The sequence below is a fragment of the Cellulomonas endometrii genome (genome assembly GCF_949769265.1).
Taxonomy (GTDB): domain Bacteria; phylum Actinomycetota; class Actinomycetes; order Actinomycetales; family Cellulomonadaceae; genus Cellulomonas; species Cellulomonas endometrii.
This window is the reverse complement of sequence record NZ_CATKPC010000014.1, coordinates 55,407-113,077: the sequence shown is the minus strand read 5'-3', so window position 1 is coordinate 113,077 and position 57,671 is coordinate 55,407. Positions and strand designations below refer to the sequence as shown.

Here is a 57,671-nt window from a genome sequence, read left to right as displayed (position 1 = left end):
CGAAGGAGTCGCTCGTGGCCCAGATCATCACCGCCGAGGAAGCCGCCGCCCTGATCCCGGACGGCGCCACCGTGGCGCTCTCCGGCTTCGGCCTCTCGTGCGTCAACGAGGAGACGATGGCCGCCGTCGAGCGCCGCTTCCTCGACACCGGCGCCCCGAGCGCGCTGCACGTCGTGCACGCCAGCGCCGTCGGCAACCGCCGCGACAAGGGCATGAGCCACTGGGGCCACCGCGGCCTCGTGCGTCGCTGGATGGGCGGCATCGCGATCGCCTCGCCGGCGTTCGCGGAGCTCATCTCCGCCGACGCGGTCGAGGCCTACAACCTGCCCCAGGGCGTCATCACCCAGCTGTACCGGGAGATCGCCGCGCACCGACCCGGCGTCATCACCAAGGTCGGGCTCGGCACGTTCGTCGATCCCCGCGTCGAGGGCGCGCGGATGTCGGCCTGCACCACCGAGGACTACGTCCAGGTCGTCGAGCTCGCCGGCGAGGAGTGGCTGTTCTACCCGTCGTTCCCGATCCAGGTCGGGCTGATCCGCGGCACGGTCGCGGACACCCACGGCAACCTCACGCTGACCAAGGAGGGCCTCAAGATGGAGGTGCTCCCCATCGCGCAGGCCGTGCACAACTCCGGCGGGGTCGTCATCGCCCAGGTCGAGAGCGTCGCCGAGGCGGGCTCGCTGGATCCCAACGACGTGAAGGTCCCCGGCCTGCTCGTCGACTACCTCGTGGTCTCCGAGCCGGAGAACCACTTCCAGACGGAGAACACCCACTACAACCCGTCGTTCTCGGGCCAGCTGCGGGTGCCGCTGTCCAGCGTGACGTCCATCCCCCTGGGCGAGCGCAAGGTGATCGCGCGGCGCGCCGCCATGGAGCTGACGCGGGGCGCGGTGCTCAACCTCGGCGTGGGCATCCCCTGCGACGTGGGCTCCGTCACCGCGGAGGAGGGCGTCAGCCACCTGGTGCTCGGCACCACCGAGGCCGGCGCCGTGGGCGGCGTCCCCGCGGGCCTCAAGGACTTCGGCCACGCGTACAACCCCGAGGCGCTCGTCGACCACCACGCGCAGTTCGACTTCTACGACGGCGGCGGCCTGGACGTGGCGGTGCTGGGCCTCGCGCAGACCGACGCCCACGGCAACGTCAACGTCTCGAAGTTCGGCACCCGCGTCGCCGGGTGCGGCGGGTTCATCAACATCTCGCAGTCGGCCCGGACGCTCGTCTTCGCCGGGACGTTCACCGCCGGCGGGCTGAAGACCGACGTCGTGGACGGCGAGCTGCGGATCGTCACGGAGGGCCGGACCCGCAAGTTCCTGGCCGACGTCGAGCAGATCACGTTCTCCGGGGAGGTCGCGACCCGTACCGGGCAGCGCGTCCTGTACGTCACCGAGCGGGCCGTGCTGGAGCTGCTCGACGGGCGCATGACGGTCACCGAGATCGCCCCCGGTGTCGACCTGCAGCGCGACGTGCTCGACCAGATGGGCTTCGCGCCCGCCGTCGCCGACGACCTGCGGACGATGCCCGCCGGCCTGTTCCGGGAGACGTGGGGCGGTCTCGCGGAGCTCCTCGCCTGAACCCGCCCCCGCAAGTACTCCCCCCGCACGACCCCGCTCCAACCCGCCCCTGCTGCCCCGTCCCCTCCCGTGGAAGGCACGCCATGACCTCGACGACGACGTCGACCCCTCCGATCAACCGCTGGGCCGTGCTCTGGAGCTCGGTCGCCGTGCTCATGTGCACCGGCGCGATCTACGCGTTCTCCGTGCTCGCCGGCCCGCTCAGCGCGGCGCACGACTGGACGATGCCGCAGGTGATGATGGCGTTCACCATCAACGCCGCGGTCGGGCCGATCCCGATGATCCTCGGCGGCATCCTCACGGACCGAGGCTGGACCCGGTGGCTCGTGCTGGTCGGCGGCCTGATGTTCGCGTCCGGCTTCGCCCTGACCGGGACGGCCTCGTCGCTCACGACGCTGTACCTGTCGTACGGCGTGCTGGCCGGTCTCGGCCAGGGCCTGGCGTACTCCGGGTGCCTCGGCAACGTCATGAAGCTGTTCCCGGACCGCCGCGGGTTGGCCGCCGGCCTCATCACCGGCGGCATGGGCGCCGCCTCCGTCATCGCCGCCCCGGTGGCGAACGCGATCATCGCCGGCCCGGGCGTCCGCCAGGCGTTCGTGTGGATGGGTCTGGCGTACGCGGTCGTCGTGGTCGTCGCGTCGTTCTTCCTCCGGGCGGCCCCCGTCGGGTTCGTCCCCGCGGGCTGGACCCCGCCGGCGGGCCGGCCGACCGTCCAGGTGCGCTGGAGCGCGACCCTGCGGACTCCCGCGTTCTGGTCGCTGTTCGTGATGATGGCGCTCGGCGCGTTCTCGGGCCTGATGATCGCCTCGAACGCGTCCCCGATCGGCCAGAACATGTTCGGGCTGACCGCCGCGACCGCCGCCGTGTTCGTCAGCGTCTACTCGGCCTGCAACGCCCTGGGCCGCGTCGTGTGGGGCGCGGTGTCCGACCGCCTGGGCTACACGACGGCGCTGATGATCATCTACACCGTCGTCGCCGTGTGCATGCTCGTCCTGGTCACGGTCTCCTCGACCGCCGGGTTCGCCATCGGCATCATCGGCCTGGGCCTGTGCTTCGGCGGCGTGATGGGCGTCTTCCCTGCGCTGACGATGACCAACTTCGGCCCCCGGTTCCAGGGCATCAACTACGCGCTGGTGTTCGTGGCGTACTCGGTGTCGGCGTTCTTCGCGCCCCGCCTGGCCTCCGGGATGGCCGCCGGCCGTGACGGCGACTTCACCGTGCCGTTCGTGATCTCGATCGTCCTCGCGCTGGTCGGCGTCGCGCTGACCGCCGCGTTCCGCCGGATCCAGAGCGCGCACCTCGCGCGGCTCGCGGGCGACCGGTCCGCCGCCCCCGACGCGGTGCCCGCGGGCGCGCGCTGACCGGCACCACCCCGCAGAACCCGGCCGGCCGGTGCTCACCCCCGTGCACCGGCCGGCCGACCTCGCCCACCGGACCGGAGCCGTGATGCCCGCCCCCGACCTGAGCACCGCCGCGGCGCTGGAGCAGGTCGCGCTGCACGCCCCGGAGACGCCGAGCGTGCAGTACGGCGGCGCGACCACGTGCGCGCGGGACCTCGTGGCGCAGGCCCGCGCGCTCGCCGGTGCGCTGGCGGCGGGCGGGACCGCCCCGGGCGACCGGGTGGCGCACGTCGGGCGGAACAGCCCGTCGCTGCTCCTGACCGTGCTGGCCTGCGCGTACCTGCGCGCCATCGCTGTGCCGCTGGGCTTCCGCGCCTCGGCCACCGAGCTGGCCGCCACGCTCGACCACTGCGCCCCGCGGGTCGTCGTCGCCGAGCCCGCGCACGTCGCCGCCGTGCGCGACTGGGCCGCCCGTGGTCCCGCGACCGCCGTGCTGGTGCAGGTCGACGACGACCCGCTGGCAGGGGCCCCGGTGGCGGCGACGGCGTGGCGCGCGTGGTCGGACCTGCTCGCGTCCGGCGCAGCGCGCAGCGGCGTCGGCGCACCGCGCAGCGGCGTCGGCGCACCGCGCAGCGGCGTCGGCGCACCGCGCAGCGGCGTCGGCGCACCGCGCAGCGGCGTCGGCGCGCACGCGGACGACCCCGCCCTCCTGCTCTACACGTCCGGCTCCTCGGGCTCCCCGAAGGGCGTGCTCCTCACCCACGCCAACCTGTGGTGGAGCGCGGTCGGCGGCGACGTCGCGTTCGGCACGGGCCGGGGCGGCACCACGCTGGCAGTCGCGCCGATGTCGCACATCGGCGGGCTGAACGGCCTCGTGCTGCGCACGCTCGGCACCGGCGGCACGGTCGTCGTGCGGCGCGCGTTCGACGCCGACGCGGTGCTCGAGGACGTCCCGCGGCACGGCGTCACCTCGCTGTTCGGCGTGCCGGCGATGTACGCCGCGATCGCGCGTGCGCCGGGCTTCGACCACGCCGACCTGCGCAGCCTGCAGACCGCGCTGGTCGGTGGTGCGCCTCTGGGGCGCCCGCTGCTGGACCGGTTCGGCGCGCGCGGCGTCGCGCTGCAGCAGTCCTGGGGGATGACGGAGACGGCGCCCGCGTGCACGTCCGTGCCGCGCGACCAGGTCGCCGAGCACGGCACCACCGTCGGTCACCCGCTCGCGTTCGTCCGACTGCGCCTCGTCGACGCCCGGGGCACGGAGGTCGTCGACCCCGGCGTCCCGGGCGAGCTCTGGGTGTCCGGCCCGCAGGTCACGCCCGGCTACTGGCGCGACCCCGAGGCGACGGCCCGGGCCTTCGGCGCCCCCGGCTGGCTGCGCACCGGCGACGTCGCGGTCCGCGACGCCGCCGGCCGCTACCGCGTCTGCGGGCGGATCGGTGACGTCATCAACACCGGGGGCGAGAAGGTGCACCCCGCGGAGGTCGAGTCGGCGCTGGAGGGATGCCCCGGCGTCGACGCGTGCGCCGTGGCCGGACGCCCGGACGACGTGTGGGGTCAGGCGGTCACGGCCGTGGTCGTCGCGACCCCCGGCCGGGCGCCGACCCTGGAGAGGCTCCGCGACCACGCGGCCCGGACGCTCGGCCGGCACAAGCTGCCCCGGCACCTGGTGCTCGTCGACGCGCTGCCGCGGAACGCGAACGGGAAGCTCGACCGCGCCCGGGTGCGCGCCCGGGTGGCCGCCGCCGGCGCCCCCGTCTGAGGCCGGGGCTCAGCCCGGCCGCCCCGCCAGCACCGCGTCCGCCACGGCCGCCCCTCGCCCGCCCCGGCGACCACCGCGTCCGCGCACGCCACGACCCATGCCGCGACCCCCTCGGGCGTGCCGGTCGCGAACCGCGCCGCCGCCGCGAGGTACGGGTGCGGCGTCGACGCCCACGCGACCTCGGGGACGACGGTGCCGGTCGGGTCCAGGCCGCGCCCGCTGAGCAGCATCCGCGCGACGGCGCGGGCCACCACGCCGTTGCCGGCGGCGAACGGCCGCAGCGCGAGGACCTCGCCGTGCACCACCGCCGACACCAGCAGCGCGGGCGCGCGGGTCGCCGCGACCGTCCGCGTGAGCAGCGTCAGCCGTCCCGCCACCTCCGAGCCGTCGGGCGCCGTCCCGAGGCCGCCGAGGTCCCGCGGCGCGACACCGCCCGCGCGCACCCGGCCGAGGTCGGCGTCGGCGAGCCAGCCCGCCGCCGCGGCGGTGTGCACGCGCGCCAGCACCTCGGGCAGCGGCGGCACCGTGGGCTCCGCCCGCGCGCCGAGGTCCGGCCGCCACGTGCCGGTGAGCACGGTGGCGCGCAGCGCACCGGAGGCGACGAGCGCCGCCGCGTCCGTCCCCGGAGCGGCCCCGGTCGCCTCGCCCCGCAGCGCGTCGAGCGGCACGCGCGCACCGTCGACGGCGGCGCTCGCGCGCGCGGCCCGCAGGTCGGCCTCCGCGCGGACCTCGCGCCAGCGACGCCGGAAGGCCTCGTGCCAGCGCAGCTCCTCGCAGGCGGTGCGGGCGCGGTCGACGGCCGCGCGCACGCCGGGCAGGTCCAGCAGCGGCGCGAGAGGGTCGTCGGCCGGGGGGCGCGCCGGCGCGGAGGGCATCACGCGGCCACCCTACGAGGGACGGCACGCCCGGGGCGGTGGCCTGGGCGGACCCGGCCGCAGGGGGCCACACTGACCTCATGGTCTCGACGCCGAGCGTGTCCTCATCCATCACCGCCCGTCTGCACGTGGAGGCCCGGCCGACCGCCGTCTCCGAGCTGACGTCCGCGATCGAGCAGACCGGTGGCATCGTCACCGCCCTCGACGTCACGGCGTCGGGCCACGAGCGGATCACCGTGGACGTCACGTGCGCCACCAGCGGGGAGGAGCACGCCGCGCAGATCGTCGCGGCGCTGCGCGCGCTGCCCGGGGTCGACGTCGAGCGGGTCAGCGACCGCACCTTCCTCATGCACCTCGGCGGCAAGCTGTCGATCGAGTCCAAGGTCCCGCTGCGCAACCGCGACGACCTGTCGATGGCCTACACCCCGGGCGTCGCGCGGGTGTGCGAGGCGATCGCGGCCCGGCCGGACGACGCCCGCCGCCTGACGATCAAGCGGAACACCATCGCCGTGGTCACCGACGGGACCGCGGTGCTCGGCCTCGGGGACATCGGCCCGCTCGCCGCCCTGCCCGTCATGGAGGGCAAGGCCGCGCTGTTCAAGCGGTTCGCGGGGATCGACGCGTTCCCGCTCGCGCTCGACACCACCGACGTCGACGAGATCGTGGAGACGGTCGTGCGGGTCGCGCCGGTGTTCGCCGGGATCAACCTCGAGGACATCTCCGCCCCGCGGTGCTTCGAGATCGAGCGGCGGCTGCGCGAGCGGCTGGACATCCCGGTGTTCCACGACGACCAGCACGGCACGGCGATCGTCGTGACCGCGGCCCTGACGAACGCCCTCAAGGTCGTCCGCAAGCAGATCGGCGAGGTCCGGGTCGTGCTGTCGGGCGCGGGCGCCGCCGGGACCGCGGTGCTCAAGCTGCTCCTCGCCGCCGGCGTGCGGGACGTGGTGGTCGCCGACATCGACGGCATCGTGCACACCGGCCGGCCGCTCGCGTCCCCGGAGCTGCGCTGGATCGCGGAGCGCACCAACCCGCGCGGCGTGACCGGGGAGCTCCGCGGGGCGCTCGCCGGGGCGGACGTGTTCATCGGCGTCAGCGCGCCGAACATCCTGACCGGCGCCGACATCGCGACGATGGCCCCCGACTCGATCGTGTTCGCGATGGCGAACCCGCGGCCCGAGATCGACCCCGTCGAGGCGGCGCAGCACGCCGCGGTGGTCGGCACCGGGCGCAGCGACGTCGCGAACCAGATCAACAACGTCCTGGCGTTCCCGGGGTTCTTCCGGGGGCTCCTGGACGCGCGGTCGCACGTGATCACCGACGACATGCTGCTGGCCGCGGCCCGAGCGCTGGCCTCCGTCGTGACGGACGACGAGCTCAACCCGGCGTACATCATCCCGAGCGTGTTCCACCCGGACGTCGCGACCACGGTGGCCGCCGCGGTCGTGCGCGTCGCGACCGCGTCGCAGGGTCCGCGCGCCGACACCGGGGCCGTCGCGATGGTGCCGGTGCCCGGCATCTGAGCCCGGCGCCGGGGGTTCCCCGGCGGCCCGCCGTAGACTCGTGCGGGTGCAGTGTCACCACTTCGACGCCGCCCGGTGTCGTTCCTGCACGTTCATCGAGCAGCCCTACGCCGACCAGCTCGCCGCCAAGCAGGAGCGCTGCCGCGAGCTGCTGCTCCCGTTCGGCCCGGTGGACTGGCTCGACCCCGTCGCCAGCCGGGAGCACGGCTTCCGGAACAAGGCAAAGATGGCGGTCGGCGGGACGGTCGACGCCCCCACGCTCGGCATCCTGGACCCCGGCGGCGCGGGGGTGGACCTGCGGGACTGCGGCCTGTACCCCGCCACCCTGCAGGCGGCGCTCCCGACGATCGCCGCGTTCGTCACGCGTGCCCGGCTGGTCCCGTACGACGTCCCCACCCGGCGCGGGGAGCTCAAGTACGTCCTGGTCACCGAGTCCCCCGACGGGGAGCTGATGGTCCGGTTCGTGCTGCGCTCGACCGAGGCGCTCAGCCGGATCCGCAAGCACCTGCCGTGGCTGCTGGCCGCCCTGCCGCGGGCCGTGGTCGTGTCGGCCAACCTGCTGCCCGAGCACAAGGCCGTGCTCGAGGGCGAGGAGGAGGTCGTGCTGACCGAGCGGTCGACGCTCCGGATGCGGGTCAACGACGTCGACCTGCACCTGCGGCCGCAGAGCTTCTTCCAGACGAACACCGAGGTGGCCGCCGCGCTGTACCGGATCGGCCGCGAGTGGGTCGACGCCGCCGATCCCGCGAGCGTCTGGGACCTGTACTGCGGCGTCGGCGGCTTCGCCCTGCACGTCGCGCGGCCGGGCCGGGACGTCGTGGGCATCGAGACGAGCGCCGAGGCCGTCGCCAGCGCCACCCTCAGCCGGGACGACCTGGGCCTGCCCGGCGTGCGGTTCGCCGCCGGGGACGCGACCGCGTTCGCGCTCGGCGCCGAGCAGGCGCCCGACCTCGTCGTCGTGAACCCGCCGCGGCGGGGCATCGGCCCGGCGCTCGCCGGCTGGCTCGAGGCGTCCGGGGTGCGGGACGTCGTCTACTCCAGCTGCAACGCCGCGTCGCTCGCGCGCGACCTGACGGCGATGCCGTCGCTGCGCCCCCGCCGCGGCCGGCTGCTGGACATGTTCCCGCAGACGGGGCACTACGAGGTGGTCGTCGCGCTGTCCCGCGACTGAGCTCACGGGCCCGCGAACACCGCGATCGTCGCCTCGTCCACCTCCCGGTCCGCGTACACGAGCCGGACCGCCGACGGGTCCGGGTTGCCGGCGTCGGGTCCGCGCCAGACGCGGGTCAGCCCGGCGCGCTCCACCGTCCGGAGCGACCCCGTGTTGTGCTCCAGCAGATACGCGAGCACCGGCAGGTCGGGCCGGGCGGCGTGGGCGGCGGTGCGCGCCGCTGCGACCACCTCCTGCGCGTACCCGTGCCCCCACTCCTCCGGCACGAGCCGGTAGTAGAGGTTCCAGCCGACGCCGCCGCGCATGGTGCACCCGCCCATCCCGACCAGCCGACCGTCCGTCGCGGCGCGGACCGCCCACGGCCCCAGCCCGTGCTCGTCCCACGACTCGCGGTACCGGTCCAGCAGCCGCTCGGTCTGCTCGACGGTGGTGTGCCGCCCCCACGGCCAGTGAACGTAGCCGCGGGGGTCCGCGTGCAGGGCGTGCAGCTCGGGCAGGTCGGCGGGCACGGGTGCGGTCAGGTGCAGCCGGTCGGTCCGCACCGAGGTCTGGTCGGTCACGGCCACGAGTCTGCCCACGGCCGCCGACATCACCCCGCAGCCGTGGCTTTCGTCCCATGTCCACGACCCGGAGGAGCGGCACGCTGGTGCCCATGCTCAGCGTCGCCGAGGCCCTCGACTACCAGACGGCCGCCGCCCGGACCAAGACGGACCTGGCCCGCCGGCCCGGCGTCTACCTGGTCAACACGATGCTCGCCGGGGCGTACATCGGGCTCGGCGTGGTGATCATGACGACCGCCGGCGGACCGCTCGCCGACGCGGGGTCCGGGTTCACCCCGCTGGTCCAGGGGCTCGTGTTCGGCGTCGCCCTCATGATCGTGGTGGTCGCCGGCGGCGAGCTCGCGACCTCGGCGATGATGGTGTTCACCCAGGGCGCGATGCGCGGGGCGATCTCGTGGGCGCGCGCCGGGGCCACGCTGCTGGCCTGCCTGGCCGGCAACCTGCTCGGCGCGATCGTGCTCGCCGGCATCCTGCACCTGTCCGGCGCCCTCGGCCCCGACCGGCCCGCCGGCCGGATGATCGCGTCGATGATCGTGCACAAGGCCGAGGAGTCCGGCACCGAGCTCTTCTTCCGCGGCGTGATGTGCAACCTGATGGTGTGCCTGGCGATCTGGTGCGCGGGCCGGCTGCAGAACGAGATGGCGAAGATCTTCGTGATCTTCGCGTGCGTGATGGTGTTCATCACCTCCGGCTTCGAGCACGTGGTCGCGAACATGACCACCTTCTCCGTCGGCATCATGGGCGGGCTGCCCGACGCCACCGTGGCGGAGTTCGCGCGCAACGTGCTGCTCGTCGGCCTGGGCAACCTGGTCGGCGGCGGGCTGCTCGTGGGTGCCGCCAACGCGGTCGCCGCCGCACCCGCCCGGCCGACGGCGCCCGCCGGGTCGGCCGACCCCACCGCACCCGTCGCACCCGCCGACCCCGCGGCGCGCCCCGCGCCGAGCGCCCTCGACGCGCAGCCGGAGCCCGTCGCCGCCCGCTGAGCCCGCCGGCGGGACGCGGCTCGCCCCACGCCGCCACCGACCGGCGGATCGGACATCTCGGGCGCGCCGTCCGGCGTGCGCGCGGGCGGCGCTCTACGGTCGTACCGAGCACGGACGTGACCTGACCGGTGGCGTCGCACACCGAGCCCGCAGCGCGCAGGCGCCCTCCGCTCCTGCCCCGCGCCGCGAGGCGGCGACAAGGGAGCAGACATGAGCAGCACCTCGGACCGCGAGCACCAGGACGACGCGGCGGCGCCCGCTCCCGACGGCACCGAGCGACCCGCTCCCGACGGCACCGCGGAGCCGGCAGCCGACGCCGCAGCGGACGCTCCCGCCACGTCCGGCGCGACCCTATCCGGCGCGACCCCGTCCGGCGCCACCGCATCCGGCGCGACGGCCGCCGCCCGCAAGCCGCGGACCCCGCGGCAGCCGCGCGGCGCGGCGTCGACCGGCAGCTCCGCCGCCCCCGTCACCGAGCCGTCGCCCGCGACCGAGCCCGTCGCGACGTCGCCCGGCACCTCGGGCACGTCGGGCGCCTCGAGCACCTCGCCCGCCCCGGGCCAGACGCCCCGCCCGTCCGACGAGCCCGGTCCGGCGGCCCTCGCCGGCCCGACGTCCGGCACGGGCACCGGCTCCGGCTCCGGCTCCGGCTCCGGCTCCAGCTCCGGCTCGGGCTCCGGCCCCGGCTCCGGCTCCGCCGAGCGTCCCGCGCCGACCGGCACGCCCTCGCGCGGCACGAGCGCCCACCGCGCGTCGCGGCCCGCTCCGGTGCCGCCCGCCCCGGAGGTCGCGCTGCCGTCCGTCCTGCCGACGACGCCGGTCGCCGGCGGCACCAGGTCACCGGCCACCGCTGCCGTCGTCTCGACGGACGGCCCGGGGGCCCCGACGGCGCCGCTGCCCGCGACCACGCCCGCCACCGGTGCCCACCCGGCGGTCAACGACGCGCCCGCCCCCTCCGAGCCGGTGCGGCGCACGAGCATCCGGGGGGCCGAGGCGCGTGCCGCCGCGGTGCTCACGGCGGGCGCGACCGCGGCGGGGACCACCGGGTCTCCGGTCGGCGCCCCTCCCGCCGCCGAGCAGCCCGACCCGGACCTGCCGGGCACGGGCCCGTCCGACGCGAGCGTGCCCTACGGCGACGCCTCCGCACCGACCACGCCGAACGGCCCGGAGCCGGTGGGCCTCTCCCACCAGGACGAGCCGGAGGGTGCCGGCGGCCTGCGGTCCCGGCGCGGCGGCGGGTCGACCGCGGCACGCCCGGAGCCGGTGCGCCGGCCGGGCGGTGGCGCGGGACGTGCGGTGCTGGGCGTGCTGGTGGGCCTGCTGGTCGGGGCGGTCGGCATCTGGACGGTGGTGTTCGGCCAGTCGCGGGTCCTGGCCGCCCAGGCCCCGGGGTGGGACGCGTCGTACGACCCCATCGGCGTGCTGCTGGTGACGCTCGGCGTCTTCGTCCTGGCCGGCGTGCTCGCCCTGGGCCTGTGGACGCCCGCCGTCCCGGTGACGGCGGGGCTGGCGGCCACGGTGCTCGGCGCGGTGCTGCTGTACGTGCCGGCGACCACGCACGAGGACCTCGTGCGCTGGGTGGCGACGGACGCCACGCGGGAGTCAGTGACGCAGGCGACCGTCACGGCGACCTCGGGCACGGTGTTCGTCGTCGGTGCCCTGCTGCTCGTGGCGGGGCTGGTGCTGCCCGTGGCGCGCCGCCGCTGGGTGCCGCGCGGCTGAGGGAGCGGGCGGCCGGCGTGCCGCGTGACGGGCATGCCGCGCGACGGCGGCGCCGCGCCCGTCACCACCGGGTTCGCGCGACGCCTGGGACGAAAGTCCTACTAGAGTGCCGGGAGACGCGGCGAACCCGTCCGCGCCAGACCGCACCGACGTCGTTGCGCTGGAGGACACGTGGCCCTCGACAACTCCGACCCCCGTACCGCCGAGCCCGAGGGCGGCCCCGCCCCCGAGCCTGAGCGCACCCCGGGCCTCGAGAACCTGCTGACCGAGGACCGCCGCTTCCCGCCGGACCCGGCGTTCGCGGCGCAGGCGAACGCCCACGCCGAGCTCTACGCGTGGGCCAACTCGGCGCCCCTGGAGTTCTGGGCCGAGCAGGCCCGTTCGCTGCTGGACTGGGCGGAGCCGTTCCACGAGGTGCTCGACTGGTCGCACCCCCCGTCGGCCCGCTGGTTCGCCGACGGGCGCCTGAACGCGGCGTACAACGCGGTCGACCGGCACGTGGCGGCCGGTCACGGGGACCGCGTGGCCCTGCACTTCGAGGGCGAGCCCGGCGACACCCGGACGCTCACGTACGCGGACCTGCAGCGCGAGGTGTCGAAGGCGGCCAACGCGCTCGCGGCGCTCGGCGTGCGGACCGGCGACCGGGTCGCGATCTACCTGCCGCTGATCCCGGAGGCCGTCATCGCGATGCTGGCGTGCGCCCGGATCGGCGCTCCGCACTCCGTGGTGTTCGGCGGCTTCTCGGCCGAGGCCCTGCACTCGCGCATCGTCGACGCCGACGCCCACGTCGTCATCACGGCGGACGGCGGGTACCGCCGCGGGGCCGCGAGCCCCCTGAAGCCGACGGTGGACGAGGCCCTCGCCAAGGGCTCCGGCGACGTCGTGCGGAACGTCCTCGTGGTCCGGCGCACCGGGCAGGACGTCCCGTGGACCGCGGGACGCGACGTCTGGTGGCACGACGCGGTGGACGCGGCGAGCGACCAGCACGACCCGGTGCCGCTCGAGGCGGAGCACCCGCTGTTCATCCTCTACACCTCCGGCACGACCGGGAAGCCGAAGGGCATCTTCCACACCACCGGCGGCTACCTGACCCAGACCGCGTGGACGCACCTCAACGTGTTCGACCTCAAGCCGGAGACCGACGTCTACTGGTGCACCGCCGACGTCGGCTGGGTCACCGGGCACTCGTACGTCGTCTACGGCCCGCTGGTGAACGGCGCCACGCAGGTGATCTACGAGGGCACGCCGGACACCCCGCACCGGGGCCGCTGGTGGGAGATCGTCCAGAAGTACCGGGTGTCGATCCTCTACACCGCCCCGACCGCCATCCGGACCTGCATGAAGTGGGGCGACGACATCCCCGGCGGGTTCGACCTGACGAGCCTGCGCGTCCTCGGGTCGGTCGGCGAGCCGATCAACCCGGAGGCGTGGACCTGGTACCGCCGGGTCATCGGCGGCGACCGCACCCCGGTCGTCGACACCTGGTGGCAGACGGAGACCGGCGCGATCATGATCAGCCCGCTGCCGGGCGTCACCACCGCGAAGCCCGGGTCCGCCCAGACCCCGCTGCCCGGCATCGCCGCCGACGTCATCGACGACGACGCCCACCCCGTCCCGAACGGCTCCGGCGGCTACCTGGTCCTCACCGAGCCGTGGCCGGCGATGCTCCGCGGCATCTGGGGCGACGAGCAGCGGTTCACGGACACGTACTGGTCGCGGTTCCGCGGCATCTACTTCGCGGGCGACGGCGCCAAGAAGGACGAGGACGGCGACATCTGGCTGCTCGGCCGCGTCGACGACGTCATGAACGTCTCGGGGCACCGGCTGTCGACCACCGAGATCGAGTCGGCGCTCGTGTCGCACCCGTCGGTCGCCGAGGCGGCGGTCGTCGGCGCGAACGACGAGACGACCGGGCAGGCCGTGGTCGCGTTCGTCATCCTCCGCGGGGACGCGGTGGCCGGCACGGCCGAGGAGGTCGCCACCGAGCTGCGTGCGCACGTCGCGCAGCAGATCGGCCCGATCGCCAAGCCCCGGACCATCCTGGTCGTGCAGGAGCTGCCCAAGACCCGGTCGGGGAAGATCATGCGCCGCCTGCTGCGCGACGTGGCGGAGCACCGGAAGGTCGGCGACGCGACCACCCTGGCGGACTCCTCGGTGATGGACCTGATCCAGCAGGGCCTGGAGAAGCCCGGGAGCTGACATGGTGGGACGTCTAGGGCCATTGCCGCCGCGGCGCAAGGGCCCTAGACTGCACCGATGGTGAGCGAGCAGCCGACGAGGTCGGTGGTGCAGCAGCTCCGCACCGCCGGGTTCTCGAGGAGTGAGTCCCATGCACGGTGACGACCGGCCGGTGACGGTCAGCGCCCGGCCGCGGTACACCGCGAACGTGACCCGCGAGGGCCGGTGGTGGATGGTCGCCGTCCCCGAGGTCGACGGGCTGACGCAGGCCCGGCGGCTGAGCGAGGCGGGCACGATGGCGCGCGAGCTCGTCTCCCTCGTCCTCGACGTGGACCCCGACGCCTTCGACCTGACGGTCGACGTCGTGAGCGTCGACGGCGTCGAGGTGCGTGACCGCCTCGCGGAGATCGAGCGGGAGCGCGCCGAGGCCGCGGACCTGGAGCGGCGCCTCGCCCAGCACACGCGCTCCCTGGCCCGCGACCTCGCGGCGCGGGACGTGCCGCAGCGCGACATCGGCGCGATCCTCGGGGTGTCCCACCAGCGCGCCAACCAGCTGCTGGCGTCGGGCTGACCTCAGGGGCGCCCGACGCCAGCACGCCGGGTGCCGCCCGGTCGGCGCGTCAGCGCGTCGGGTGCGTGAGCTCCCCGGTGCGCGCCACACCGCCGAGCCAGTGCGCGCTCGGCTTCGGGGTGCGCTCGAAGGTGTCGCGGTCCCACCCGATGAGACCGAACGTCGGCGTGAACGAGCCCCACTCGTAGTTGTCGAGCGCGGACCAGTGCAGGTAGCCGCGGACGTCGACGCCGTCGGCCATCGCGTCGTGCAGCCCGACCAGCGCGTCGTGCGTGTAGTCGATGCGCCGGGCGTCGTCCTGCGTCGCCATGCCGTTCTCGGTGACGACGATCGGCACGCCGCCGGTGCGCTCCCACGCGTTCCGGACGCCGATGCCGAGCGCCGGCGGGAAGTACTCCCAGCCGGTCAGCGTGGTCTCGACGCCCTCCGGGACGGGCAGCGGGTTGCCGTCGGTGTCGATGAACGTGCGCAGGTACGCCTGCACCCCGATCCAGTCGTCGCCGGCGGAGGCGTCCAGGAAGACGTCCTCCCGCGGGTAGCCGTAGGCCTTCGTCGCCTCCTCGGCGCCCGGGGCGGCGTGGTACGCCTGGGTGGCGACCGACCAGCCGGACCGGACCTGCGGCAGCGCGGACAGCACCTCGCGGGACCGCTTGTGGGCGTCGATGAGGGCGTCGGTGATCTGCGGGTCCGGCGCGGGCAGCCGGGACGCGGTCATCTCCGTGCCCTCCTCGCCGCGGGTCATCGCGACCATGTTGGGCTCGTTGATCGTGCAGACCCACTCGACGTCGTCGCCGAGCACCGGCAGGGCGATCTCGGTGAACCGCTGGAACAGCTCGGGGGCGTCCGGGTTCCGCCAGCCGCCGAGCCGGGCGAACCAGCGCGGGTGCGTGAAGTGGTGCAGCGTCACCGACGGGGTGAGGCCGTGCTCCCGGCAGGTGTCGACCATGCGCCGGTAGTGCGCGAGCTGCGCCTTCGACACGAACCCCTGCTCGGGCTCGATGCGCGCCCACTCGATGCTGAACCGGTAGGTGTTCAGGCCGAGGCCCGCGAGCAGCGCGATGTCCTCCGGGTACCGGTGGTAGGAGTCGGCGGCGTCACCGGACGGCTCCGGCAGGTCGGTGCCCGGCGTGTGCTCGCGCACCCACCAGTCGGAGTTCACGTTGTTGCCCTCGATCTGGTGCGCGGCCGTGGCGGCGCCCCAGAGGAAGCCCTCGGGGAAGCGTCGGGTGGTCATGCGGGTCCTTCCGTCGTGCAGACGTGCGTGCGGGTCGTGCGTCGTCGCGGGGTCACTTCAGTCCGGCGGTCGCGACCCCCTGGATGAAGTACCGCTGCAGGGCGACGAACAGCAGGAGGATCGGCGTGATGATGAGGACCGCGCCGGCGAGCAGCAGCCCGTAGTCGGTGGCCTGCTGCCCCGTGGAGTACAGGGACAGCGCGACGGGCAGCGTGTACATGTCCTGGCTCTGCGCGGCGACGAGCGGCCACAGGAAGTTGTTCCACGAGCCCAGGAACGTGAGGATCCCGAGCGTCGCGAGCGGCGGCCCGCACAGCGGCATGACCACCCGGGCGAAGATGCGCAGCTCGCCGGCGCCGTCGATACGGGCGGCCTCCATCAGCGGCTCGGGGATCCCCAGCATGAACTGCCGCATGAGGAACACGCCGAGCGGCTGGGTGAGGAACGGCAGGATCAGCGCCGGGTACGTGTTGAGCAGCCCGAGCGACGTGACCTGCACGAACAGCGGCACGAACGTGACGACGCCCGGGACCATCAGCATGACCATGACGAGCGTGAACAGGACGCGCTTGCCCGGGAAGTCCATCTTGGCCAGGGCGTAGCCGACCATCGAGCAGAACAGCAGGTTGCCGAGCACGGTCACGACGGCGACGATCACCGAGTTCGTGAAGAACTGGCCGAAGCCGAGGTCCGTGAACCAGCGGCCGAAGTTGTCGAAGGTCGGGTCGGCCGGCCAGATGGTCGGCGGCTTGGTCAGGATCTCGCGCTGCGTCTTGACGGAGCCGAGCACCATCCAGACGAAGGGCAGCAGCCACAGCGCGACGCCGACCACGAGCACGCCGTAGGTGAGGGCGCGGCCGGTGGTCATCCGGCGGCGGCGCGGGGACGCCGGCACCGACGGCCGGGCGAGCGCCTCGACGGCCGGGTGCGGCGACGGAGGAGTCACAGCGGACATGGGGGTCTCCTCGGTCAGTCGTCGGACCGCAGCAGCCGGAACTGCAGCAGGCTGAGCAGCGCGATGGCCAGGAACAGCACGTAGGACGCGGCGGACGCGAACCCGTACTTGCCGAAGCCGAACTGCTCGAACGTGTAGAAGGCGGTCGAGAGCGTGGAGTCCAGCGGGCCGCCCTGCGTCATCACGAAGGCCTCCTCGAAGAACTGCAGGTACCCGACCGAGATGAGCACCGCGCCGAGCAGCAGCGTGGGCCGCAGGAGCGGGAGCGTCACGCTGCGGAACCGGCGCCACGAGCTCGCGCCGTCCATGACCGCGGCCTCCTGGACCTCCTGCGGGACGGCCTGCAGGCCGGCCAGGAAGATCACCATGAGCGTGCCGACGTTCCGCCAGACGGCCATGAGGATCAGCGAGGGCAGCGCCCACGTGGTCGAGGTCAGCCAGCTCGGGCCCTCGATGCCCACCCAGCCCAGCGCGGTGTTGAGCAGGCCGTCGGGCTGCAGGATGTACCGCCACACCACGGAGACCGCGACGATGCTGGTGACGACCGGGGCGTAGAACCCGACCCGGAACGCCGCCCGGAACCGGCCGATCCCGGAGTTCAGCGCGACCGCGAGGGCCAGGGCGACGGCCATCGTGACGGGGATGCCGACGACCACGAAGGTCGCGGTCACCCCGAGCGACTTCAGGAAGCGCGGGTCGCCGAACAGGTCGACGTACTGCTGCAGCCCCACGAAGTTCACCGCGAACGGCGTGCGGACGTCGCGGGAGGTGAAGTCGGTGAACGACATCGCGAACGACGACACCAGGGGCACCAGCATGAAGAACCCGAACACCAGGACGAACGGCGCGGCGAACAGCCAGGCGACGTAGCCCTGCCGGCGGCGCCGGGCGGCGGCCGGCCCGCGGGGGGCCGGGGCCGCCCGGCCGGAGCGCGTGGCCCCGGCCGGGCGGGTGGCGGCTGCGGTGGACATGACCGTCAGCCCATGCCGATCGACGTCGCCTGCTCCTGCAGGTCGGCGAGCGCGTCGGCCGGGTCCTCGCCGCTGACGGTCATCCGCTCCAGCACGGAGTCGGCGGCCGCGTTCACCTGCACCCACGTCGTCGTGACCGGCGGGGCGACGGTGTCCTCGAGCTGCTCGCCGAAGACGGCGAGCTTCGCGTCGTCTGCCAGGGCCGGGTCGTCCCACGCCGCCTGCTGCGAGGGCAGGTCACCGGTGACGCCGTACCACTCGACCTGCACCTCGGGCTGCGTCAGCCAGTCGACGAGCTTCCAGGCGGCGTCCGCGTTGTCGGACTCCTCGAAGACGACGAGGTTCGAGCCGCCCGCGAACGACGTGGAGCTCTCACCGGCCGGGATGCGGGCCGTCGCGTACTTGTCCTCGAAGCCCTCGCCGCCGAGCGTCGCGAGCTGGCCCATCATGAACGGGCCGTCGATCAGCATCGGCGTGGTGCCGGCGACGAACTCGGCCTCCTGGGCGCCCGCGGTGCGGTCGGCGGAGGCGTTCGCGACGCCGTCGGAGAAGAAGGACGTGTAGTACTCGTACGACTCGACCATCTCGGGCGTGTCGAGCGTCCACTCCGTGACGTCGTCGTTCGTCAGGCTGGCGCCGTTGGACCACGCCGCCCACAGCGACCCCTGGAACGAGTCGTTGCCCGCGGACTGCAGCCGGATGCCGTAGTCGGCGCCCGCCTTGTCCTGCATGTCGGCGGCCATCTGCTTGAGCTCGTCCTGCGTGGCCGGCGCCTCGGTCCAGCCCGCCTGCTCGGCCAGGTCGGTCCGGTAGTACAGGACGCGGGTGTCGACGTACCAGGGGACGCCGACCGCGGTGCCGTCGAGCTCCGCGGTGCCGAGCGGGCCCTCGAAGATGCCGCTCGTGTCGATGCCCTCGGGCACCGGCGCGAACGCGTCGCCGAACTCGGCCATCCAGGTGGTGCCCATCATCGCGAGGTCCGGCGTGGTGCCGGCGGCGATGGCGGTCTGGAACTTGTCGCGGGCCGCGTCCCAGGGGATCGGGACGACCTCGATGTCGACGTCGGGGTTGGCGTCGACGAACTCCTGCACGAAGTCGGGCAGGGCCTCGCCCTCGGCGCCCATGGCCCACACGGTGAGCTCGCCGGTGGCCTCGCCCGCGGCGAGGGTCGAGGCGTCGGTGCTGCCCTCGGAGCCGGTGTCGTCGGAGCGGCCGCACGCGGTGAGGGCGGTCAGGGCGAGCGCGGTCACCAGGGCGACACGCGCAGCGGGACGGATCATGGTTCGTTCCTCCTCGAACGGACGGTGCGGCTGATCGGCGCGCTGTGCGCCGCGGGTTCTATGCGCTTAGATCGTCTGTGATGTTAAGCGCATAGACTGATCCCCGCAAGTACCCGCCCGTCGCCGGGACCGACGTCGGGCACCGGCCCGGGACCGAGCACCTAGCATCGGTCCCGCCCATGAGGAGGTGAGCAGTGCCGCGTCGACCGACCGTCTACGACGTCGCGGAGCGCGCCGGCGTGTCGATCGCCACGGTGTCCTTCACGTTCCGGCAGCCCCAGCGCGTGCGCGAGTCGACCCGCGCGGCCGTCCTGGTCGCGGCACGGGAGCTCGGCTACGTCCCGAGCGCCAGCGCCCGCGGGCTCGCGCACGGCAGCACCGGCGCCCTGGGGCTGTACTCGTTCGACCTCATGCTCGCCGCCCCGCAGGAGGGCGCGGACGACCCGCGGCCGCCGCACGCGGCACCGGCCGGCCCCGACGCGGACGACCCGGACTCCGACCCCCGCGCCTTCCCGCTCTACGTCGACGAGGTGCAGCGCGGCTTCGAGCTCGAGTGCTGGCAGCGCGGGCAGGCGCTCCTGCTCAGCAGCGGCACGGGCTCGCGCGCCTCGGTGACCGACGTCGCCGGGCGGGTCGACGGGCTGGCGGTGTTCCCCGGCCCCAGCCCCGTCGAGGCGCTCGAGCACATCGCCCGCCGCATCCCGGTGGTCGCGTTCAGCATGCCGCCGGTGGCCGACGGCCTGCACCACGTCACCGTCGACAACCGCGCGGGGATGCGGGACGTGGTCGAGCACCTCGTCCGCGACCACGGCCTGCGGGACCTCGCGTTCGTCGGCCGGCTGTCCACCCCCGACTACGCCGAGCGGTTCGCCGGGTTCCGGGACGCCATGACGCAGGTCGGGCTCGAGGCCCCCGCCGAGCCGCTGGACCCGACCGACCTCGCGGAGCCGCACCGGTTCGAGGTGCTGGCCGAGCTCGCCGCCGCCGACCGCCTCCCCCGGGCCGTGGTCTGCGCGAGCGACCAGCTGGCCCTCGCGGTGCTGGACCTGCTCGCCGCCCGGGGCGTGCCCGTGCCGGAGCGGGTGGTGGTCACCGGCTTCGACGGCATCCTCGCCGGGCGCCTGGCCCGCCCGACGCTCACCACCGTGCGGCAGCCGATGGCGGCGATGGGCCGGCTCGCCGTCCAGGTGCTCGTGCGGCACGCCGGCACGCCGGCCGAGGAGCCCGAGTCCCACCGCCTGCCGGTGCAGGTCGTGCGCCGCGAGAGCTGCGGCTGCCCGCACGCCGGCTGAGCGCGCGGCCCGGCGGGTCTGGCGGGGTCGAGGCGGGTCAGGCGCGCCCGCGACCCGGGCTCCGCCGGTCCAGCACGCCGACCACGAGCAGGGCGGCGACGAGGACGGCGGCCAGGGCGGTCATCGCCGTGGTCGCCGGGACGGACCTGGCGGCGACGCCGAGCGCGAGGGCCGGCAGACTCATGCCGAGGTAGGCGACGAGGAACAGGCCCGCGAGCGCCTCGCCGCGCCGCCCGTCGCCGGCCAGGGCGGCGACCGTGCCGACCGCCGAGGCGAACAGCAGGCCCGCGCCGACGCCGGTCAGCACGCCCCCGGCGAGGAACAGGCCGAGGCTCGACGTCCGCATGCCGACGACCAGGACGAGCAGGCCGAGCGCCTGGGCCGGCACCCCGAGCCGCAGCCGGAGCGAGGCCCCGGCCCGCACGGTCAGCGCCTGCGCGGCCGCGGCGGAGCCGAACACCAGGAAGACGACGAGGCCCGCGAGCACGCGCGACGGGTGGTGCAGCGTCCCGGCGACGAACCCGGGCGCGACGGACGTGAACACGCCGAACACCGCGAACGAGGCGAACGCCGCGGCGAGCGCCAGCGCGTGCCGCGCGGGGTCGGCGTCGGCCCGGCGCGGCCGCTGCGGCCGGTAGGCGGGCCGGACGGCCGGTCGCTCCACGGTCTCCGGCGCGAGCAGCACGCCGGCCAGCCCGACGGCGAGCAGCACCGCGAACACCGCGTACGGGAGCCGCAGCGGCGCGCCGGAGGCCTCGGCCAGCACCCCGCCGGCCAGCGCCCCGAGGCCGAGCCCGCCGATGTTCGCGACCGTCGCCACGACCTGGGGCCGCAGCTCGGAGGCGCCGGGTCGGTGCCGGCGGTGCAGCTCGGACAGGTGGGCGGTCGCGGTCGCGGTCAGCACACCGACCCCGAGGCCGCCGACGAAGCGGGCGGTCAGCAGCGTCGCCAGGCCGGTCCCCGACAGGAACAGCGCCGCGGCGACGAGCTCCAGGACGAGCGCCGGGGCGAGGACCCGCTTGCGCCCGACCCAGTCGGACACGTGCCCGGCGAGGACCAGGCTGAGCGCGACGCCGGCGGCGTAGGCGGCGAACACGACGGTGACCGTGAAGGTCGAGAAGCCGTCCGCCGCCTGGTAGAGCGGGTAGAGCGGCGCGGGCACGGTGGAGAACGCCATCGTGGCGAGGAACGCGAGGGCGACGAGCCAGAACCCGGTGCCGTGGCCGGCGGTGCGGCGCGCGGGCCGGACGGCGGTCGGGCGGGAGCGGGGCGCAGGGCCGTGGAGGACATGCCGTCCACTCTCGGCCGGGGTTGTCCATCACGTCCAACACCTATTCGCGCTCGGATCGATCTGATCCGGTGATAGCGTCGAAGACATGGAGCTGCGCCACCTGCGGGCCTTCGTGGCCGTCGCCGAGGAGCGGAGCTTCACCGCCGCCGCGACGCGGCTCTACGTCGTGCAGTCCGCGGTCTCGGCCTCGGTCAAGGCGCTCGAGCACGAGCTCGGTGCGGTGCTGCTCGAACGGACGTCACGGCGGGTGGACCTCACGGACGCGGGGGCGGTGCTGCTCCCGCACGCGCGGGCGGCCCTCGACGCCGCGCGGGACGCCCGCGAGGCGGTCGCGGAGGTGCGCGGCGGCCTGCGGGGGACGGTCCGGGTGGGCACGATGACGTCGACCGGCCTGGTGGACGTGCCCGGCCTGCTCGGCGCGTTCCGCCGGTCGCACCCCGGCGTCGCGCTGCGGCTGAGCGCGGCGCCCTCCGGGTCGCGCGGGCTCGTCGAGGCGGTCGCGGAACGGCGGCTGGACCTGGCGTTCGTCTCCGTCCCGGGCGGGTCGGCACCGGGCGTCCGGCTCACCGCGCTGGCCGAGGCGCCGATGGACCTGGTCGTGCCGCCGGACCACCCGCTCGCCGCGTCCGCCGAGGTCACCGTCCCGGACCTGGACGGCCTGGAGTTCGTCGACTCCCCCGCGGGCTTCGGCAACCGCGCGGTGACGGACGACGCGTTCGACGCCGCCGGCGCGCGCCGGCGCGTGACCATCGAGGTGGCGGACATCGGCACGGCGGCCGCGTACGTCCGGCAGGGCCTGGGCGTGGCGGTGCTGCCGCGGTTCACCGTCGCGCACCTCACCGACCTGGTGGTCGTGCCGTTCGCCGGCGACGCGCTGCGCTGGCCGATGTCGCTGGCGCTGCCCGCCGACCGCTCCCCGGGGGCCGCGACCACGGCGCTCGCCCGGCACGTCCGGGAGCAGCTCGGGCGCTGAGACGCGGGGCCCCGGGTGCTAGACGCCCAGCAGCCGGCGCACCTGCCGCACCGCGGCGCGGCCCGCCCGGTTCGCCCCGACCGTGCTGGCGCTCGGCCCGTACCCGACCAGCTGCACGCGCGGGTCGGCGACCACGCGCGTCCCGTCCATGAGGATGCCGCCGCCCGCGTGCCGGAGGCCGAGCGGGCCCAGGTGGTCCAGCGCCGCGCGGAACCCCGTCGCCCACAGCACGACGTCGGCGGCGACGCGCTCCGGCCCGGTGACCCAGCCGTCGGGCAGCGGGCCGCGCGCCCGGGCCTCGTCCCACTCGGCGCCGTCCGGCACCAGCCGGGCGAACACGGGCCTGGCGCGCAGCACCCCGCTCGCGATGCCCTCCCGGTACTCGTCGGTCAGGGGCAGGCCGGTCGCGGCGACGATGCTCTGCGGCGGCAGGCCGGCGCGCGTGCGCTCGTCCACCCGCGCGACCGCGTCGCGGCCGAGCTCCGGGCTGAACTCGTCGTCCCGCCAGTCCGGGGGCCGGCGCGTCACCCAGGTGGTCGCCGCGGCGTGCGGCGCGATCGCCAGGAGGTGCTGGACGGCCGAGATGCCGCCGCCGACCACGAGCACCCGCCGGCCCGCGAAGTCCTCCGGGGCCCGGTAGTCGTGCGTGTGCAGCTGCGTCCCCGCGAACTCCTGCATGCCCGGGTACGTCGGCCAGAACGGCCGGGTCCAGGTGCCCGTCGCGTTGACGAGGGCCCGGGTGCGCCAGGTGCGGGCGACGCGGCGGCGGGCGGGGGACGCCGGCGGGGCGTCGTCCGGTGCGGGGCCACGAGGTCCGGCGCGGGGGAGGCCCGGGCACCGGCCGGCAGGTGCCCGCGCCTCCCCCGAGGCCGTCGTCGGGGTCCGGCGGTGCCGCGGGGACGGCGGGGGCCGCGGAGGCCGCGGGGTCCCGGACCGGGCCGGGGGCGCCCGCGCGGGCACGGTGTGCCGACGGGTCCAGCCGCTCGAGCGTCTCCACCGCCAGCAGCCGGTCCGGCCCGCCGAGGTCGCGGACGTGCCGCACCTGCACGGGCCGGCGCACCGGCAGCCCGAGGTCCCGCTCGTAGTCGCCGAAGTACCGCGGCAGCGCGTGGCTCGCGGGCTCGTCGCCGTCGAACCGGGGCAGCGGGCGGCCGGGCAGCTCGTACACGCCGTTGACGGTGCGCATGGTCAGGCCGGGCCAGCGCTCCCGCCACGCGCCGCCGGGCCCGGGCGCGGCGTCGAGCACGACGAACGCGCGCCGCCGGGGCGGGGGGCGTCGGCCGGGTCGGCGGGGCGGGCCGCGGTAAACCCGGAGCGGGCCAGGTGCGCCGCCACGGCGAGCCCCGCCTGCCCCGCGCCGACCACCACGACGTCCGCGTACGCGTCGGTCGGGGCGTTCGAGGGCACGTCGGGCACGAGAGGTGCAACGCGCCGCCTGCGCCGGACGTTCCCCGCCGCGTCGCCGCGGTGGTGGGATGGGGGGCGTGGTCGAGCAGCAGCACGTGAACCCCCGCACCGGTCCCCTCCCCGCCGGCGAGGTGGCGGCCGTCCGCCGGCTCGCCGAGGCGGCCGCGGCGCACGACGGGGTCGCGCCCCTGTCGGAGCAGCCGCTGCTCTGGCTCTCGGGCGCCGGCCCGGACGTCACGCACCTGCTGGTGCCGGGCCCCGGCGACGGCCTCGCGGGCTACGCCCAGGTGGACCTCCGCGATCCGGCGCTCGCGACGGCGGAGGCGGTCGTCGACCCCGCGCACCGCCGGCGCGGCACGGGATCCGCCCTGCTCGCCGCCGCGCTCGACGCCGTCCGCGCGCGCGGGGGCGACGCCGTGTCGGTGTGGGCGCACGGCGACGTCCCGCCCGCCCGCGCCCTGGCGGCGGCGCGCGGGCTGCCCGTCGTGCGCGAGCTGTGGCAGATGGCGCTCGAGCCGGTCGCCGTGCCGCCGCTCCGCGACCTCCCGCCCGGCGTCACGGTGCGCCCGTTCGAGCCCGGCCGCGACGAGGACGCGTGGGTCGCCGTGAACGCGCGCGCCTTCGCCGAGCACCCGGAGCAGGGGCGCCTGACGCGGACCGACCTGGAGGACCGCATGGCGGAGCCGTGGTTCGACCCCGCGGGCCTGCTGCTCGCCGAGCGGGACGGCCGGCTGCTGGGCGCGGGCTGGACCAAGGTCGAGGACCCCGCCGCGGGGGTGGGCGAGATCTACGCCCTGGGCGTCGACCCGGACGCGCAGGGCCAGGGGCTGGGCCCGGCGCTGACCGCCCGGATGCTGGACCACCTCGCGGGCCGGGGCGTGCGGCGCGTCGTCCTGTACACCGAGGGGGACAACGCGCCGGCGATCCGCGTCTACCGGGCGGCGGGCTTCGAGCGATCCGCCGTGGACGTCGTCTACCGCGTCGCCTGAGCGCCCCGACGGCGCCCCCGGCCCCCCGCGGTCGCCGTTCGGTCACCCACCGGACACGTCCTGGTGCCACCATGTGGGGATGAGCGACGACACCTCCTCCGACGGCGCCGCCCGGGGCCGGTCGCGCCGCGACGCCTCCGCCGCGACGACGGCCCGGACCGCCGCGAGCCGCACGTCGGCGACCACCCGGCGCAGCAGCCGGACCTCCGCCGACGGCCGCGCCGCCGCGTCGCGCTCGACGAAGACGGCGGACAGCACCCCCGGCCCGGCGACCGCCCCGGCCCCCGCGACCTCCGCGGCGACGACCCGCAGCCGGCTCGCGCCGGAGCTCGCCGCGCACATCGCCGAGCACATCGCGCCGCCCGCCGATGCCGGCGTCTCGCCGCTCGCGGACGTCCTGGACGAGCTGCCGCCGCTGCCGGCCGACCGGTTCCTCGACCGGGAGGTCAGCTGGCTCGCGTTCAACGAGCGCGTGCTGCAGCTCGCGGAGGACCCGTCGCAGCCGCTGCTGGAGCGCGTGCGGTACCTGGCGATCTTCGCGTCCAACCTCGACGAGTTCTTCATGGTGCGGGTCGCCGGCCTGAAGCGGCGCATCGCGACCGGCCTGGCCGTGACCGCGGCCTCGGGCCTGAGCCCGCGCCAGGTGCTCGAGGCGATCAGCGTGCGCGCCCACGACCTGGCCGCGCGGCACGCCCGCGTGTTCGCCGAGCAGGTGCAGCCGGAGCTCGCCACGCAGGGCATCACCCTGGTCCGCTGGGAGGAGCTCGGCGAGGCCGAGCAGGACCGGCTGCGCAAGTACTTCCGCAAGCAGATCTTCCCGGTGCTCACGCCCCTCGCGGTCGACCCGGCGCACCCGTTCCCGTACATCTCCGGCCTGTCGCTCAACCTGGCCGTCGTCGTGGTGAACCCGTCGACCGGCAAGGAGCACTTCGCCCGCGTCAAGGTGCCGCCGCTGCTGCCCCGGTACATCGCCGTCGACGCCAAGGGCCGCCCGGCCGCCGCCAACGCGCAGGCCCGCACGGACCGCGGCCCGATGTCGTTCGTGCCCGTCGAGGACGTCATCTCCCAGCACCTGGACCAGCTGTTCCCCGGCATGGAGGTGCGGGAGCACCACACGTTCCGGGTCACCCGCAACGAGGACGTCGAGGTCGAGGAGGACGACGCCGAGAACCTGCTCCAGGCGATGGAGAAGGAGCTGCTGCGCCGCAAGTTCGGCCCGCCGGTGCGCCTGGAGATCGCCGACTCGATCAGCCCCCGCATCCGCCAGCTGCTGGTGCGCGAGCTCGGGGTCGCCGAGGAGGAGGTGTACGAGCTGCCCGCGCCGCTCGACCACACCGGCCTCAACGTCGTCGCCGACCTGGACCGCGCCGACCTGCAGTACCCGCGCTTCGTGCCGACGACGCACCGGTTCCTCGCCGAGGTGGAGAGCGCCTCGCCCACGGACGTGTTCGCCGCGATCCGGACCCGGGACATCCTGCTGCACCACCCGTACGACTCGTTCTCGACGTCGGTGCAGACGTTCCTGGAGCAGGCGGCCGCCGACCCCAAGGTGCTCGCCATCAAGCAGACGCTGTACCGGACGTCGGGCGACTCCCCCATCGTGGACGCCCTGATCGACGCGGCCGAGGCCGGCAAGCAGGTGCTCGCGCTGGTCGAGATCAAGGCCCGCTTCGACGAGCAGGCCAACATCGAGTGGGCGCGCAAGCTCGAGCAGGCCGGCGTGCACGTGGTCTACGGCATCGTCGGGCTGAAGACGCACGCGAAGCTCTCCCTCGTGGTCCGCCAGGAGTCCGACGGGCTGCGCCGGTACTGCCACGTCGGCACCGGCAACTACAACCCGAAGACCGCGCGCATCTACACCGACCTGGGCCTGCTGACCTGCGACCCGGACGTCGGCCAGGACCTGACCCGGCTGTTCAACCAGCTGTCCGGCTACGCCCCGAAGTCGCGGTTCCACCGGCTGCTCGTCGCGCCGCGCTCCGTGCGGGCCGGGCTGGTCGAGCGCATCGAGCGGGAGGCCGTCGCCGCGCGCGAGGGCCGGCCGTCGTGGATCAAGATCAAGGTCAACTCGATGGTCGACGAGGAGACCATCGACGCCCTGTACCGGGCGTCGCAGGCGGGCGTGCCGATCGACCTGTGCGTCCGGGGCATCTGCGCCCTGCGGCCGGGGATGCCGGGCCTGTCGGAGACCGTGCGCGTGCGGTCGATCCTCGGCCGGTTCCTGGAGCACTCCCGCGTGTTCGCGTTCGCGGCGGACGCGGGCGTGAGCCCGGAGGTCGCGGACGCCGGGCGGGACGACCCCGAGCAGCGGCTGCCCGGGCCGGAGATCTACATCGGGTCCGCCGACCTCATGCACCGCAACCTCGACCGCCGTGTCGAGGCGCTCGTGCGCCTGGGCGACCCCGACCAGATCGCGGAGCTCGTCGACCTGCTCGACGCGTCGATGTCGGACGAGACCTCGTCCTGGCACCTCGGCGCGGACGGGGCGTGGACCCGGCACTCGGAGGGCCCGGAGGGGCCGCTGCGGGACATCCAGTCCACGCTCATCTACCGCCAGCGCCGACGGTTGGGCGCCGCGCGGTGAGCACGGGCCTCGTCGTCGTCGAGGCCGCGGGAGCCCTGGTCTGGCGCGTCCGTCAGGGCCGCCTGCAGGTCGTGCTGGTGCACCGCCCGCGGTACAAGGACTGGTCGTGGCCGAAGGGCAAGCTGGAGCCCGGCGAGCACGTCATCACCGCCGCCGTGCGGGAGGTCGAGGAGGAGACCGGCCTCGACGTCGTGCTGGGCCGGCCCCTGCCGGGGCTGGAGTACCCGCTGTCCGACGGCCGGCTCAAGCGCGTGCACTACTGGTCGGCCCAGGTCGCGGGCCGCCCCGACCGGCCCGCCGTGCACGCGCGGCCCCCGGCGGAGCACGCGTCCGCGGACGAGATCGACCGGGTGCGGTGGGTCGACGCCGACGTGGCGCGCCGCCGCCTGACGCGCGAGGACGACCGGGAGCCGCTGGACGCGCTCGTCGAGGCCCACACGAAGGGCCGGCTCGACACCCGGGCCCTCGTCGTCGTGCGGCACGGCCGTGCCCGCAGCCGCGCCTCCTGGCCCGGCGGGGAGGAGACGCGCCCGCTCACGGACGTCGGGCGCCGGCAGGCCGAGGCGCTGGTGCCGGCGCTGTCCGCGTACGGGGTCGTCGAGGTCGTCACGAGCCCGTGGTCGCGGTGCGGTGCGACGGTCGCGCCCTACGCCGCGTCGGCCGGGATCACCCCGGTCCAGGACGAGCCGCTGACCGAGGCGCAGCACGCCGAGTCGCCCGAGAAGACGGCGGCCGTGGTCGCCGCGGCCCTGCGCACCGGCGCGGACGTCGCGGTGTGCACGCACCGGCCGGTGCTGCCGACGGTGCTGCGGGTGGTCGGGGACCACGCACGGCGGCGCGTCGCCGAGGAGCTGCCCGCCGAGGACCCGTACCTGCGACCGGGCCAGATCCTGGTGGCGCACGTCAGCGGGGCGCCGGACGCACCGCGGGTCGAGGCCGTCGAGGTGCACGCCCCGCTGGTGCCGGTGCGCGCCTGAGGGAGCGCGGCGTCAGCCGAGGAAGATCGCGAGCACCGTGTAGACGAGCCCGCCGACCAGAGCCGCGGCGGGGATGGTCAGGACCCACGCGACGCCGATGCTCTTCGCGACGCCCCAGCGCACGGCGGACAGCCGCTTGGTGGCGCCGACGCCCATGATCGCCGAGGTGATCGTGTGGGTCGTGGAGACCGGCGCGTGCAGCCAGTACGCGTTGAGGTAGAGCACGATCGCCGACACCGACTCGGCGACGAAGCCGCGCGCCGGGTCCAGCTCGATGATCTTGCGGCCGAGCGTGCGCATGATCCGCCAGCCGCCGGAGTACGTGCCCAGCGAGATCGCCGTGGCCGCCGAGAGCTTGACCCACAGCGGGATGTCGTCGTTGTTCTCGTGGAACCCGCCCGCGATGAGCGCCAGCAGGATCACGCCCATCGTCTTCTGCGCGTCCTGCAGGCCGTGCCCGAGCGCCATCGCGGCGGCCGAGGCGGTCTGCGCGAGCCGGAAGCGGCGCTGCGCGGGTGCCGGGGACGCCCGGCGCACCAGCCAGAGCACCCCGACCATCCCCAGGAACGCCACGCCGAACCCGACGAGCGGCGAGATCACCATCGGCAGGACGACCTTGTCGAGGATCGCGCTCCAGTGCACCGTCACGCTGGACGCGACACCGACGCCCGCGAGCCCGCCGATGAGGGCGTGCGTCGACGACGACGGCAGTCCCAGCCACCACGTGATGAGGTTCCAGGTGATCGCGCCGATCAGCGCGGACAGCACGATCACCAGGCCCTCGTGCGACGAGACGTCGTCGATGCTGATGATGTCGTGCGCGATGGTCGTCGCCACGTTCGTGCCGAGGAGGGCTCCGACGAGGTTGAACACCGCCGCCATGATGAGCGCCGCGCGGGGCGTCAGCGCCCGCGTCGACACCGAGGTGGCGATCGCGTTGGCCGCGTCGTGGAAGCCGTTGGTGTAGTCGAAGCCGAGCGCGAACGCGACAACGACCACGACGAGCGCGAGTTCCACCGGTGCTCAGGACTCCTTGAGCGCGATGGTCTCGACGGTGTTGGCGACCTTCTCGAAGGCGTCCGCCGCGTCCTCGAGCTTCTCGACGACCTCCTTCAGCTTCATCAGCTGGATCGGGTCGGTGATCTCGTCGAACATCTGAGCGAGGAGCTTGCGGTGCACCTTGTCGGCCTGGTTCTCGAGGCGGTTGACCTCGACCCAGTACTCGGACAGGGAGTCCATCGAGCGCAGGCGGGGCATGGCGTCCGCGGTGAGCTCGGCCGCACGCTGCAGCACCTGCACCTGGTCGGAGACCCGCGCCGGCAGGGCGTCGAGCTTGTACAGGACGATGAGGTCGGCGGCCTCCTCCATGAAATCCATGCAGTCGTCCAGCGTGGAGGCCAGGTTGTAGATGTCGTCCCGGTCGAACGGGGTGACGAAGGTCTGGTTGAGCCGCCGCATGATCGAGTGGGTGGCCTCGTCGGCCAGGTGCTCGACCTCGCTGATCTGCTTCCCGAGCGCCTTGCGGGCGGTGCGGTCGGCCCCCAGCAGCTCGGCCAGCAGGTTCGCGCCGGTGACGAGGTGCGCCGCAGAGGCGGCGAGGAGATCGAAGAACGAGGTGTCGCGCGGGGTGAGGCGCAGGCGCACGGGAGGCTCCGGGGAAGAGGGCTCTTGTCAGGCACAGGCTAGGGCAGCCGCCGGGTGAACTCACAACCCCGGAGGTGAACGCAGGGTGAACGCACAGCGTGTCGGGGGTGGATCGCCGGTGATCCGCCCCGCACCGGGACGAACGTCACACACCGGCGGAGACCGGGCCGAGGAGGGTGACGACGCCGGACCGGGAGCGCCTCTCGGCGCACGGCCGCTCGGAGCGGCTTGAGATGGAGCCCGGGGCTACCGCGGCCCGGCGTCGCCATCGACAGTACTCCTCGACGCGCTCGCGGTCCTCCCCGGGACGGCGTGAGGATCGCCACCGCCGCGGCGGGAACACCGCGGCGGCCGCGGGCCTACTCCAGCGCCCCGGCCCGCCAGAGCCCGGCGGCGTGCTCGAGCTCCTCCGCGGTCCGGACCAGCGACCCGGCGCTGCGGGTCAGCCGGGCGGAGGTGTCCCCGGGCGCGAGGTCCAGGTGGTCCGCGTCGAACGCCGCACCGGTCGCCAGCACGCGGCAGAACGCCCCGCCGCGCTCGAGCGCCACCGCCAGGTCGCCCGTGTAGACCCCCGACAGCACGGCGTCCAGCACGTCGCGCACCTCGTCGGGCCCCGGCGGGCTGACCACCCCGACGACGACGTGCTGCACCGGCGCGACCTCCAGCCCCAGGCGGTACCGGTCGGCGATGGTCCGCGGGTCGCGGCGGACCCACTCGCGCAGCACGTACAGCCGCCACAGGGTGCCGGGCAGCGTCGTCGCGGGGGCGTTCGACCACAGCGCCGCCACCACGTCGAGGCCCTCGGTCTCCACCAGCCGCACCAGCCGCTCGACGAGCGCCGGGTCGTCGCCACCGGACCGGCCGCCGTGCACGATCGCGGCGGCGGTCGTGTGGGCGACCTGCGACCGGAGGGCGGGATCCATGTCGCCGGGCAGCGCGTCGGCGTCCCGCGGGTCGAGCATCGCGGGACGGCGGAACCGGGGTCGGGAGGAGCCGGAGTCGGACGTCACCCCCCGATTGTCCGCCCGCGGCGACCGCGCCCGCACGGCGACGTGCCCGCCGCGCGTGCGGCCCTCTCGACGCGCGAACCGCCCACCAGGACGGATAGGCTCCCCGCCGCACCTCGTCCCGGGCGCCGTTCCGGGTGCGCGAAGTGCCGCGCGGGTGAAAGGTGGGAACGCCTTCGACCGGCGCCCGACGACGTGCTCCGGCCGCTGGTGGTTCCCGCACCAGGACAGCAGGAGCAAGGAGAGCGTCATGGCCGAGAGCAGAGTCCAGCCGACGGGCCGGCACCCGTCGCACAGCAAGGCGATCGGCCTGGCGGTCGCCGCCGCGGTCGGTGGCTTCCTGTTCGGGTTCGACTCGTCCGTGATCAACGGCGCCGTCGACGCGATCCAGGGCCAGTTCGACCTCGGCGCCACGCTCACCGGGTTCGCCGTCGCGGTCGCGCTCCTGGGCTGCGCGTTCGGCGCCTGGGCCGGTGGCCGGCTGGCCGACCACTGGGGCCGCACCAAGGTGATGGTCCTCGGCGCGGTGCTGTTCTTCGTCTCGTCGATCCTGTCCGCGATCGCCTTCAGCGTCTGGGACCTGATCCTGTGGCGCATCCTCGCGGGCGTCGGCATCGGCATCGCCTCGGTGATCGCCCCCGCGTACATCGCGGAGATCGCCCCCGCGGCACTGCGCGGCCGGCTGGGCTCGCTGCAGCAGCTCGCGATCACGCTCGGCATCTTCGCCGCCCTGCTGTCCGACCAGCTCCTGCAGGAGGCGGCCGGCGGCGCGGGCGAGGTGCTGTGGCTCGGGTGGGAGGCCTGGCGCTGGATGTTCCTGGTCGCGGTCGTCCCCGCGGCCGTCTACGGCATCCTCGCGCTCCGCATCCCCGAGTCGCCCCGCTACCTCGTGGCGAAGGGCCGGCGGGACGAGGCCGTCGCGGTCCTGGAGAGCGTCCTCGGCCCGGACGAGGACGCACGCGAGCGCGTCTCGCAGATCGAGAAGACGATCGAGAAGGACAAGGCCCTCGAGGAGCAGGCCACCCTGCGCGGCCCGAAGTTCGGGCTCCTGCCGGTGGTGTGGGTCGGCATCCTGCTGTCGGTGTTCCAGCAGTTCGTCGGCATCAACGTGATCTTCTACTACTCGACGACGCTGTGGCAGGCCGTCGGCTTCGACGAGAGCCAGTCGTTCCTGGTCTCGACGATCACCTCGGTGACCAACGTGGCGGTGACGTTCATCGCGATCGCCCTCATCGACAAGGTCGGCCGCCGGCCGATCCTGCTCACCGGCTCCGCGGGCATGACGATCTCGCTGGCGATCATGGCCATCGCGTTCACACAGGCCTCCGGGTCCGGCGACGACGTATCGCTCCCGTCGCCGTGGGGCCCGGTCGCCCTGGTCGCGGCCAACGCGTTCGTCGTGTTCTTCGGCGCGTCGTGGGGCCCGCTGGTCTGGGTGCTGCTCGGGGAGATGTTCCCCAACCGGATCCGCGCCGCCGCCCTGGGCGTGGCCGCCGCCGCGCAGTGGATCGCGAACTTCCTCATCACCGTGTCGTTCCCGCCGATGCTCGACCAGTTCGGCGCGACCGGTCCCTACCTGATGTACGCGATCTTCGCGGCGCTGTCGTTCTTCTTCGTGCTCGGCAAGGTGCCCGAGACCAAGGGCGTCGAGCTCGAGGACATGGAGGACCTGCCCCCGGCCCGCCAGCGGCAGGCCCGCCAGGCCCGCCAGGCGCGCGGCTGACCACCCGGCTTGCCCCGGCCCGAGCCCCTCGCGGAAACTTCGCGGGGGGCTCGGCCGTTGTCCGGACGGCAGTCGTCGGTCGAAGGGACGCATCACCGTGGTCACGCAGCAGCACCCGTCGGGCACGCCGCACGGCGCGCAGGGCACCCCGCTCGTCGCGCACGACGTCTGGGCAGGCTACGGCGGGCAGCCCGTGCTCGCGGGCGCGAGCATCTCCGTGGCCCCGGGCGAGACGGTGGGGCTGATCGGGCGGTCGGGCGCCGGCAAGTCGACGCTCGTCCAGGTGCTGCTGGGCCGGCACAAGACCACGCAGGGCCGCGCGACGTACGGCGGCCGCCCCGTGGGGAAGATGTCCCGCAAGGAGGCGAAGGCCTTCCGGTCCGTCGTCCGCGCCGTCCACCAGGAGGGCCTGGCGGGTGCCGACCCGCGCTCCTCGGTCGCGAAGCTGCTCGGTGGGACGCTGAACGACGCCCGCAAGGCCGGCCGCGCGACCGGGCTGGAGCCCGCTGACATGCTCGTCCGCGTCGGCCTGGAGCCCCGCTACCTCGACCGCACGCTGTACTCCCTGTCCGGCGGCGAGCGGCAGCGCGTCGTGCTCGCGGACGCGCTGGCCACCCGGCCGGAGATCCTCGTGCTGGACGAGCCCGCCACGGCCCTGGACCCCGCCCTCCGCGACGCGGTCGCGGACCAGCTCGTCGCCCTCGCGGAGGCCGGTGTCGGGCTGCTCGTCGTGTCGCACGACCTGCGCATGGTCGACCGGCTCGCGAGCACGGTGCACGTGCTCGCCGAGGGCCGCGTGGTCGAGTCCGGCCCGCTGCGCACCCTGCTGACGGACCCGCAGCACGACGACACCCGGGCTCTGGCCGAGGCGTTCCCCGAGGCGGTCGGGTCCTTCCGCTGACGGCGAGGCGCCGGACCGGCGGGTGGTGGAACAGCCCCTATGCCTCCACGCGTGCGACGCCAGCAGCAGCAACGGATGGCACCCGAGGCGCGCCGCGCGCAGATCGTGGCGGCGGCGGGCGCGCTGATCTCCGAGCGCGGGTTCTGGGGCACCTCGGTGCAGGACGTCGCGGACGCCTGCGGCCTCACCGTCGCCGGGCTGCTGCACCACGTCGGGTCCAAGGACGGGCTGCTGGTCGCGGTGCTCCAGCATCGGGACGAGGCCGACATCCGCGCGCTGATGCGCGAGCTCGGGCTCGCCCTGGACGACGAGACCCCGCGCGGCGTGGAGGACGTCGACCTGCGGGGGGTGAGCCTGGCTCGGCTGTGCGAGGCGCTGGTACGCCGCAACGCGACGCAGCCGGAGATCGTCCGGCTGTACAGCGTGCTGGAGGCGGAGTCGCTCGACGCCGAGCACCCGGCCCACGCGTACTTCACCGCGCGGCAGCGCAGCGTCCTGGAGGCGTTCGCCACCGCGGCGCCCCCGACGGTCGCGGACCCCGACGCACTGGCGCGCCACGTGCTCGCCGCGATGGACGGGCTCCAGCTCCAGTGGCTCCGGGAGCCGTCCGTGGACCTGGTGGCGGCGTGGGCGACCATCGCCCGGTCGGTCGACGGGCTCGCCGAGCCCTCGGCCTAGGTTCCGAACCGACGTGCAGGGTCTTGTCGCGAGAGGTGCGCGGCGCTAGCGTGCCTACAACCTACTAAGTTGTAGGTCGACCCCATGCGAAGGAGCATCACGGTGACCCAGCACCTCACGACCGCAGCCCCCACCGGGACGGAGCAGGAGCCGGATGCCTTCTCCCGGGCCGTGGCCGCCGTGCGGGGCGGGGCGTCGGCGCAGGAGCAGGCGGAGAACCTGTACGACCGGCTCACCGACGACGAGCGCCTGGGCCTGCTGGACGGCGACCAGCCGTTCTGGGAAGGCATGCACGAGATGACCACCGTCGGGTACAACACCCGGCCCATCGTGCACGGCGCCGTCGACCGGCTCGGCATCCCCGGGCTCCGGTTCAGCGACGGGCCGCGCGGCGTCGTCATGGGCCGCTCGACCGCGTTCCCGGTGTCGATGGCCCGCGGCGCGACGTGGGACACCGACCTCGAGGAGCGCATCGGCCGGGCCATCGGCGAGGAGGTGCGCGCGCAGGGCGGCAACTTCTTCGCGGGCGTCTGCATCAACCTGCCCCGTCACCCCGCGTGGGGCCGCATCCAGGAGACCTACGGCGAGGACCCGGTCCTGCTGGGCGAGCTCGGCGCCGCCCTCACCCGCGGCGTCCGCACGCACGTCATGGCGTGCGCCAAGCACTACGCCCTCAACTCCATGGAGAACGCGCGGTTCCAGGTCGACGTGACCGCGGACGACGCCACGCTCCACGAGGTGTACCTGCCGCACTTCCGGCGGGTCGTCGAGGAGGGCGTCGACGGGATCATGACGTCCTACAACTCCGTGAACGGGGAGTGGGCCGGCCAGAACGCCGACCTCATGAACGGCGTCCTGCGCGACCGGTGGGGCTTCCCCGGCGTGACCGTCTCGGACTTCATCCTCGGCCTGCGTGACGCCGCGCTGTCGCTCGAGGCCGGGCTCGACGTCGAGGAGCCGTTCGCCCAGCAGCGCGCGCAGCACCTGCGCGGCGACCTCGAGGCGGGGCGCGCCTCCTGGGACTCGGTGCGGCGCTCCGGCGTCCGCTCGATCGCCACCCAGCTCCGGTTCTCCGCCGCGGTCGACACCCCGGCCCCGCCCGCGGACGTGGTCGCGAGCGCAGCCCACCGGGCGCTGGCCCGCGAGGCGGCCGCCCGCTCGATGGTCCTCCTGCACAACGCCCCTGTCGACGGCACTCCCGTGCTGCCGCTCGACCCGTCCGTCCGGCGCCTCGCCGTGATCGGACGGCTGGCGGACGTCGCGAACACCGGCGACCACGGGTCGTCCGACGTGCGGGCCCCGGAGGTCGTCACCGCGCTCGCCGGCCTCCGTGCCGCCCTGCCCGCCACCGAGATCGTGGTCGTCCCCGAGGACGACCCGGAGGCCGCCGCTGCCGCTGCCGCGACCTGCGACGCGGCGGTCGTCGTGGCCGGCTACACCGCGGCGGACGAGGGCGAGTACACGGACCCGGGCGCCATGGCGGGGCCGCAGGTGCAGCACCTCTTCCCGCCGCTGCCCGAGGGAGACGAGCCCGCGGAGGCCCCGGGCGTCGTCGTGGCCGGCGGCGAGTCCGTCGGGTTCGGCGGCGACCGCGCGCGGTTGACGCTCCGCCCGGTGGACGAGCTGATCATCCGCGCCGTCGCGGCCGCTCAGCCCCGCACCGTCGTCACGGTGGTGGCGGCGGGAGCCGTCCTCGCGGAGTCGTGGCGGCACGACGTCCCCGCCGTCGTCATGGCCTGGTACTCCGGCATGGAGGGCGGCCACGCGCTCGCCGACGTGCTGCTGGGACGGGTGGACCCGTCGGGCAGGCTCCCGTTCTCCGTGCCGACGACGGAGGACCACCTCCCGTTCTTCGACCGGGACGCGACCGCGATCAGGTACGACCGCTGGCACGGGCAGCGGCTGCTCGACCGGCTCGACGTCGAGCCGGCGTACCCCCTGGGGTTCGGCCTCTCGTACACGACGTTCACGCTCGCGGACGCGGTCGCGGCCCGCACCGACGACGAGACCGCCGAGGTGACCGTCACGGTCGCGAACACCGGCACGCGCGACGGCCGGCACGTGGTCCAGGTCTACGGCGCCGTCGCCGGCGACGGCCACGAGCCGGAGCGCCACCTCCTCGGCTTCGCGCCCGTGGACGTCGCCGCAGGCAGCAGCGCGCGGGTGACGGTCCTCGTGTCCCTGCGCCCGCTCACCCGGTGGGACCCGAGCACCGAGGAGCTGCGCCTCCCGACGGGCGTGGCCGAGATGGTCGCCGCGGCGCACGCGCGCGACCCGCAGGGCGTCGCGGCGTCCCTGCCGCTGGACTGACGACCCGCGGGTCGTCCCGTCGCCCCGCCCTGCTCCGGGCGGGGCGACCGATCCCGTGCGCCCGCACGGGTCAGCCCCGGGCCACGGGCCCGGCGAACCGAGACGCACCGTCGCGTCCGGGAAGGACAACGATGTCGCACACCGAGCACCCGCCCGCCACGAGCGCGCCCGACCGGGCGGCGCTCCCCCGACCGTCCCCGCCGTCCCCCTCGACGCCGGCGACGACGCCGCGGCGCGGGGCCCAGATCCGCCTCGCCGTCGCGCTCGTGCTCGGCGGGGCTCTGTGGATCGGGCCGTTCGTCGGCATGATCTCCGTGCTGCTCCCCGCCCAGCTCGAGATCGTCGCCCCCGACCGCAAGGTCTCGCTGGTCGCCACGCTCAGCATCGTCGGCTCCATCGTCGCCCTGCTGGCGAACATCCTCTTCGGCGCGCTCTCCGACCTGACCCGCTCCCGCATGGGGAAGCGGGCGCCGTGGATGATCCTCGGCTCCGTGATGACCGCCGCGATGCTCGTGGTGCTGTCCCGGAGCCACGACGTGACCGTGATCGTCGTGATCTGGTGCGTCTTCCAGCTGTTCCTCAACGCCATCGTGGGGCCGATCGTCGCGATCGTCCCCGACCGCGTGCAGCAGCGCCTGCGGGGCACCTACTCCGCGATCTACGGCGTCGGCGTCCTCGCCGGCTCGTCGGGCGCGACGATCCTCGCCTCCCGCTACATCACCGACCCGACCGCCGGCATGCTCGTCCTCGCCGGTGTGATCCTGCTCGCCGGCCCGGTCGTCGCCGTCCTCGCCCCCGACCGGTCCAACACGCACGAGCCCCGCGCGAAGTTCTCCCGGGCGACGCTGCTGACCAACTTCACGCCGCCGCGCCACGACGCCCGCGACTTCTACCTGGCGCTCGCCGGCAAGCTGCTGTTCGTCCTGTCGATGTACGCGATCACCGGGTACCAGCTGTACATCCTCACGGACTACCTGGAGCTCGACGGGGTCGCCGCGGGCGCCGTCATCGCCACCATGGCGACCGTGCAGCTCGTCCTCTCGCTGGTGTTCGGGGCGATCTCCGGTCCGATCTCGGACCGCATCGGGCGACGCAAGCCGCTGGTGGTCGGCTCGGCGCTGCTCATGGCCGCCGCGACCTCCGTCCCGTTCTTCTGGCAGGCACCGGCGGCGATGATCGTCTTCGCCGTGGTGGGACTCGGCATCGCGAGCGGCGTCTACAACTCGGTCGACCAGGCCCTCAACTACGAGGTGCTGCCCGACCCGCACACCGCCGCGAAGGACCTCGGGATGCTCAACATGGCGAACACCGGCGGGCAGATCCTGGGCCCCGTCCTCACGTCCGCCGTCGTCGCCGGACTCGGTTCCTACCGGCCGGTGTTCCTCGTCGCCGCGCTTGTCGGCGTCGCGTCGGCACTGCTCATCGCGCCGATCCGCCGGTCACGCTGACCGGACGGCCCCGGCCGGTCCGGGAGAGCCACCCGGGACCGGCCGGCGGCGCGCGGGTTCAGCCCTCCCGGCCGCTGCGCAGTCGGAGGAACGCGCGCACCCGGGCGGTGAACGCGCCCGGGTCGGCCAGCGGCAGCCCGTGGTCCGCGCCGGGCACGATCACGCACTCCCCCGCCGGCAGGTGGGCCGCGATCGCCTCGGTGTGGGCGCGGCGGATCACGTCGTGCTCCCCCGCCATGACGAGCACCGGCACGGCGACCCGCTGCAGCGCCCGCAGCGGGATGCGCGGCTGGTGCACCATCAGGTCCGTGACCTCGGCCCGGGCACGGGCCGCGGGGTCGACGACGCCCCGGGCGCGCTGCCGCAGCCACGCCACGGTGACCTCGGCGCGCACCCGACGGGTCAGCCCGGAGGGGTCGACGTTCGCCCCGTACAGCACGAGCGACCGCACGACGCCCGGGTGCCGGAGCGCGAGCACGAGCGCCACGTTGCCGCCGTCGGAGTAGCCCACGACGTGCACGGGAGCGCCGGGCCCGACGACGCCCAGCACCGCCGCGACGTCGTCGGCCATCGCGGCGATGGTCAGCGGCCCTGACCCGCGCGGGGAGCGGCCGTGGCCGCGGGCGTCGACGGACAGCACCCGGTGGTCGCGGGCGAGGTCGGCCGCCACCGGCGCCAGGGACCGGGCGTCCTCGCCGTTGCCGTGCAGCAGGACGACGGTCGGCCCCGTGCCGGCGACGTCGACGTGCAGGCCGGCCACGAGGCCCTCGGGTGCGGACATGGCGCCGACCGTACCGCCCGGGGCCACGCGGGCGGGCGGCGGGCGGGCGGCTCAGCGCAGCGGCGGGCCCGGGGTCGAGTCCCGGGCCCGCCGCTGCGCTGAGCACGGGCACCACGACCGGGTCGGCCGCGGGCGGCGCGAGCACCAGCCGCACGGCCTCCGCGCCGATCTGCCGGAGCGGCAGCCGCACCGTGGTGAGCGCGGGGGTCACGTCCCGCAGCGTCTCGATGCCGTCGAACCCGGCGACGGCGAGGTCGCCCGGCACGTCGACGCCCGCGTCGCGCGCGGCCGCCAGCGCACCGACCGCCATGACGTCGTTCAGCGCGAGCACCACCTCGACGTCGCCCCGGTCGGCGAGCAGCCGGTGCATCGCCTCGTAGGCGCCGTCACGGCTCAGCGGTGAGGGGAGCACCCGGTGCGGCGGCACCGGGCAGTCGAGCGCGGCCAGCTCCTCGAGGTAGCCGTCGCGGCGCTCCGCGGCGGTCGCGTGCGCGCCCGGGCCGGCGAGCACCGCGAACCGGCGGTACCCGCGCTCGTGCAGCGCCCGCACCAGCTCGGCCGCACCCTCCCGGTTGCCGACGGCGACCGTGCTGGAGCCCAGGGCCGCCTGGCCGATCACGGCCACCGCGCCCCCGATGCCGCGGAACGAGTCGAGCGCCGCGCGCAACGCGTCGTCCGCCCCGGGGTCACCGGTCCGGCCGCCCGCGAGGATCACCGCCCGGGCCCGCTGCCGCTCGAGGAGGCCCACGGTCTCGATCTCGCGCTGCGGGTCGCGCCCGGTCGACGCGAGGGTCACCATCAGGCCGGCCTCGTCCGCCGCCGCGGCGACACCCGCCGCGATCGCCGCGAAGTACGGGTCGGCGATGTCGTGCACCACCAGGCCGAGCGACGTCGTGCGGCCGCGCGCCATCGCCTGCGCGATCCCGTCCGGGGAGTACCGGAGCCGCGCCGCGGCCGCGAGCACCCGCTGGCGCAGGTCCGCGCCGACGGTCCGGTTGGCGCTGCCGTTCAGCGCGCGGGACGCGGTGGCGAGGGAGACCCCCGCCTCCCGGGCCACGTCGCTGAGCGTCACCTGTCCGGCCATGCTCGCCAGGGTAGGCGCATTCCTTCGCGCGAGATCGAACGATTCTGGGTGCTCCCACCCCCGGAATTGCCCGTTTTCCGGGTGAATTCCGGGCGAATGCGACGGTCGGTCCGTGACCCGCTCCCCGGGACGACGAAGGGCCGGGCCGCACCTCGCGGTGCGACCCGGCCCTTGTCGTGGCCCTGCTGGGCGGTGCGGCGTCAGGCGGGCAGGAGGCCCGTCCCGCCGTCACCGGACGACGCGATCGGCGGCGCCGGGGGGACGTCCGTGCCGGAGCCCGGCGTCCCGGCGGAGTGCGCCCCGACGGCGGCCGGCTCCTTGGGGCGAGAGCCACGCTCCTCCCCGCGGAACACGAACTCGCCGAGGATGCCCTCGCCGTGCGCGTCCACGACGATCTGCTGACCCGCGTGCAGCTCGCCGAACAGGATCTTCTCGGACAGCGCGTCCTCGATCTCCCGCTGGATCGCGCGGCGCAGCGGCCGGGCGCCCAGAACCGGGTCGTAGCCCTTCTCCGAGAGCAGCTTCTTGGCCGCCTCGGTGAGCTCGATGCCCATCTCCTTGTCGCGCAGGCGGCCGTCGAGCTTCGCGATCATCAGGTCGACGATCTGGAAGATCTCGGGCTGCGAGAGCTGCGGGAACACGACCACGTCGTCGACGCGGTTGAGGAACTCCGGACGGAAGTGCGTCTTGAGCTCGTCGTTGACCTTCGTCTTCATGCGCTCGTACGACGTCGACAGGTCGCCGCCGGCCTGGAAGCCGGTCTGGACGCCCTTGGCGATGTCCCGGGTGCCGAGGTTCGTGGTCATGATGATGACGGTGTTCTTGAAGTCGACCACCCGGCCCTGCGAGTCGGTCAGGCGACCGTCCTCGAGGATCTGCAGCAGCGAGTTGAAGATGTCCGCGTGCGCCTTCTCGACCTCGTCGAACAGCACGACCGAGAACGGCTTGCGCCGCACCTTCTCGGTGAGCTGACCGCCCTCGTCGTAGCCGACGTACCCGGGGGGCGAGCCGAACAGCCGCGACACGGTGTGCTTCTCCGAGAACTCGGACATGTCGAGCTGGATCAGCGCGTCCTCGTCACCGAACAGGAACTCCGCGAGCGCCTTGGCGAGCTCGGTCTTCCCGACGCCGGTCGGGCCGGCGAAGATGAACGAGCCACCGGGACGCTTCGGGTCCTTCAGGCCGGCACGCGTGCGGCGGATGGCCTGCGAGAGCGCCTTGATCGCCGACTCCTGCCCGACGACGCGCTTGTGCAGCTCGTCCTCCATGTGCAGCAGGCGGCTGGACTCGGCCTCGGTAAGCTTGAACACCGGGATCCCGGTGGCCAGCGCCAGCACCTCGGCGATGAGCTCCTCGTCGACCTCGGCGACCGCGTCCAGGTCGCCCGACTTCCAGGCCTTCTCCTTCTCCTGGCGCTTGAGGCCGAGCTGCTTCTCCTGGTCGCGCAGCCGCGCGGCCTTCTCGAAATCCTGCTCGTCGATCGCGGACTCCTTGTCGCGGCGCGTCTCGGAGATCTGCTCGTCGAGCTCGCGGAGCTCCGGCGGGGCCGTCATGCGACGGATCCGCAGGCGGGCACCGGCCTCGTCGACCAGGTCGATCGCCTTGTCCGGCAGGAACCGGTCGTTGACGTACCGGTCGGCCAGCGTCGCCGCGGCCACGAGGGCCCCGTCGGTGATGGACACCCGGTGGTGCGCCTCGTACCGGTCGCGCAGGCCCTTGAGGATCTCGATGGCGTGCTGCAGGTTCGGCTCGGACACCTGGATCGGCTGGAACCGGCGCTCGAGGGCCGGGTCCTTCTCGACGTACTTGCGGTACTCGTCGAGCGTCGTGGCACCGACCGTCTGCAGCTCGCCGCGGGCGAGCATCGGCTTGAGGATGCTGGCGGCGTCGATCGCGCCCTCGGCGGCACCCGCACCCACGAGGGTGTGGATCTCGTCGATGAACAGGATGATGTCGCCGCGGGTGCGGATCTCCTTGAGCACCTTCTTCAGGCGCTCCTCGAAGTCACCGCGGTAGCGGCTGCCGGCCACCAGGGCGCCGAGGTCCAGCGTGTAGAGCTGCTTGTCCTTCAGCGTCTCGGGGACGTCGCCGCGGACGATGTCCTGGGCGAGGCCCTCGACGACGGCGGTCTTGCCGACGCCGGGCTCACCGATCAGCACGGGGTTGTTCTTGGTGCGGCGGGACAGCACCTGCATGACCCGCTCGATCTCCTTCTCGCGCCCGATGACCGGGTCGAGCTTGCCCTCGCGCGCGGCCTGCGTCAGGTTGCGGCCGAACTGGTCGAGGACGGCGGAGCCGGAGGGCTGACCCTCCTGCGGGCCACCGGCGGCCACGGGCTCCTTGCCCTGGTAGCCGGACAGCAGCTGGATGACCTGCTGGCGCACGCGGTTGAGGTCGGCGCCGAGCTTGCCCAGGACCTGGGCGGCGACGCCCTCACCCTCGCGGATGAGGCCGAGCAGGATGTGCTCGGTCCCGATGTAGTTGTGGCCGAGCTGCAGCGCCTCGCGCAGCGACAGCTCCAGCACCTTCTTGGCACGCGGCGTGAACGGGATGTGCCCGCTCGGGGCCTGCTGGCCCTCGCCGATGATCTCCTGCACCTGGGCGCGCACCGCGTCGAGCGAGATGTTCAGCGACTCCAGGGCCTTGGCCGCGACACCCTCCCCCTCGTGGATCAGGCCCAGGAGGATGTGCTCGGTGCCGATGTAGTTGTGGTTGAGCATCCGCGCCTCTTCCTGGGCGAGGACGACCACGCGACGGGCTCGGTCCGTGAATCTCTCGAACATGTGCACTCCTCACGAGCGGCGTGCTCGTCGGACGCGACCGGGCTCTTGTTGCCCGTGCGCCACGCACGACGAGGCGGCGTTGTTCGATGCTAACGGCGGGGGGTCTCCGGGGCGTCCCGTGTTCGCCCCTGGCGTGACGGCCCCGGTCCGGGGACGCCGGGGGCCCGCGTCAGGACGTGAAGGTGTGGGTGCCGCCCTCGACCTCGTGCACGCGGCCGTCGGGGAGGACGACCTCCGCCGGCACGCCGTCCGGGACCGTGACGTCGAGCGTGAAGCCGGCCTCGTCGCGCCGCCACGCGACCTCGATGCGGCCGGCGCGGGAGTCGTACGCGGCGGTGACGTGGTCGATGCCCGGCCCGGGCACCGGCTGGACCCGGACGCGCCGGTAGCCGGGCGCGGCGGGGCGGATGCCGGCGACGACCTGGTAGATCCAGTCGGCGACCGCCCCGAGCGCGTAGTGGTTGAACGACGTCATCTCGCCGGGGTTGATCGTGCCGTCGGGCAGCATCGAGTCCCACCGCTCCCAGACCGTCGTCGCGCCCATCGTGACGGGGTACAGCCAGGACGGGCACTCCTTCTCCAGCAGCAGCCGGTACGCCTCGTCGACGTAGCCCGTCTCGGACAGCGCCCACGTGATGAAGGGGGTGCCCGCGAAGCCCGTGGTCACGCGGTAGCCGGACTCCCGGACGATCTCGGCCAGCCGGGCGGCGGCCGCCGTGCGGTCCTGGTCGTCCAGCAGCCCGAACGCGATCGCGAGGGCGTAGACGGTGGCGCAGTCGGACAGGATCCGGCCGCCGTCGACGTAGTGCTCGACGAACGCGGCGCGGGTGCGCTCGGCGAGCGCGGTCCAGCGGGCGGCGTCGTCGGCGCGCCCGAGGACTCCCGCGGCCTCGGCGGCGAACGACGCGCTGCGGAACAGGCACGCCGTCGCGACGACGCCCTTGTCGGCCTTCGCGTTCCACGGCTCGTGCGGCGAGGCGTCCGGGTCCAGCCAGTCGCCGAACTGGAACCCCTGGTCCCACAGCCCCGTCGGCGAGAGGTCCCGCTCGACCGACTCGAGGTGCAGCACCATCCCGGGGTAGTGGGCGGCGAGCCGGTCCGCGTCCCCGTACGCCTGCCAGAGCGCCTGCGGGACCCACACGGCGGCGTCGCCCCACACCGCCGTCGCGTTGTTCCCGAAGCCCTCGCCCTCGACGCCGGACATGTCCCCGTGCTTGAGCACGTCCGGGACGACGTGCGGCACGGTGCCGTGCGGCGAGTGCCGGACCTCCTGCTCCACGTCCAGCAGCCACTTGTGCAGGAAGTCGGCCGTGTCGAACTGGAAGGACGCGGACGCCGCGTAGGCGGCGATGTCGCCGGTCCAGCCCAGGCGCTCGTCGCGCTGCGGGCAGTCCGTCGGGACGTCGAGGAAGTTGCCCTTCTGCCCCCACACCGAGTTGCGCACGAGCTGGTCGACCAGCGGGTCGGACGACGCGAACTCGCTGGTGCGGCGCATGTCCGAGTGCACGACGACGGCCTCGAGCGCGTCGGGCGCGAGCTCACCGGGCCAGCCGGTGACCTCCGCGTACCGGAAGCCGTGGAACGTGAACGTCGGCTCGAAGACGTCGGCCCCGCCGGACAGGACGAACGTGTCCGTCTGCGCGGCGGCGCGCAGGGGCCGCGTGCCGAGCTCCCCGTCCTCCAGGACCTCGGCGTGCCGCAGGACGACCTCGGTCCCCGCCGGCCCGGTCACCGTCACGCGGATCCAGCCGACGAGGTTCTGGCCGAAATCGACGAGCGTGCGGCCCGACGGCGAGGCCCAGACGCGCTCGGGCCGCAGCACCTCGTGCCGGGTGACCAGCGGGCCGGCCTGCTCGACCAGCGTGCCGCGGTCCAGCTCGGCGGTCCGGACCGGGAGCGGCTCGCCGCCGCCGCGCAGCCGCGCGTCGATCCGCTGCCCGCCGTAGATCGACGCCGAGGTCGTCGGGGAGGTCCGGCCCGTCCAGTCCGGGGAGCTGCCGATCGTCTGCGTGGTGCCGTCGTCGAACGTCACGACCAGCGCGGCGAGGAGCGCGAGGTCGGTCCCGTAGTTCGCGTTCGCTCCGGCGAAGCCGAGGTCGCCGCGGTACCAGCCGTTCCCGAGCAGGGCCTCGACGGTGACGTCCCGGGGGCCCGACGCCACGAGCTCCGTGACGTCGAACGCCTGCACCTGGAGCCGCCACTCGTAGGCGGTCCAGCCGGGGTTCAGCACCGACTCGGTGACCGGGCGGCCGTTGACGCTCGCCTCGTACACGCCGTGCGCGGTGGCGACCAGCCGGGCGGCGCGGACCTCGGAGGGGTCCCGGTCGAGCGGGACGGTGGTCGCGAGCAGGACGGCGGCGGCGCGGTCGGCGTCGGCGGTGATCGGCTGGGCGGCGTCCAGGACGGACGCGGCGGTGCTGGGTGCGACGGGCACGGGTTCTCCTTCGAACGGTGCGGGGCCGGCGGTCGCGCGGTCGGGGGACCGGCGGACGGCGCCACGCTACACGTCACTGAATCGGTTCACAACGGTGCGCCGCGGTCTATGCTGCGCCTGGGTCCTGCGAACGGGGCGAGAGTCGCCGACGACGACGCCGGACACCCGGGAAGGACCGCCCGTGCCGAGGACCACGACCACGCGTCGGAGCTCGATCGGCGACGTCGCGCGGCTCGCGGGCGTCTCCGTCGGGACCGTCTCGAACGTCTTGAATCGACCCGACCGCGTGGCACAGCCGACGCGGGACCGGGTGCTCGACGCGATCCAGCGGCTCTCGTTCGTGCCGAACGCCTCGGCGCGGCAGCTCCGCGCGGGGACCATCACCACCGTCGGCGCGATCGTGCTCGACATCCGGAACCCGTTCTTCACCGAGGCGGCGCGGGGCGTCGAGGACCGGCTGGCGCTCGCCGACCACACCCTCATGCTCGCCAGCTCCGACGACGACCCCGAGCGCGAGGCCCGGTACCTCCGGCTGTTCGAGGAGCACGGGGTGTCGGGCCTGCTGGTCGTGCCGACCGGCGACGACCTCGGCCCCCTGCTCGCGCTCGCCGCGCGGGGCGTGCACACCGTGCTGCTCGACATGCCGTCCCCCACGGACTCGCTGTCGTCCGTGGCCGTGGACGACGTCGCCGGCGGCCGGATGGCCGGCGAGCACCTGCTGTCGCTCGGGCACCGCGAGATCCTCATGCTCAACGGCCCGCACTCCATCCGGCAGTGCCGCGACCGCCTCGCCGGGCTGCACCGCGCCGTCGAGCGCCACGGCCTCGACCCCGACGCCGTGGTCCGGGAGGTGCGCATCCCCTCGCTCGACGCCGGGGGCGCGGCCGCGGCGTTCGCGCCCCTGCTCGAGGAGGACCCCGCACCCCGCGCGGTGTTCTGCGTCAACGACCTCGCCGCCATCGGCGTGCAGCGGGAGATCCGCCGGCGGCGGCCCGACCTGCTCGGACGGACCGCCATCGTCGGGTACGACGACATCGAGATCGCCGCCGAGCTCGCCACGCCCCTGACCTCCGTGCGACAGCCGGCGCACGACGTCGGCTACCGCGCCGCCGACGTGCTCCTGTCCCGCGACGCGGACGGCAACCCCGTGCGCGAGCACGTGGTGTTCCAGCCGGAGCTCGTGGTGCGGTCGACGAGCGTGCCGGCGTGACGACGGTCCGCGTCGGCCGGGTCCACGTCAGAAGGGCATCTCGGTGATCTGGTCGGCCGACGGCGCGACGATGTCGACGGGCTCGCCCCACCCGGTGAACGTGGCGTCGATCGACCCGCTCGGCAGCTCCGCGCTCATGCGGCGCATCAGGTCGTCCGCGTCGATCCAGTAGGTGTACGACATCTGGGGCGGCAGCGAGGCAGCGCCGGCGAGCTCCGAGGACATCGCGGCGGAGGCCGCCGCGGTGTCGATGACCATCGTGTAGGGCTGGGCCAGCGCGCCGCCGACCTCCTCCGGCTCGCCGGCCTTCTCGACCGAGACGACGGCGCCCTCCATCTGCGAGAGGGCACCGGTCGGGTCGAGCTGGCCCGACATGCCCTGGAACGACGCGGCGAGCGGGTTCGAGGTGTCCGCGGGGTCCACCTGGATGAACTTGCCGCCGGTCAGCTCGCCCATGCTCATGTAGACCATGCCGCCGACCACGCGGATCTCGACGTCGCCGACGTCCGGCACGGTGGTGACCATGGTCATCTCCTGCCCGGCGCCGTCGACGTAGCGGATGACGCCCGTGGCGTCGGTGGTGGTGCCCGCCGCCGTGGTCGTCATCTGCATCGTCAGGGTGCCCGCGGCCTGGGAGGCGGCCGTCACCCGGGAGACGAAGTCCTCGGCCGTGAGGTCGAAGTCCGACTCGGCCTCCGCGGCTTCCTCGGCGGGCGCCGACGCCTCGGCGGCGGGCTTGTCCACCTTCGTGCCGGAGTCGGACGAGCAGGCGGTCAGGCCCAGGACGGCCGCGGCGGTGACGGACAGGACGGCGATGCCACGCGAGACGCGCATGTGAGATCTCCTCGGAGCGGTGGGCCCCGCGCGCCGGGCGCGACCGGGCGCGCGGCTCCGCACGCGGTGCCGCCTGGTCCCCCTGTCGACGCCGGCCACGCGCGGGGCGGATCGGCGTGCCGACCGTATCGCCCCTCGGGACCACGTGACCGGCGAGGTCGGCGACGGGGCGCCCGCAGCCGGAGCACGTCACCCGGACGGAGCAACGCACCACCCTGCGAGAATGCCGGGGTGTCCTCGCTCAGCGCCACCACGCCCGTCCTCGACCCGCCGGTGCTGCCCGCCGGCCACGACATCCGCCTGATCGCGTCCGACATGGACGGCTCGCTGCTGGACGAGCGCGGGCGCGTGCCCGACGGCCTGTGGCCCGTGCTGGACGAGCTGGACCGCCGCGGCATCGCGTTCTGCCCCGCGAGCGGGCGGCAGTACGCGAACCTGAGGGAGCAGTTCGGGGACCGCGGCCGCGACCTGGTCTACATCGCGGAGAACGGGGCCTACGTCGTCCAGGACGGCGCGGCGCTGTCCACCGACCCGCTGCCGGCCCCCGAGGTGCCCGTCGTCATCCAGCGGGTCCGGGACCTCGCGGCCGCCGGCGGTGACGTCGGCATGGTGCTGTGCGGGCAGCGCGCCGGCTACATCGAGCGGGGCGACGGCGCGTTCGCGGAGCACGCCGCCCGGCACTACGCCTGGCTCGAGCAGGTCGACGACCTCGCGGCCGTGGACGACGTGGTCCTGAAGATCGCGGTGTTCGACTTCGGCTCGGTCGAGGAGGCCACGGCGCCCGCGTTCGCGGACCTCGCCGACCGGCTGCGGGTGGTGGTGTCCGGCCGGCACTGGCTCGACGTGATGAACCCGGACGCCGACAAGGGCCACGCGCTGCGGCGGGTGCAGGAGCGGCTGGGCGTCACGCCCGAGCAGACGATGGCGTTCGGCGACTACCTGAACGACACGGGGCTGCTGGACGCCGCGCACTGGTCGTTCGCGATGGACAACGCCCACCCCGACGTGCGGGCCCGCGCCCGGTACGTCGCGCCGGCGAACAGCCGCAACGGCGTCGTGCGGACCATCGCCGCGGCGCTGGGGATGACGCTGCCGGAGTGAGCCGGGCGGCTCACCAGCCGTGCAGGACCGGCGCCTCGCCGGGGAACGCCTCGAAGACCGCGCGCTCGTCGGACGTGAACGGGCGCGGCTCGTGGGTCTCGCGGTCGAGCTGCACCATGCGGGAACGCGCCCGCAGGTAGACGGGGGGATCGGCCCCGGGGGCCGGGGCCGCGCTGCCGCCGTCGTCGTCGACCTGCGGCACGTCGACCACCTCGTACGCGAAGTCCACCGACGACCGCCCGATCCGCGGGATCCACACGTCCACCGCGATCGGCGCGGGCCGGAACGACAGCGGCGCGAGGTACTCGATCTCGTGCTTGACCACGACCAGCAGCGAGTCCGTCGGGCGCCCCGCGGGGTCCACGCCCATGGACGGGAACAGCGCGAACCGGGCGTCGTCGAGGAAGCGGAGGTACGCGGCGTTGTTGACGTGCGCGAACAGGTCGACGTCGGACCACCGGACCTGCATCGTCACGCGTCCGCGCCGGGCCGGGGTCGGGGCGGTCTCGGTCACCCGCTCAGCGTAGGTCGGGCGAGCCGGTCGTCGCTCCCGTGCCGGGCGACCGGGTCACCGCCTCGGCGGCGATCGGCCCGGCGCCGACGGGACCGACGACGGCAGGACCGGCTGCGACGCGCGCGACGGCGGCCGGCACGCGCCCGCGACGCCGGAGCCGCCCCTGCGCCAGCAGGATGCCCAGCAGGACGAGCACGGCGCCGGCGGGCTCGTGCCACCCCAGCCGCTCGTCCAGCACCAGCACCCCGAGCGCGACGCCGACGACCGGCGTGATGTACGTGACCGTGCTGGCGGCCGTGGGGCCCCAGCGCAGCAGCACGTTGACGTTCCACAGGTAGGCGACTCCCGTGCCCAGCACGCCGAGCACCACGAGGCTCCCGACGATCTGCGGCGTCAGGTCCACGGGAGAGGCGACGACCACCGGCGTCAGCAGCAGCAGCGCCACGGCGCCGAACCCGACCTGCAGGAAGGCGGTGGTCAGGGCCGGCACGCCGCGGGGGGTCACGAACCGCCGCAGGTACGCGAAGGTGACCCCGTAGCAGAGCGCCGCCCCGAGGCACGCGAGCTGCCCGGCGGCCTCGTCGAGCGAGCCGGCGCCCGACGCGAGCTGCCACGGCGCGATGATCACGACGACACCGGCCAGCCCGACCGCGACGCCGACGAGCCGGTCCCGGGTCAGCCGCTCGACGCGGAACGCGAGCGTGACCATGAGCGCCGTCATGAGCGGGGTGGTGGCGTTGTAGATCGAGGCGACGCCGGACGAGACGTGCTGCTCCGCCCACGCGAACAGGCTGAACGGTATCGCGCACCCGACCACGCCGAGCACCGCGAAGTGGCCCCAGAGGGCGCGGCTGCGCGGCAGGGGCGCGCGGGTGACGAGCACGACGGCGCCGAGCGCGACGGCACCGAGCACCAGCCGGGTCCACACGATCTGCAGGGGCGTGGTGCCGTCGAGCGCCACCTTCATGAACAGGAAGCTCGCGCCCCACACCAGGCCCATGGCGACGAACTGGGCCACGGTCGTGGCGCCCGGACCTGCGGCCCGGCCTCGCGTCTGATCGGTCACCGGGGCAGCGTACGGCCCGCCGCCGACACGGTTCTGGCGGGTTCGCGACGTCGCACCGGCGTGCGCTCAGCCGTCCGCGGCGGCGCGCAGCGCGGCGATGTCGAGCCGGGTCATGCCGAGCATCGCCTGCATGGCCCGCTGCGCGCGCCCGGGGTCCGGGTCGCCCAGCAGCTCGTCGAGCGCCGTCGGGACGATCTGCCACGAGAGCCCGTACGGGTCCTTGAGCCAGCCGCACTGCGACAGCTCCCCGCCGCCGGCGATCAGCCCGTCCCACAGCCGGTCGACCTCGTCCTGCGTCGTCACGGAGACGTAGAACGAGAACGCCTCGGTGAACCGGAACTGGGGGCCGGCGTTGAGGGCCTCGACCGGCAGCCCGTCCAGCTCGAACGACACCGACATCACCGTCCCGGCCATGTCGCCGGGCGCGCCGTCGGGGTAGGTGCGCGTCGCGGTCACGCGGGAGCGCGGGATCAGCGACGTGTACAGCGCCGCGGCCTCCTCCGCCTGGTCGTCGAACCACAGGAACGGGTGCACGCTGGTCTGCACGGGAGGCCTCCTCGACTCGGTGCGGTCCCGGCCAGTGTGCCGCTCGGCGTCGCCCGCGTCACCGCCCGCGCTGGGTGGAGAGCCGCCGGGCCGTGACGACCGTCGGCGCGACCACGGCCGCCGGCAGCAGGAACGCGAGGGCGAGGCCCGGCCCGTCCGCGAGGAGCCCGACGGCGACCGCCCCGAGCACCGCGCCGGCGTAGTTGAACAGGTTGACGCGCGCCACGACCGCGTCGACCCGCAGGGGGTCGAGCTCCCCCGCGGCGGAGAACGCCAGCGGGACGAGCGCCCCGACGCCGATCCCGACCACCGCGAAGCCGACGACCGCCGCCGCGGTGCTCGGCACCAGCGCCACCAGCACCAGCCCGAGGGTGGCGGCGAGCGCGGTCGCGGCGACGAGCGGGCCCCGGCCCGTGCGGACGACGAGCCGGTCGCCGACCAGCCGCGTGACGAGGATCGCCGCCTGGTACGCCGCGTAGCCCAGGGGCGCGACGGCGGCGGACGCGAGCAGCACGTCGTGCAGGTAGACGGTGCTCCACGTGCTGACCGCCGAGTCGGCCACGAAGGCCGCGAGCACGACGGTGCCGACCAGCCAGATCCCGCGGGCCGGCAGCGGGCCGCGCCCGGCCGGGTCGGGCACGGGGGCCGGCCCGGCGCCCGGGGCCGCGAGCGCCAGGTCGGACGCCACCAGCCTGGCCCGTCCGAGCACCAGCGCACCGGCCAGCGCCACCGCCGCCACCACGAGCGCGCCGGCAGCGCCCGGCGCCCCGGCACCCCCGACGAGGGCCGACATGACCAGCGCGCCGGCGACCGCCGCGGCCGTGTAGCAGGCGAAGAACCCGGACATCACCGGGCGCCCGTACCGGCGCTGGACCAGCACCCCCTGGATGCCGCCCGCCGCGTCCACCATCCCGAGCCCGATGCCGTAGACCGCGAACCCGGCGACGAACGGCCCCGTCGCCGCGCCCAGCGCGATCACCGGCAGGGCGACCGCCTGGAGCGCGAGCCCCAGCAGGACCGCCGCGCGGCTGCCCCGCCGGGCCGCCACGCGCTCCGCCCCGACCGAACCCGCCGCGGCCCCGACGCAGACCAGGAGCACGACCAGCGACACGGCGGTGTCGTCCATGCCCTGCCGCTCCTTGAACGCGGGCAGCGCCGTGACCACGGTGGCGTAGCCGAAGCCCTGGGCGGCGTACGCGGCGGACACGGCCACCCGCGCCCGCACGGTCGCCCCGCCGGGTGCCGGGGGGCGACCGGCGGGACCGCCGGGGTCGGGCGCGGCGCTCGGGGCGGGTGCGGTCGTGGTCTCGCTCGGGTCGTCCATCGGTGCGCCTCGTCTGCTCGGGGCGGCACGTCGTCGGGCCGTCGGGTGGGGTGGTGCCGGTCAGCCGTCGAGCTCGGGGTGCCGCGCCCGCACGATCCCGAAGGCCTCGTGCGCGATCTCCACCGTCCGGGCGACGTCGGCGGACGTCAGCGCGGCGTTGATGAAGTGGTTGTGGTGCGAGGTGAGGAACACCCCGCGCTGCACGCACTCGGCGACCCACTCCTGGTGCAGCATCAGCGAGTCGTCGTCGGCGAGGCGCAGGTAGAACAGCGCGGGCGCCCCCGACGCCACCAGGTGCAGGCCGTGGTCGGCGGCGGCCGCGACCAGCCCGGTGGTGAGCTCCGTGCCGAGCCGGTCGAACAGCGCCGGGGCGTCGAGCGCCTGCAGCTTGCGGAGCGTCGCGATCCCGGCCGCGAACGGCACCGCGCTCATCCAGTACGACCCGGTGTAGGACAGGCTGCTCACCACGTCCTTCAGCGACTCGCGGCCGCACAGGGCGGACACGTTGTAGCCGTTGGCCAGCGCCTTGCAGAAGCAGATGAGGTCGGCCCGGAACCCGAAGTGGTGGTCCGACCCGGCGAGGTCCAGCCGGAACCCGGCCCGCACGTCGTCGACGATCAGCACCACGCCGTGCTCGTCGCACAGCCGCCGGACGCCCTGCCAGAAGCCCGGGCTCGGCAGCCGGTTGTCGACGAAGTTGCCGTGCATGTACGGCTGGGCGATCAGGCCGGCGACCTCGCCGCGGTGCTCGGACAGCAGCCGCTCCAGGGCAGCCAGGTCGTCCCACGGCGCGTACAGGTTGTGGGCGACGTCCTCCTCCAGGACGCCGGGGTAGTCGAGCTTCTGCGACCACGGCGCGACCCCGTGGTAGAAGCCGTCGAAGAACACGATCTTCTTCCGGCGGGTCGCCGCGCGGGCCGTCATCACCGCCAGCGTCGTGGTGTCGCCGCCGTTCTTGGCGAAGAACGCCCAGTCCGCGCTGGCGACGGTGTCGACCAGCAGCTCCGCGAAGTCGATCATCACCGTGGAGGGCAGGGTGACGACGTCCTCGAGCCGGCCCTGGGCGGCCGCGGCCGCGGCGACGTCCGGGTCGTTGTAGCCGAGGACGTTCGGCCCGTACCCGCACATGTAGTCGAGGTACTCGTTGCCGTCGACGTCCCAGAACCGGGTGCCCTGCGCCCGCTGCGAGAACAGCGGGAAGGCGGTCGTCGGGATGTAGCACCCCTCGGCGGGCCCCTGGTGGCCGTAGATCCCGGACGGGACGACGCGCAGCGCGCGCTCGAACGCCTCGCGGCTCTTCGCGTACGTGTACGGCGTGGTGGGGGTGGTCGTGGTCATGCCGGGGCTCCATCTGCGAGGTAGTGGCCGACGCGGTCGAGGATGCGGTTGACGTTGTCGACCATCGAGACGGTGCCGCGCATCGCCATCCGGCCGTCGCCGAGGCACGCGACCGCGCTGACCCGGCCCGCGAGCAGGGCACCGGCGGTGTCGAGGTCCGCGAACGTCAGGGCGGCGCGCGGCCGCGGGGAGCGGTCCGGCAGGAACGTCATCCGGTGGCCGGCGGTCCGCAGCGTCCAGTCGACGGCCCCCGTGACCTCGAGCGCGACGTCCCCGTCGGGGATCAGGTGGGCGCTGAACCGCCCGGAGCGGTCCTCGTTCGCGAGCTGCGCGGCGGCCGCCGCCGCGACGTGCAGCGTGAGCGCGGTGCTGGTGGCGCGGAACGCCGGGTCCGCGAGGTCCTCGGCCGACGGCCGCAGGTACCGGGCCAGCAGCTCCGTCAGAGGGGCGAGCACGCGGAGCAGGAACGGCACGCGGTGGAACCCGGTCACCGGGACCGGGCGGGCGGTGCCGTCGACCACCCGGTTGAACGCCTCGGGGCTCGCGAACGGCAGGACGACGGTCGCGACCGTGCGGTCGGGGACCACCCGGACGTCCCCGCCCGAGAACGCCAGCACGCCGCGCGGGCCGCCCCGCACGACGAACGCCAGCGACACGGGGCGCGGGTCGACGGCCAGCACCGCGCGGGCCTCGGGCACGCGCCGGACCAGCTCGGGCAGCGTGCCGAGCACCGCGTAGAGGTTGACGTACGCCGCGGCGCGCGGGTCGGTGTCAGTGAGCACGGGACTCCTCCTGGTCGTGGTCCGGCGCGGACGCCGCCGGTTCGGCGAGCGCCGCGAGCGCCCGGGCCGCGAACCGCGCGGTCTCCCGGGCGGCCGCCGTGTCGCGGTCCGCGAGCCACGCGGTCGTCAGCCCGTCGGTGACCATGACGAGCGCGCGGGCCGCCTGGTCCAGCGGCACGGTCCAGCGGCTGCCCGTCGCGTGCGCGGCCGTCGCGAGCGTCGCGCGGGCGGACTGGTGGTAGACGGCGTACTGCGCGACGAGCGCCGCCCGCTGGCCGCCCGTCCGCATCGCGTACAGGGCCAGCTCGAGCAGCGCCTGCTCGCGCGCGGGGTCGGCCGCGACCAGGTCGACGAACCGCTCCAGGCCGTCGCGGATGACGTCCTCCAGGCCGGGCGGCTCGGCGGCGTCGGGGGTCGGGACGACCGGCAGCAGGCCGGACTCCGCGGTGCGCCGCTCCTGGTCGGTCACCTCCGCGATCACGGCCTCCATCAGGTGCTCCCGGGACGGGAACGCGTAGTGCAGGCTCGCCAGGGACATCCCGGCCTCCGCGACGACCGCCCGGGTCGTGGCGCCCGCGACCCCGTCCCGCGCGATCACCCGGATCGCGGCGTCGATCAGCGAGCGCCGCCGGTCCTCCACGGCCATCCGGGGCACGTCACTCACCCCCCGCGAGCCGGCCCGCCACCGCCAGCACGAGCCGCCGGGGCACGACGCCCGCGAGCGCCGCGGTCACGCGGTTCCGCACCCCGGCGACCACCGAGGGCGGCGGGGAGCGGCGGTCCAGCGCGCGGAACGCCACGTCGACGATCTGCGGGACCGTCAGCACCTGCCCGATCCGGAACCGCTCGGAGCCGGCGACGCCGAAGAACTCCGTCTCGGCCGGTCCGGGTGCCAGGGCCAGCACCCGCAGCCGGCCGTCGCGGTGCTCCTGCCAGACGGCCTCGGTCAGCGACCGCACGTAGGCCTTGGTCGCCGCGTACACCGCGAACGAGGGCCCCGGCTGGTACGCGGCGGTGCTGGCGACGTTGACGAGGATGCCGCGCCGGGACGCCGCCAGGTCCGGCAGCAGCAGCCGGGAGAGCAGCGTCAGGGCGGTGACGTTCACCTGGACCTCGGCGGCGATCCGCTCCGGGTCGGCCTCGGCGAACGGGCCGTACGTGCCGAACCCGGCGCTGTTCACCAGGGCGTCGACGAGGACGCCCCGGCTCCGCAGCTCCGCGACCAACGCGTCCGGCGCCGCGGGGTCCGCGAGGTCGGCGGGCAGGACGGTCGACCGGGCCCCGTGGTCGGCGGCCAGGCGGTCGGCGAGCTCGGTGAGCCGGTGCTCCCGCCGGGCGACGAGCACGAGGTCGTACCCGCGGACGGCGAACCGGCGGGCGAACTCGGCGCCGATCCCGGACGAGGCGCCTGTGACGACGGCGACGGGCCGGACGAGGTGCGCGGTGATGGCGGGCTCCTGGAGCTCGGACGACTGGGTCGGGCGACCCAGTCGGACTATGGCAGGACCGAGGTCCCGGCCGCCACGGATCCCGGCAGCCGTAACGCAGGGTTTACGCCGCGTGGTCCGTGCGGGTGGTGTCAGCGCGACGTCAGCGCCGTGTGAGCGGCGCCGCGCAGGATCGGCGACGTCAACCACGGGAGGACCCACCATGACCACATCCACCCCCGCGCCCTGGGCCGTCGAGGCCCACGGGCTCGTCAAGACCTTCGGCGACAACCGGGCGGTCGACGGCATCGACCTGCAGATCCGGACGGGCGCCGTCTACGGGTTCCTCGGCCCCAACGGTGCCGGCAAGACCACGACCATCCGGATGCTCGCCACGCTCCTGCGCCCCGACGGGGGCACCGCGACCGTCTTCGGCCGCGACGTCGCCCGGGAGGCGCAGGCCGTGCGCCAGCTCATCGGCGTGACCGGCCAGTACGCGTCGGTCGACGAGACCCTGTCGGCGACGGAGAACCTCGTGCTGTTCGCCCGCCTGCACGGCCTGTCCCGGCGCGACGCACGCGCGACGTCCGCCGCCCTGCTGGACGAGTTCGGCCTCGCGGAGGCCGCGTCCCGCCCGCTGCAGAACTTCTCGGGCGGGATGCGGCGGCGGCTCGACCTCGCGGCATCGCTGATCTCGCGGCCGCCGCTGATCTTCCTGGACGAGCCCACCACCGGCCTCGACCCCCGCACGCGCCTGCAGATGTGGGACACGATCCGCCGCCTCGTGGCCGGCGGGTCCACCGTCCTGCTCACCACCCAGTACCTCGACGAGGCCGACCAGCTCGCCGACCGGATCGCCGTCATCGACCGCGGCCGCCTGGTCGCGGAGGGCACCGGCGCAGAGCTCAAGGCGTCCGTCGGCACCGCGCGGCTGCAGGTCGGGCTCGCCGACGAGGCGGACGAGCCGGAGGCGCTGCGGATCGCCCGGCAGCTGCTGGGCGTGGAGCCGACCCGCACCCCCGACGGCCGGCTGTCCGCGCCCGTCCCGACCGCCGACTCCGCGGGGGACGTGCTCGTCGCCCTGCGGTCCGCCGGCATCCGCCTGCGCGACGTCGGCGTGCAGCAGCCCTCGCTCGACGAGGTGTTCCTCACCCTGACCGGCCACCCCGTCGCCGCCCCCACCGAGGAGAAGGCAGCATGACCACGCTCACCACCGCCCCGCGCACCGGCACCCGCCCGGCGCCCGTCACCGACCCGCACGCCCTCGCGCGCGCCGCGTCCACCCGCGTCCCGCTCGGCACCACGGTCCGGCAGTGCCTGACCATGGGCTGGCGCGGCCTGCTCAAGGTCCGGCGCACGCCCGAGCAGCTGTTCGACGTCACCCTGCAGCCGATCCTGTTCACGCTGATGTTCACGTACATCTTCGGCGGCGCCATCGCCGGGGACGTGTCGTCCTACCTGCCGTTCTTCATCCCCGGCATCCTGGTCCAGACCGTCATCACGACGTCCGTCGTGACCGGTGTCCAGCTCCGTGAGGACATGGACAAGGGTGTGTTCGACCGGTTCCGGTCGCTGCCCATCGCGCGGATCGCACCGCTCGCCGGCGCCCTGCTCGCCGACACCGTCCGGTACGCCATCGCCACGGTCCTGACGTTCGTCATGGGACTGATCATGGGCTGGCGCCCGGACGGCGGGACGCTCGGCGTCGTGTCCGCGGGGCTGCTGGTCGTCGTGTGCGCCTGGTCGATCTCGTGGATCTTCGCGTTCTTCGGCGTCATCGCCCGCTCCGCGAGCTCGGTGCAGGGCATCTCGATGATCGTGCTGTTCCCGCTCACGTTCGCGTCCAACGCGTTCGTCCCCGCCGACACGCTTCCCGGGTGGCTGCGGTCCTTCGTCGACGTGAACCCCGTGTCGCACCTGGTGACGGCCGCACGCGACCTCACCACCACGGGGTCGTGGACGCTCGACGCCGTCTGGGCGCTGCTCGGCGCGGGCGTCGTGGTCGCGGTGTTCGCGCCGATGACCGTGCGGGCGTACATGCGCCGGGCCTGATCGCGCCGGGGCGGCGCCGGGTCGGCGGCGGGGACGGCGGCGGGTCAGCCCGTCGTCGTCCCGCCGGGCGCCGTCCAGGTCCCGTGCAGGAGGTCCACGGCGCGGGCTGCGTCCGCCCCGGTGGGCAGCGCGGCGGCCTGCGCGTACGCGCGCCCGACCGTGTCCTCGCCGTAGCGGACCTCCGCGAGCGCCCGGTGCCTGCTGCGCTCGAACGCCGGCACGTCCTGCCGGGAGCCCACCCGGTCGGCGAGGGCCAGCAGCTCCAGTCCCGCCGGGTCCTGCGGGGCGACCGCCACCCGCCAGGCGCCGACCCCCAGCAGGAGCGAGCCGAGCACGGGCCGGTCGGTGAACCCGGGTCCGTACACGTCGGCGGCCCGCACCCGGTCCGCCACGGCCGTCAGCGCGGGCTCGTCCGCGCGGCCCTCGAGGACGTGCGCCGCCAGGCACGCGCCGGACGCGAGCAGCAGCCACGGGTCCA

45 protein-coding genes and 2 pseudogenes (1 of these 47 only partly in view) are annotated in these 57,671 nt (G+C 74.8%); 23 read left to right on the top strand and 24 right to left on the bottom strand.

Features of this window, described 5'->3' with window-relative positions; all coding sequences use genetic code 11:
• The first annotated feature begins 14 nt into the window (after positions 1-14).
• The 5 genes from QNH85_RS14850 (at position 15) to rlmC (ending at position 8,239) form a co-directional block, all read left to right on the top strand.
• Positions 15-1,571, top strand: a complete 1,557-nt coding sequence (locus QNH85_RS14850) for an acyl CoA:acetate/3-ketoacid CoA transferase (protein ID WP_282947607.1) — start codon at positions 15-17, stop codon at positions 1,569-1,571.
• Positions 1,572-1,654: 83 nt separating this feature from the next.
• On the top strand, positions 1,655-2,932 hold the full coding sequence (locus QNH85_RS14845) for an L-lactate MFS transporter (RefSeq protein WP_282947606.1): 1,278 nt from the start codon (positions 1,655-1,657) through the stop codon (positions 2,930-2,932).
• An 85-nt stretch (positions 2,933-3,017) separates the two neighbouring features.
• A complete protein-coding gene (locus QNH85_RS14840) occupies positions 3,018-4,670 on the top strand; it encodes a class I adenylate-forming enzyme family protein (RefSeq protein ID WP_282947604.1) in 1,653 nt (550 codons plus the stop codon).
• A 955-nt stretch (positions 4,671-5,625) separates the two neighbouring features.
• Positions 5,626-7,068: an NAD-dependent malic enzyme gene (locus QNH85_RS14835; protein WP_282947602.1), complete on the top strand. Its 1,443-nt coding sequence runs from the start codon at positions 5,626-5,628 to the stop codon at positions 7,066-7,068.
• A 46-nt stretch (positions 7,069-7,114) separates the two neighbouring features.
• On the top strand, positions 7,115-8,239 hold the full coding sequence (gene rlmC, locus QNH85_RS14830; protein ID WP_282947601.1) for a 23S rRNA (uracil(747)-C(5))-methyltransferase RlmC: 1,125 nt from the start codon (positions 7,115-7,117) through the stop codon (positions 8,237-8,239).
• A 2-nt stretch (positions 8,240-8,241) separates the two neighbouring features.
• On the opposite strand, the gene QNH85_RS14825 is transcribed toward rlmC, so the two are convergent.
• The gene (locus tag QNH85_RS14825; protein ID WP_282947599.1) at positions 8,242-8,799 is read right to left on the bottom strand and encodes a GNAT family N-acetyltransferase; all 558 of its coding nucleotides are present in this window, start codon (positions 8,797-8,799) and stop codon (positions 8,242-8,244) included.
• A gap of 92 nt (positions 8,800-8,891) precedes the next feature.
• On the opposite strand from QNH85_RS14825, the gene QNH85_RS14820 reads away from it, so the two are divergent.
• The 4 genes from QNH85_RS14820 (at position 8,892) to QNH85_RS14805 (ending at position 14,253) form a co-directional block, all read left to right on the top strand.
• Positions 8,892-9,782, top strand: a complete 891-nt coding sequence (locus QNH85_RS14820) for a formate/nitrite transporter family protein (RefSeq protein WP_282947597.1) — start codon at positions 8,892-8,894, stop codon at positions 9,780-9,782.
• Positions 9,783-9,992: 210 nt separating this feature from the next.
• A complete protein-coding gene (locus tag QNH85_RS14815) occupies positions 9,993-11,504 on the top strand; it encodes a hypothetical protein (RefSeq protein ID WP_282947595.1) in 1,512 nt (503 codons plus the stop codon).
• Positions 11,505-11,762: 258 nt separating this feature from the next.
• Positions 11,763-13,703 carry an acetate--CoA ligase gene (acs, locus tag QNH85_RS14810; RefSeq protein ID WP_282947634.1) on the top strand — a complete coding sequence of 647 codons (1,941 nt, stop codon included), beginning with the start codon at positions 11,763-11,765 and terminating at the stop codon, positions 13,701-13,703.
• Positions 13,704-13,833: 130 nt separating this feature from the next.
• A complete protein-coding gene (locus QNH85_RS14805) occupies positions 13,834-14,253 on the top strand; it encodes a hypothetical protein (protein WP_282947594.1) in 420 nt (139 codons plus the stop codon).
• 49 nt (positions 14,254-14,302) lie between these two features.
• On the opposite strand, the gene QNH85_RS14800 is transcribed toward QNH85_RS14805, so the two are convergent.
• Genes QNH85_RS14800 through QNH85_RS14785 form a run of 4 tightly spaced genes read right to left on the bottom strand, consistent with a single transcriptional unit; the run spans position 14,303 to position 18,693 of the window.
• A complete protein-coding gene (locus QNH85_RS14800) occupies positions 14,303-15,487 on the bottom strand; it encodes a glycoside hydrolase family 1 protein (protein ID WP_282947593.1) in 1,185 nt (394 codons plus the stop codon).
• Positions 15,488-15,539: 52 nt separating this feature from the next.
• Complete coding sequence (locus QNH85_RS14795; protein WP_428830418.1) at positions 15,540-16,442, bottom strand: carbohydrate ABC transporter permease; 903 nt, start codon at positions 16,440-16,442, stop codon at positions 15,540-15,542.
• Between the two features lie 14 nt (positions 16,443-16,456).
• Positions 16,457-17,413, bottom strand: coding sequence for a carbohydrate ABC transporter permease (locus QNH85_RS14790; protein ID WP_213283889.1), 957 nt, complete (start codon positions 17,411-17,413; stop codon positions 16,457-16,459).
• A gap of 5 nt (positions 17,414-17,418) precedes the next feature.
• Positions 17,419-18,693 (bottom strand): extracellular solute-binding protein, encoded by a 1,275-nt coding sequence (locus QNH85_RS14785; RefSeq protein WP_282947591.1) that lies wholly within the window; start codon positions 18,691-18,693, stop codon positions 17,419-17,421.
• A 194-nt stretch (positions 18,694-18,887) separates the two neighbouring features.
• On the opposite strand from QNH85_RS14785, the gene QNH85_RS14780 reads away from it, so the two are divergent.
• On the top strand, positions 18,888-19,985 hold the full coding sequence (locus QNH85_RS14780) for a LacI family DNA-binding transcriptional regulator (protein ID WP_282947589.1): 1,098 nt from the start codon (positions 18,888-18,890) through the stop codon (positions 19,983-19,985).
• 37 nt (positions 19,986-20,022) lie between these two features.
• Here the strand turns inward: QNH85_RS14780 and QNH85_RS14775 are convergent.
• A pseudogene (locus QNH85_RS14775) lies at positions 20,023-21,171 on the bottom strand (MFS transporter); the annotation flags it as partial.
• 190 nt (positions 21,172-21,361) lie between these two features.
• Here QNH85_RS14775 and QNH85_RS14770 point away from each other — a divergent pair.
• Positions 21,362-22,249 (top strand): LysR family transcriptional regulator, encoded by an 888-nt coding sequence (locus QNH85_RS14770; protein WP_282947588.1) that lies wholly within the window; start codon positions 21,362-21,364, stop codon positions 22,247-22,249.
• Positions 22,250-22,267: 18 nt separating this feature from the next.
• On the opposite strand, the gene QNH85_RS14765 is transcribed toward QNH85_RS14770, so the two are convergent.
• Positions 22,268-23,209 (bottom strand): NAD(P)-binding domain-containing protein, encoded by a 942-nt coding sequence (locus QNH85_RS14765; RefSeq protein ID WP_346016329.1) that lies wholly within the window; start codon positions 23,207-23,209, stop codon positions 22,268-22,270.
• Between the two features lie 524 nt (positions 23,210-23,733).
• Between QNH85_RS14765 and mshD the strand changes: the two genes are divergently transcribed.
• From mshD to QNH85_RS14750, 3 genes are all read left to right on the top strand, one after another.
• Positions 23,734-24,645 carry a mycothiol synthase gene (mshD, locus tag QNH85_RS14760; protein WP_282947587.1) on the top strand — a complete coding sequence of 304 codons (912 nt, stop codon included), beginning with the start codon at positions 23,734-23,736 and terminating at the stop codon, positions 24,643-24,645.
• A gap of 79 nt (positions 24,646-24,724) precedes the next feature.
• The gene (locus QNH85_RS14755; protein WP_282947586.1) at positions 24,725-27,229 is read left to right on the top strand and encodes an RNA degradosome polyphosphate kinase; all 2,505 of its coding nucleotides are present in this window, start codon (positions 24,725-24,727) and stop codon (positions 27,227-27,229) included.
• Positions 27,226-28,206, top strand: coding sequence for an NUDIX hydrolase (locus tag QNH85_RS14750; RefSeq protein ID WP_282947585.1), 981 nt, complete (start codon positions 27,226-27,228; stop codon positions 28,204-28,206). Before QNH85_RS14755 ends, QNH85_RS14750 begins: the two co-directional genes overlap by 4 nt.
• A gap of 12 nt (positions 28,207-28,218) precedes the next feature.
• Here QNH85_RS14750 and QNH85_RS14745 read toward each other — a convergent pair whose 3' ends face one another.
• From QNH85_RS14745 to QNH85_RS14735, 3 genes are all read right to left on the bottom strand, one after another.
• The gene (locus QNH85_RS14745; RefSeq protein WP_282947583.1) at positions 28,219-29,223 is read right to left on the bottom strand and encodes an inorganic phosphate transporter; all 1,005 of its coding nucleotides are present in this window, start codon (positions 29,221-29,223) and stop codon (positions 28,219-28,221) included.
• 6 nt (positions 29,224-29,229) lie between these two features.
• Positions 29,230-29,850, bottom strand: a complete 621-nt coding sequence (locus QNH85_RS14740; protein WP_282947581.1) for a DUF47 domain-containing protein — start codon at positions 29,848-29,850, stop codon at positions 29,230-29,232.
• A 359-nt stretch (positions 29,851-30,209) separates the two neighbouring features.
• A complete protein-coding gene (locus QNH85_RS14735; RefSeq protein ID WP_213282914.1) occupies positions 30,210-30,812 on the bottom strand; it encodes a hypothetical protein in 603 nt (200 codons plus the stop codon).
• A gap of 295 nt (positions 30,813-31,107) precedes the next feature.
• Here QNH85_RS14735 and QNH85_RS14730 point away from each other — a divergent pair, with 295 nt between their 5' ends.
• The 5 genes from QNH85_RS14730 (at position 31,108) to QNH85_RS14710 (ending at position 37,917) form a co-directional block, all read left to right on the top strand.
• Positions 31,108-32,580: a sugar porter family MFS transporter gene (locus QNH85_RS14730; protein ID WP_282947579.1), complete on the top strand. Its 1,473-nt coding sequence runs from the start codon at positions 31,108-31,110 to the stop codon at positions 32,578-32,580.
• Positions 32,581-32,677: 97 nt separating this feature from the next.
• Positions 32,678-33,481 (top strand): ABC transporter ATP-binding protein, encoded by an 804-nt coding sequence (locus QNH85_RS14725; protein WP_282947577.1) that lies wholly within the window; start codon positions 32,678-32,680, stop codon positions 33,479-33,481.
• 75 nt (positions 33,482-33,556) lie between these two features.
• A complete protein-coding gene (locus QNH85_RS14720; protein WP_282947576.1) occupies positions 33,557-34,159 on the top strand; it encodes a TetR/AcrR family transcriptional regulator in 603 nt (200 codons plus the stop codon).
• Between the two features lie 102 nt (positions 34,160-34,261).
• Positions 34,262-36,469 carry a glycoside hydrolase family 3 C-terminal domain-containing protein gene (locus QNH85_RS14715; RefSeq protein ID WP_282947574.1) on the top strand — a complete coding sequence of 736 codons (2,208 nt, stop codon included), beginning with the start codon at positions 34,262-34,264 and terminating at the stop codon, positions 36,467-36,469.
• A gap of 131 nt (positions 36,470-36,600) precedes the next feature.
• Positions 36,601-37,917 carry an MFS transporter gene (locus QNH85_RS14710; protein ID WP_282947572.1) on the top strand — a complete coding sequence of 439 codons (1,317 nt, stop codon included), beginning with the start codon at positions 36,601-36,603 and terminating at the stop codon, positions 37,915-37,917.
• Between the two features lie 58 nt (positions 37,918-37,975).
• Here QNH85_RS14710 and QNH85_RS14705 read toward each other — a convergent pair whose 3' ends face one another.
• The 4 genes and pseudogenes from QNH85_RS14705 to QNH85_RS14690 form a co-directional block, all read right to left on the bottom strand.
• Positions 37,976-38,698 (bottom strand): alpha/beta fold hydrolase, encoded by a 723-nt coding sequence (locus tag QNH85_RS14705; protein ID WP_282947570.1) that lies wholly within the window; start codon positions 38,696-38,698, stop codon positions 37,976-37,978.
• A 196-nt stretch (positions 38,699-38,894) separates the two neighbouring features.
• Positions 38,895-39,782, bottom strand: a pseudogene (locus QNH85_RS14700) (LacI family DNA-binding transcriptional regulator); the annotation flags it as partial.
• Between the two features lie 200 nt (positions 39,783-39,982).
• Positions 39,983-42,565, bottom strand: a complete 2,583-nt coding sequence (locus QNH85_RS14695) for an ATP-dependent Clp protease ATP-binding subunit (protein ID WP_213282891.1) — start codon at positions 42,563-42,565, stop codon at positions 39,983-39,985.
• 169 nt (positions 42,566-42,734) lie between these two features.
• Positions 42,735-44,999, bottom strand: a complete 2,265-nt coding sequence (locus tag QNH85_RS14690; RefSeq protein ID WP_282947569.1) for a family 78 glycoside hydrolase catalytic domain — start codon at positions 44,997-44,999, stop codon at positions 42,735-42,737.
• 181 nt (positions 45,000-45,180) lie between these two features.
• On the opposite strand from QNH85_RS14690, the gene QNH85_RS14685 reads away from it, so the two are divergent.
• Positions 45,181-46,209 carry a LacI family DNA-binding transcriptional regulator gene (locus QNH85_RS14685; protein WP_213282893.1) on the top strand — a complete coding sequence of 343 codons (1,029 nt, stop codon included), beginning with the start codon at positions 45,181-45,183 and terminating at the stop codon, positions 46,207-46,209.
• A 27-nt stretch (positions 46,210-46,236) separates the two neighbouring features.
• Here the strand turns inward: QNH85_RS14685 and QNH85_RS14680 are convergent, their stop codons facing one another.
• A complete protein-coding gene (locus QNH85_RS14680; protein ID WP_282947568.1) occupies positions 46,237-47,043 on the bottom strand; it encodes an SCO4651 family lipoprotein in 807 nt (268 codons plus the stop codon).
• A 231-nt stretch (positions 47,044-47,274) separates the two neighbouring features.
• Between QNH85_RS14680 and QNH85_RS14675 the strand changes: the two genes are divergently transcribed.
• Entirely contained in the window at positions 47,275-48,144 is an 870-nt protein-coding gene (locus tag QNH85_RS14675) for a Cof-type HAD-IIB family hydrolase (protein ID WP_282947567.1), read from the top strand.
• 10 nt (positions 48,145-48,154) lie between these two features.
• On the opposite strand, the gene QNH85_RS14670 is transcribed toward QNH85_RS14675, so the two are convergent.
• The 8 genes from QNH85_RS14670 to QNH85_RS14635 form a co-directional block, all read right to left on the bottom strand.
• A complete protein-coding gene (locus QNH85_RS14670) occupies positions 48,155-48,658 on the bottom strand; it encodes an acyl-CoA thioesterase (protein WP_282947565.1) in 504 nt (167 codons plus the stop codon).
• Positions 48,659-48,662: 4 nt separating this feature from the next.
• Positions 48,663-49,658 (bottom strand): DMT family transporter, encoded by a 996-nt coding sequence (locus QNH85_RS14665; protein WP_282947630.1) that lies wholly within the window; start codon positions 49,656-49,658, stop codon positions 48,663-48,665.
• A 132-nt stretch (positions 49,659-49,790) separates the two neighbouring features.
• Positions 49,791-50,270 carry a VOC family protein gene (locus tag QNH85_RS14660; RefSeq protein ID WP_282947563.1) on the bottom strand — a complete coding sequence of 160 codons (480 nt, stop codon included), beginning with the start codon at positions 50,268-50,270 and terminating at the stop codon, positions 49,791-49,793.
• 58 nt (positions 50,271-50,328) lie between these two features.
• Positions 50,329-51,594: an MFS transporter gene (locus tag QNH85_RS14655; protein ID WP_282947561.1), complete on the bottom strand. Its 1,266-nt coding sequence runs from the start codon at positions 51,592-51,594 to the stop codon at positions 50,329-50,331.
• Between the two features lie 60 nt (positions 51,595-51,654).
• The gene (locus QNH85_RS14650; RefSeq protein WP_213282897.1) at positions 51,655-52,932 is read right to left on the bottom strand and encodes an aminotransferase class III-fold pyridoxal phosphate-dependent enzyme; all 1,278 of its coding nucleotides are present in this window, start codon (positions 52,930-52,932) and stop codon (positions 51,655-51,657) included.
• Positions 52,929-53,714 (bottom strand): hypothetical protein, encoded by a 786-nt coding sequence (locus tag QNH85_RS14645; protein ID WP_282947559.1) that lies wholly within the window; start codon positions 53,712-53,714, stop codon positions 52,929-52,931. Before QNH85_RS14645 ends, QNH85_RS14650 begins: the two co-directional genes overlap by 4 nt.
• Entirely contained in the window at positions 53,704-54,360 is a 657-nt protein-coding gene (locus tag QNH85_RS14640) for a TetR/AcrR family transcriptional regulator (RefSeq protein ID WP_282947557.1), read from the bottom strand. The genes QNH85_RS14645 and QNH85_RS14640 overlap by 11 nt, the downstream gene beginning before the upstream one ends.
• Positions 54,361-54,370: 10 nt before the next feature.
• Positions 54,371-55,162, bottom strand: a complete 792-nt coding sequence (locus QNH85_RS14635) for an SDR family NAD(P)-dependent oxidoreductase (RefSeq protein ID WP_282947628.1) — start codon at positions 55,160-55,162, stop codon at positions 54,371-54,373.
• 202 nt (positions 55,163-55,364) lie between these two features.
• On the opposite strand from QNH85_RS14635, the gene QNH85_RS14630 reads away from it, so the two are divergent.
• The gene (locus QNH85_RS14630; RefSeq protein WP_282947555.1) at positions 55,365-56,342 is read left to right on the top strand and encodes an ATP-binding cassette domain-containing protein; all 978 of its coding nucleotides are present in this window, start codon (positions 55,365-55,367) and stop codon (positions 56,340-56,342) included.
• Entirely contained in the window at positions 56,339-57,193 is an 855-nt protein-coding gene (locus QNH85_RS14625) for an ABC transporter permease (protein ID WP_282947553.1), read from the top strand. The genes QNH85_RS14630 and QNH85_RS14625 overlap by 4 nt, the downstream gene beginning before the upstream one ends.
• Positions 57,194-57,237: 44 nt before the next feature.
• On the opposite strand, the gene QNH85_RS14620 is transcribed toward QNH85_RS14625, so the two are convergent.
• On the bottom strand, positions 57,238-57,671 hold the final stretch of the coding sequence (locus QNH85_RS14620; protein WP_282947551.1) for an ATP-binding protein. It continues 2,830 nt past the right edge of the window; the window shows 434 of its 3,264 coding nt (coding positions 2,831-3,264); its start codon lies beyond the right edge, outside the window; it ends in the stop codon at positions 57,238-57,240.

Excerpts from the sequence above, each read along its gene's own strand:
- QNH85_RS14845 (WP_282947606.1), top strand. The coding sequence starts at position 1,655 with ATGACCTCGACGACGACGTCGACCCCTCCGATCAACCGCTGGGCCGTG.
- QNH85_RS14840 (WP_282947604.1), top strand. The coding sequence starts at position 3,018 with ATGCCCGCCCCCGACCTGAGCACCGCCGCGGCGCTGGAGCAGGTCGCG.
- QNH85_RS14835 (WP_282947602.1), top strand. The coding sequence starts at position 5,626 with ATGGTCTCGACGCCGAGCGTGTCCTCATCCATCACCGCCCGTCTGCAC.
- QNH85_RS14820 (WP_282947597.1), top strand. The coding sequence starts at position 8,892 with ATGCTCAGCGTCGCCGAGGCCCTCGACTACCAGACGGCCGCCGCCCGG.
- QNH85_RS14815 (WP_282947595.1), top strand. The coding sequence starts at position 9,993 with ATGAGCAGCACCTCGGACCGCGAGCACCAGGACGACGCGGCGGCGCCC.
- QNH85_RS14805 (WP_282947594.1), top strand. The coding sequence starts at position 13,834 with ATGCACGGTGACGACCGGCCGGTGACGGTCAGCGCCCGGCCGCGGTAC.
- QNH85_RS14800 (WP_282947593.1), bottom strand. The coding sequence starts at position 15,487 with ATGACCACCCGACGCTTCCCCGAGGGCTTCCTCTGGGGCGCCGCCACG.
- QNH85_RS14795 (WP_428830418.1), bottom strand. The coding sequence starts at position 16,442 with ATGTCCGCTGTGACTCCTCCGTCGCCGCACCCGGCCGTCGAGGCGCTC.
- QNH85_RS14790 (WP_213283889.1), bottom strand. The coding sequence starts at position 17,413 with ATGTCCACCGCAGCCGCCACCCGCCCGGCCGGGGCCACGCGCTCCGGC.
- QNH85_RS14785 (WP_282947591.1), bottom strand. The coding sequence starts at position 18,693 with ATGATCCGTCCCGCTGCGCGTGTCGCCCTGGTGACCGCGCTCGCCCTG.
- QNH85_RS14770 (WP_282947588.1), top strand. The coding sequence starts at position 21,362 with ATGGAGCTGCGCCACCTGCGGGCCTTCGTGGCCGTCGCCGAGGAGCGG.
- QNH85_RS14755 (WP_282947586.1), top strand. The coding sequence starts at position 24,725 with ATGAGCGACGACACCTCCTCCGACGGCGCCGCCCGGGGCCGGTCGCGC.
- QNH85_RS14735 (WP_213282914.1), bottom strand. The coding sequence starts at position 30,812 with ATGCTCGACCCGCGGGACGCCGACGCGCTGCCCGGCGACATGGATCCC.
- QNH85_RS14730 (WP_282947579.1), top strand. The coding sequence starts at position 31,108 with ATGGCCGAGAGCAGAGTCCAGCCGACGGGCCGGCACCCGTCGCACAGC.
- QNH85_RS14720 (WP_282947576.1), top strand. The coding sequence starts at position 33,557 with ATGGCACCCGAGGCGCGCCGCGCGCAGATCGTGGCGGCGGCGGGCGCG.
- QNH85_RS14710 (WP_282947572.1), top strand. The coding sequence starts at position 36,601 with ATGTCGCACACCGAGCACCCGCCCGCCACGAGCGCGCCCGACCGGGCG.
- QNH85_RS14705 (WP_282947570.1), bottom strand. The coding sequence starts at position 38,698 with ATGTCCGCACCCGAGGGCCTCGTGGCCGGCCTGCACGTCGACGTCGCC.
- QNH85_RS14695 (WP_213282891.1), bottom strand. The coding sequence starts at position 42,565 with ATGTTCGAGAGATTCACGGACCGAGCCCGTCGCGTGGTCGTCCTCGCC.
- QNH85_RS14680 (WP_282947568.1), bottom strand. The coding sequence starts at position 47,043 with ATGCGCGTCTCGCGTGGCATCGCCGTCCTGTCCGTCACCGCCGCGGCC.
- QNH85_RS14665 (WP_282947630.1), bottom strand. The coding sequence starts at position 49,658 with ATGGGCCTGGTGTGGGGCGCGAGCTTCCTGTTCATGAAGGTGGCGCTC.
- QNH85_RS14655 (WP_282947561.1), bottom strand. The coding sequence starts at position 51,594 with ATGGACGACCCGAGCGAGACCACGACCGCACCCGCCCCGAGCGCCGCG.
- QNH85_RS14650 (WP_213282897.1), bottom strand. The coding sequence starts at position 52,932 with ATGACCACGACCACCCCCACCACGCCGTACACGTACGCGAAGAGCCGC.
- QNH85_RS14640 (WP_282947557.1), bottom strand. The coding sequence starts at position 54,360 with ATGGCCGTGGAGGACCGGCGGCGCTCGCTGATCGACGCCGCGATCCGG.
- QNH85_RS14630 (WP_282947555.1), top strand. The coding sequence starts at position 55,365 with ATGACCACATCCACCCCCGCGCCCTGGGCCGTCGAGGCCCACGGGCTC.
- QNH85_RS14625 (WP_282947553.1), top strand. The coding sequence starts at position 56,339 with ATGACCACGCTCACCACCGCCCCGCGCACCGGCACCCGCCCGGCGCCC.